This window comes from Bradyrhizobium sp. dw_78 (assembly GCF_018449525.1).
Classification (GTDB): Bacteria; Pseudomonadota; Alphaproteobacteria; order Rhizobiales; family Xanthobacteraceae; genus Bradyrhizobium.
In genome coordinates, this window is the sequence record NZ_JAAVUS010000003.1 from 57,672 (window position 1) to 114,203 (window position 56,532).

The window sequence follows — 56,532 nt, forward strand, 5'->3', positions numbered from 1 at the left end:
CAAGCAGGCCGTCGCCGACCTCGGGAAATTCATGCAGTCGCAGGGCCTCGAAGGCACGCCCGATCAGGTGCCCAACCTCATGGGCGACGACGCCCGTGCCCAGTTCATCAAACGCTTCAAGGAAGTCCAGCGTCTCCAGACCCAGCTTGACCAGTACACCGACCTCACCGAAGAGCAACGGGAGCAGATCGGGCAGGTCCTCCCCGAGGACGACCTCCGCGCTTTCCGCGGCGTCTACCTCGAAACCGCTCAACGCCTCAAGGAACAGCAGCGCACCCCCGCCCAGGACGGCGAACTGGACAACCCCGAGGTCGACCTGCTCGACTTTGAGTTCGTCCTCTTTGCCTCCGCCGTCATCGACTACGACTACATCATGAAGCTGATCGCCAAGTACTCGGGTCAGGACCCGAAGAAGCTCACGATCAGCCGCGAGCAGCTCACGGGCCTGATCCGATCCGACGCCAAGTTCCTCGACGAGCGGGAGGATATCACCGAGTATGTCCACTCGCTCAAGGAGGGCGAAGGCCTCGACGAGGCCGCCATCCGCGCCGGCTACGACCAGTTCAAGGCCGGGAAGCAGGCAAAGGAGATCGCCGACCTCGCTCAGGCCCACGGTCTGACGACCGCGTCCCTCGCGGCCTTCGTCGACACTATTCTCCAGCGCATGATCTTTGACGGCGAGCAACTCACCGACCTAATGGAGCCGCTCGGCCTGGGCTGGCGTGAACGCCGCGAGCGCGAACTCGCCCTCATGGCCGACCTCGTCCCCCTCCTGAACAAGCGGGCCCACGGTCGGGACATTTCGGGCCTCAACGCGTACGAGCACTAAGGGAAGCGGAGAAGTGACGGTAAACATGTCATCAAGTCGAGCACCAAAGCGGCGATTCCCAGAGTTCATTGGACAGCCGTCGCATGAGGTTCGACTTCGAGAAGTGACTGAGGAGTGCACGATTAGAAACGGCAGCAGACTTCCTCCTGCATCGGTGATGGGAGTCAGGAAAGAGGATGGCATCGTTCCGATGGAGGAACGTTTGGTCGCCGCGGATATCTCCCGGTATAAGCTCGTCCGCAACAATTGGTTCGCCTACAACCCGATGCGTCTGAACATCGGCTCTATCGCGCGCTGGCAAGGCAACAGCGATGTTCTCGTGAGCCCGGACTACGTTGTTTTCCGCTGCCTTGAGCGATCTACACCACCGGTGCTTCATCCGGGGTACCTCGATCACTTCCGGAAATCTAGGCAATGGGATGCGTTCGTAAACGAAGCTGGCGATGGTGGAGTACGTGTTCGAATTTACTACCGTGACATCTCACAACTGCGATTGATATTGCCTGATGTCGCCGAGCAGCAGCAGGTCGCCGACTGCCTCGGCACGCTGGATGACCTTATTGCGGCGGAGGGCCGGAAGATCGAAGCCCTGCGGCGACACAAACATGGCCTGATGGAGCAGCTCTTCCCCCAGCCCGGCGAGACCGTGCCTCGTCTTCGGTTTCCCGAGTTTCGCGACTCCGGGAAGTGGGAGGAGAAGAGATTGGGCGATCTCGGTACGCTCATCTCTGGCCTGACTTACAGCCCAACGGATGTGCAAGATGGCGGGCTACTCGTTTTGCGCTCATCGAACATCCAGAATGGCGAAATCACTCTTGATGATCGCGTTTATGTCCGACGCGACGTGAATGGTGCCAACCTCACTCGGCCGGACGACATTTTGATCTGCGTCCGAAATGGCTCCAAGTCGCTCATTGGGAAGAACGCGATAGTCCCGAAAGGAATGCCGGCTTGTACGCATGGGGCATTCATGACCGTCTTTAGAGCCTCGGCCCCACGCTTCGCTCGCGTACTTCTGCAAACGACAGCATACCAGAAGCAGGTAGCAGCTGATCTCGGTGCCACCATCAACTCGATCAACGGGAGCCAACTCCTGAAGTACCGCTTCACCGTTCCAAAGCCAGCCGAGCAGCTACGGATCGCCGCATGCCTTTTCTCTCTGGACGAAATGCTGGCCGCGCAGTGGCGGAAACTTGACAGGCTTAAGGTTCACAAGCGAGGCCTGCTCCAGCAGCTCTTTCCCTCTCCGGAGGGCAATGAGTAATGAGCAGTACGCCGAAGATCCATCGGTACATGGATTTGACGACTCTCGCACGAAGGCTCCGCAGCGACGTGAACGATCTACACTGTGTCTTACTGTACGCGTATAACCGAACGGGGAAGACGCGTCTGTCGATGGAGTTCAAGGATCAAGGGAAGCGAAAGGGCCGAGGGACGCCGGACACCCTCTACTTCAATGCGTATACTGAGGACCTCTTTGTTTGGCACAACGATCTTGATGGTGACACGGATCGGCACCTAACGATCAACGAGAACTCGTCGTTCTGCAAGGGTCTCACAGAACTTGCATTAGACGAGGCCATCGCGGGATACTTGTCACGCTACGCCGATTTCGATTTTGACATCAATTACGGAAAATGGGTGGTGACCTTCCGCAAGGGCGATAATGAGCGGATCAAGATCTCTCGGGGTGAGGAGAAAATCTTCATTTGGTGCATTTTCATGGCGATCTGTGAGCGGGTCATTGACGGACACCCCTCGTATCAGTGGGTAAAGCACCTTTACATCGATGACCCCATTTCGTCGCTTGACGACAACAATGCCATAGCTATTGCCTGTGATCTGGCGGTACTTCTCCGCAAAGCCGCGGCTCGCCGAGGCGCCGACGGCGAGCGAGATCCGCTCAGAACGATCTTCTCCTCTCACCACGCGCTGTTCTTTAACGTCATTTGCAACGAGCTTGGAAGGACAAGGGATGACCAAGAGAAAGTAAACATTAAGCGGTACTTTCTGCACCGACCGGACTCCGAGGGAGCGTTCACGCTACGAGCCACTGGAGATACACCTTACTTTCAACATGTGGCGATTCTCGCTGAGCTTCGGAAGTGTTTGCAGGTAGGAACCCTTTATACGTACCACTTCAACGCCCTGCGCAGCATCTTGGAGAAGACAGCGAGTTTTCTCGGCCATCAAGATCTCCGCGTCTGCCTGGCCGGCCTGCAAGACGAAGCCCTCTACCATCGCGCACTTAATCTGCTGAGCCACGGTAAATACGCCATCAACGAGCCGGTTGAGATGGTGGACGACAATAAAGAGCTGTTTCGCAGAATCCTCGATGATGTTCTTGATCGTTTCCAGTTTGCACTTCCCGAGCTTGTTTCTGAAGCCACCCCGCAGAGAGCCAACTCATGACTGATCAAGAGCAGAAGCAGCTCGGCAAGGCCCTCTGGGCCATCGCTGATCAGCTCCGGGGAGCGATGAACGCGGACGACTTCCGCGACTACATGCTCGCGTTCCTGTTCCTCCGCTACCTCTCAGACCACTACGAGCAGGCCGCGAAAAAAGAACTCGGGCGCGACTACCCTGACCCGAAAGCCATCGGCAATGGCGGGCGATCCTCCCTGTCTGTGTGGTACGAGCAAAATCCCCGCGATGTGTTGGCGTTCGAGAAGCAGATGCGGCTCAAAGCGCACTACGTCATCCGCCCCGAGCACCTCTGGGCCAGCATCGCTCACATGGCCCGCATCCAGGACGGCGAGCTGCTCAACACGCTCCAGGCCGGCTTCAAGTACATCGAGAACGAATCGTTCCAGAGCACGTTCTCTGGGCTTTTCTCGGAAATCAATCTCGGCTCCGACAAACTCGGCAAGACCTACGCGGACCGGAACACGAAGCTCTGCACGATCATCACCAAGATAGCCGAGGGCCTCGCAGAGTTCTCAACGGATAGCGACACGCTAGGCGACGCCTACGAGTACTTGATCGGCCAGTTCGCCGCGGGCTCCGGCAAGAAGGCGGGTGAGTTCTACACGCCGCAGCGTATCTCGGACATCCTTTCCGCGATCGTCACGCTCGACGGCCAGGAGCCGAAGACCGGCAAACGAAAGCACCTCGCTAGCGTGATGGACTTCGCCTGCGGCTCGGGCTCGTTGCTGCTTAATGTGCGCAAGCGCATGGGGCCGCACGGCATCGGCAAGATCTTCGGGCAGGAGAAGAACATCACCACGTACAACCTCGCGCGGATGAACATGCTGCTGCACGGGGTGAAGGACTCGGAATTCGAGATCTACCACGGCGACACACTGACGAACGACTGGGACATGCTCCGCGAGCCCAACCCGGCAAAGAAGCCCTACTTCGACGCCGTGGTCGCCAACCCACCGTTCAGCTACCGCTGGAACCCGAACGAGGCGTTGGGCGAGGACGTGCGCTTCAAGAACTACGGGCTAGCCCCGAAGTCAGCGGCGGACTTCGCGTTCCTGCTGCACGGGTTTCACTACCTCAAGGACGAGGGCGTGATGGCGATCATCCTGCCGCATGGCGTGTTGTTCCGCGGCGGTGCAGAGGCGAAGATCCGCCGGAAGCTACTCGACGATGGGCACATCGATACCGTCATTGGCTTGCCGGCGAACCTGTTCTATTCGACCGGCATCCCAGTCTGCATCCTCGTCTTGAAGAAGTGCAAGAAGCCCGATGATGTCCTGTTCATCAACGCATCCGAGCATTTCGAAAAGGGCAAGCGACAGAACTACCTGTCGGACGGGCATATCGGGAAGATCATCGACACCTACCAACAGCGTCCCGAGAGCATTGAGCGGTACGCCAGACGTGTAGGCATGGACGAGATTGAGGCCAACGACTTCAACCTGAACATCTCGCGCTATGTCAGCACAGCCGAGCAGGAGGCCGCGATCGATCTATCGGCCGCGCATAGGGAGTTGGTCGAGATCGAAAAGCAGATTCGGGAGTCAACGGTGAAGCACAACATGTTTCTGAAGGAACTTGGACTATCCCCATTGCCAGCGCCCTATAAGTAATCGAGGCGATCCCTCTCACGTCTCTCGGCGAGATCGTGATCGAGGGCGGCAAAACCTCGGCGGGGATGAGCCGTACTACCGCCCTGGCCGCTGCGGGGGCACGGGGCAGGCTAAAGAAGCGCGGGGGCAGCGGCAATGATTGCTTGGGCTCAAGACGCCAGCGACTAGCAAGGAGCAGGCGAGGAACGGACAGCCGTGCAAAAGGTTGGCTTCACCTATAGTTTTGTGATTTTCTTAACCTTCTATTGACGGTCACGCCCACATGATTCAGAACATCGAGATTCACGCTGATTCGCAGGGCACCTTATGTTAGCCGCCGTTCCCTCAGATGAATCAAGGACACTCGAATTATTCGATCTCGCACTGCGTATCCTGAAAGACAGAGGGAATATTCCTCCTCAGCTTTCGGATCATTTTAACGCGGTGCTTCGACAAGCAAAAGAGTTGGCAACGACGCCAACCAAGGTCCACGGAAGCCCGTCGCCCCAAGCCATTCAGCTTGCTTGCCGCATCCTGGAAATTTCAGAATTGCGTGCCGTCATCGCAGCAGTCGATGGCATCGACGCAGTGACGCCAGACATGGCATCAAAGATGCTTTTATCTCTGGAGGCGCGCGTTGCGCCCTAACGTTGATCTGTTCCTCATCAGGGATAGTCTACGTGAATGTCAGGAAACAACCTATTTCAGCGGGAAACTCCACACCTTCACCGCACGGTTGATCGAGGTCATCGACCACGTTTTGCAGAATGAGCAATCATTAGGGCCCGATATTGTCCGGGCGTTCGCGTCTCACGCCTTAAGCGCAAACCGATACCTCGCTGGCAGCACGACGAAAGAGTCGCCTTACGAGATAGAGTATTGCCTTCAGGCTGTTATACCAAAATGGTCGAAGCGCGACTGCCTAATAACGACAGCGCTCACCGACGAGCGAGATTTTCATTTTCGTCCGACTGATCCCTGGGCCTTCGTAAAGGCTGCGCTGCCTGGCTACGCCACTTCGGGCTTTGATCCGTTGCTAGTCCAACTTGGTGTGCCGAGGGTTTATAGCCACAAACCACTCTTCTGTGTGCCGCTGTACCATGAGCTGGGTCACTTCGTTGATATTTCAAACGGTGTAACGAACCTCAGTAGCCTCATCCAGCGACCCAATTCCGCTTGGGAGTTGCAGCATAGACTTGAACATTTTGCCGATATCTTCGCCGCAGCTTACATCGGAAGGTGTAGCATTAGAGCTCTCGAAATGATTGCTCCAAATAATCCAACCACCACGACTCATCCATCGACTGCTGACAGGGTCGCGCTGGTCGAAGACTTTTTGGCTGGCCGCAATACTGGAATAATTCCGTTGTTTCAGGCCTGCCTGCAGCAACTTGGGTTGCCGCCGCTTCAGATCGAGCACGTTGCGTTGAACCTCGATCCCGCCTTCGATGATATCAGAACGCACTCCATAACGAGCAAGGGCGAACTGCATGGCATATTCAATTCGGCGTGGGTATATCTGGAGAACACGTTAGACAATCGATCTGCTCCCTGGATTGCGCCCAGTTCAACGACGGCAGATATCGAGCGGGTTGTAAATGACCTAACGGAAAAGTCGATACGCAACGCCTCGATCAAAGAGAGGTGGGAAAGTGGCGCTACTCCATAGAGGCGAGCTTACTCGCCGACTAACTCTAAAAGGTGACGAAGCTCTCTTCATTGATCCATTGCTGGATCCGGGCCAAATCGGTGAGGTGACAATCGACCTACGCCTTGGATGTGATTTCCTAGTTTCGATACTGACTCGTCGGCCATATATTGGCACAGTAAAGAGCGATCCGTCTTTTCGCGGTATTGCGTCTTACTTCCAAACGACGCGGCGAGAGTTCGGCGATAGCTTCATGCTCTATCCCAACCAGCTGGCGCTTACTACGACACTGGAGTTTATTGGACTACCTGGTGACGTGCATGCTGACGTGTTGACGCGAAGTAGCTACACTCGGTTGGGCATCCATCTGAACACAATGATTCAGCCGGGATACCGAGGATGCTTTCCGATCGAATTGTTCAACGAGAGCAACAATCCGGTTGAATTAGTTGTTGGAAGCCGGATTTTTCAGACGCGGCTTTTTCAAGGTGAGTTTAAATCTCAGTACAGTTCGATTGCCGCCCCAAGAAAATACCTTGGGAATGTTCGTCCAATCGCGTCCAGGGCTGCGGATGATCCAGATTTAGAGCGCTTATTCCGGATTCGAGAAAAGCGCTAGGGAGCTTACCCAGTGCTTACCTAAGGGGAGGCTATAAAAGGGCAGCGGATCGTAAGCTATTGATCTTGCTGGCGCACCCGACACGATTCGAACGTGTGACCTTTGCCTTCGGAGGGCAACGCTCTATCCAGCTGAGCTACGGGTGCAATAAGGTTCATTTAGCCGATTGGCCCGGTCTCGGCAACGGTCAGTCGGAGGAGGTGAAGCGGCAATGTAGGCCGGATCCGGGGCGATATCCTGGACTATGGCGCGGCGGACTGGTCTAGGCCGGAACGATCTCCTTGCCGATCGGCCAGAGCGCGATTCCCGCTAATTTCAAATGGGCCCAGGCGAAGGGAATGCCGATGATCGTGATCGCCAGCACGATTGCGGTAATCAGGTGTCCGAGCGCCAGCCACCAGCCGGCGAGCACGAGCCAGACCACATTGCCGATCAGGCCGAGCGGCCCGGTGCCGATATCGGGTTGACCGGTCAGCGTTTCGCGGTTGACGGCCTTCTGGCCGAACGGCAGCAGCGTATAAAGCGCGATGTTGAGCGCGGCCTTTGCCCAGGGCAGGCCGATGATGGTGATGGCCATGATGATGGCTGCGACTACCCAGCCTATCGCCATCCAGACGCCGCCGCAGAGCAGCCAGAGAATGTTCAGTAAGATCGAAACAGCGGGCATGGCATTGCTTTGGAATGTGAGTGGCGCCGTCGTGCGAATGACTGCTTCCGACAATTATAAGCCTTCCCGAGAGCAGGCGATAGTAAGCGGAGCGGAGAACGCGCGGAAGGCGGCCGCGGGCGCAAATAGCCGGCAGATTGCAGCTCAGCCCTTGGGTATCCGGCACTGCATCGTGCAGTGAACGCCGGTTTCCAGGAAGGCGATCTCGGTTTTGCCCTCGAACGGCCCGAGCGCCGAATTCAACAGCTTGGTGCCAAATCCGGGCCGTCCGACCGGGACGACCGGCGGGCCTTCGGTCTCGTCCCAGACGACATTGAGGCGGCCATCTGCAACGGACCACGACACCTGCAACAATCCGTGCGCGGAGGAAAATGCGCCGTATTTGCCGGCATTGGTCGCAAGCTCGTGGAATATCAGGGCAAGGCTGACCGCGAGCTTGGCCGGAAGAAACACCGGCTTGCCGTTCAGGGTGAGGCGGACGTGACCGTAGGGACCGAGCTCCGAGACCAGCAGATCCCTGATGTCGCAACCGCTGCCGTCGACCCGCGCGATCAGGTCGTCGGCTGCGGACAGCGCCCGCAGCCGGGAATCGATTGTCGCCCAGATATCCGGCTGGTCCTGCAGGACCTGATGCAGCACGGCATGGACGGTCGACACTTTGTTTTTCAGCCGGTGTTGCAATTCGTCGACCACAAGCTTGCGATATTCCTCCTCCTCGATCAGCCGCTGGGCGATGCCCCGCTGGCGCGCGGCGACCGTTCGGTAGTGCTCGATGCCCCATATGGCGAAGCCGGATATCGCAAGGAAGATCAGCAGCAGCACCAGCTTTGCAAAATCCATTGCAGGACCGGCCGATGCGCCGTCGAAATTCAGGAATATCCCGAGCAAGCCCCCGGCAAGTGCGGTCGCGGTGCCGATCCTCCAGCCGGCAAAGGCCGTGGCGACAACGACGGCCGGGACATAGGGCGTGAAAAATATATCCGGCCGGATCAGGGAGAGCCACCACCGCGCCAACGTCGACAACGCGGTGCAGCAGGCAGCGAATCCAATGCTGACAAGCGGTGATGGCTGCGAGTTCCCCTGCCAGCCCCGCCGGAATTCGTCGATCAATTTCCCCATCCGCTACTTCAGCCCGATCAGCGAATCGAAAATAAGGCCGAGTCAGGGGAAAACCTTGCAACTCAAATGATACGGCCAGGATTACACAGAAGATTACGCCGCCAAGATTACATTGCATGGGCTCAACACCGTGCGTCCGCGTGACGGAATAATCGTGGCGAAAGAATAAAAGCCTCGCTTGCTTTGTTCCATCAGGCTGGCGATATTGAACGAAATCACGACAACGAGGAAACCGGATGGGACGGCTGGATGGCAAGGTCGCGGTGATCACCGGCGCGACGAGCGGCATCGGTCTGCGCACAGCGGAAATTTTTGTTGCCGAGGGCGCGAAAGTCGTCATCGCCGGACGACGCAAGGCGGAAGGCGAAGCGCTGGCCGCCAGCCTCGGTTCTGCCTGCGCCTTTCGCCAGACCGACGTCACGGTCGAAGACCAGGTGCGCTCGCTGATCGGGCTCGCCGTTGAAAAGTTCGGCCGTATCGACTGCCTGTTCAACAATGCCGGCGGGCCGGCGCAAACCGGCGGCATCGAGGGGCTCGAGGTCGAACGCTTCGATGCCGGGATGGCGACACTGGTGCGCAGCGTCATGCTCGGCATGAAACATGCCGCGCCGCATATGAAAAAGCAGGGCTCCGGCAGCATCATCAACAATGGCAGCATCGCCGGCCGGCTTGCCGGGTTTTCGTCGTCGCTTATCTATGGTGCGGCCAAGGCCGCCGTCATTCACCTCACCAAATGCGTGGCGATGGAGCTCGGCGAATCCAATATCCGCGTCAACTCCATTTCGCCGGGGGCGATTGCGACCGGTATCTTCGGCAAGGCGCTCGGCCTGTCGGTCGAGGCGGCGGAAAAAACGCCGGATGCGATGCGCGAAATCTACAAGACCGCACAGCCGATTCCGCGCACCGGATTGCCCGAGGACATCGCCCATGCCGCGGTGTTTCTCGCCAGCGATGAATCCAGCTTTATCAATGGCCACGATCTGGTCGTCGACGGCGCCATCACCGGCGGCCGCAACTGGACCGCGCAGCAGCAAGGTTACGTCGCGTTGCGCAAGGCGTTCGACCAGGGCGCGGGATAATTCGAAACGCCGGGGCTTATACGGACCGGAACCTTCGCGATCCGCTATGTCACGGGCGAAAGTACCACACGCAAGCCGTCGCGCGGGTTCCGGGATGGATGGAACCGCAATGCAAATCGCCAACGCTTCCGGCATTGCCATCATCGGCACGGCGTTCTTCGCAATCGAGTCCGCAGCATGGGCGCAGCGAGCTCTGTTTGCCACGCTATAGCGTTTTCGAACGAAGTGGATTCCGGTTCGCGTGATGAAAACGGGTCACAACAAAAGAGGTGAGCCCGGTTTTGATTCCATCAGAACCGATAAGGCTCTGGCGTTGTTTACGTTGTCGATGATGGCATGCGTCATATTTTTGACGTGGATGCGCCACTCAGCGGTCGAGTGACAACGAGTGACAAATTAACAACGACGGCCATTATCCACGAAAACCGACGGCACACGGCCTTTTTATTTTGCAGTGCAGCAACTATCTGTTGTTGAATGGGGTTGGAATATCTCCAACGCGGAGTTGCCGTTGTCGCTTGCAAAGAACGTCGAGTTCCTGAGCCGTTTGCCGAAGTTGAATGGCTTTAACGGCTTCAATGGCTTTGGAGCGTACGGATTTATCTCAAATTTTAATTATCGTGGTCCGTTGGTCGAGGTTGCCGATTTCGGACCGAATCCTGGCTCGCTCCGGATGTTTTCGTTTGTTCCGGATACTCTCCGGAAAAAGCCGGCGCTTGTCGTCGTGCTGCATGGCTGCGGCCAGACCGCGGCGGGCTATGATGTCGGCACCGGCTGGTCCGATCTGGCGAAGCGCTATGGCTTCGCGTTGCTGATGCCCGAGCAAAGGGCATCGAACAACGCCAATATGTGCTTCAGCTGGTTCAATCCGGCAGACACCGCGCGCGAGCAGGGTGAAGCGCGCTCGATCCGGCAGATGATCGCGCGGATGGTGCGCGATCACAAAATCGATCCGGAGCGCGTTTATATCACCGGCCTTTCCGCCGGCGGCGCGATGACGTCGGTCATGCTCGCGACCTATCCCGAGGTGTTCGCGGGCGGCGCCATCATCGCCGGCCTGCCGTTCGGCATCGCGAGCAATTTGCGGGAAGCGCTGAGCGGAATGATGCAGCCGTCGGCCCGTTCGGCGCGTGAATTGGGCGATCTGGTGCGTGGCGCGTCGAATCACCGGGGACCGTGGCCGAAATTGTCGGTATGGCACGGTACCGCGGACCGCACCGTCAGTCCCGCGAACGCCAATGAGATCGTCAAGCAGTGGCTCGATGTGCATCGTCTGCCGGCGGCTCCGATGTCGACCGGGATTGTCGACGGTTATCCGCATCAGGTCTGGTGGAATGCGGATGGCGCAACGACCGTTGAATCCTACACCATTACGGACATGGCGCACGGCACACCGCTCGGTCTGGCCAGTAACGAGGAGCGATACGGGGCAGAGGGCGCGTTCCTGATCGAGGCGGGAATCTCGTCCTCGTATCACATCGCGAATTTCTTCGGCCTGACGGGGCGGGTTCGCCAGCCGGAAGCCGTTACAGTCGAATCGCCCAGCGCCAAGCTCATTCCGGCGGTTTCTCCGCTATCGATGTCGGGGCCGGATTTGGCAAAGGGGCTGCGGCCGCTGCCGGCGGTCGATCGCCGCCCGGAGCCGCCGCACCAGCAGCGGCCGCGCCGAACCGTCGATGTCAGCGCCGTGATTTCGCGTGCGCTGGCTGCCGCGGGGCTGACGAAATAGCCCGGCGGGGCATATCGGTATCGCGGCGAATTTGCCGCCCTTCAAATCACTTCATAGGCAAAGAACAGCGTGATCACCGCAAGGCCGATCAGGCCCGCCAGAAAGCAGCGATCGGCGATTGCCTCGCAGCGCTCGCTGGTCCGCGTCAGGCCGGGATAACGGATCGAGATATAAGAGGCGATCGCGCTGGCAAGAAACAACAGCGACGCCAGCGCGGTATATTCATCGACCCGGCTCGGGCCGATATGGACTTCGGCCAGCTTGACCAATCCGATCAGCGTCGCGCAGACGCCGACCATCGTGCCTGAACTCGGCAGGATGTGTTTCGAAAGCGCCCGCTCTCCGTTCGAGGGGCCGTTGTCGTCGGACATGATGCGATCCTGCTCTGGAGTCTGGCCGGTTGTGTCGGCAAGGAGGCGTGCGGACTTCAATATCGAAGAACGTCGCCGCCTCACATCTCGCCGGTGAGGAACGGATTGGTCATCCGCTCCTGGCCGATGCTGGAGCCCGCGCCGTGGCCGCAGATGAATCCGACATCGTCGCCGAGCGGCAGGAGCTTTTCGGTGATCGATTGAATCAGCGTGGCGTGGCTGCCGCCGGGCAGATCGGTGCGCCCGACCGAGCCATTGAACAGCACGTCGCCGACATGGGCAAACCGCATTTCCTTGTTGAAGAACACCACGCTGCCGGGCGAATGGCCCGGACAATGCAGGATGTCGAAGCTCAGTTCGCCGATTAAGACCTGGTCGCCTTCATTGAGCCAGCGGTCCGGCGCGAAATCGCGCACGCCGGTCATGCCGAAGCGCGCACCGCTCGAGACCACGTTGTCGAGCAGGAACTTGTCGTCGCTATGCGGACCTTCGATCGGCACCTTCAGTGCGTCGCGCAATTCGGCGGCGCCGCCGACATGATCGATATGGCCATGCGTGAGCCAGATCTTCTCGACATTCACCTTGCTTTGCGCGATCGCGGCCTGGATCTTGGGCACGTCGCCGCCGGGATCGATCACGACGGCTTTCCTGGTGGCCTCGCACCATAGCAAGGTGCAATTCTGCTCGAACAGCGTCACCGGGATGATGACCGCGCCGGCCTTAGCCTTGGTCTGGGTTTCGTTTGCCATACCGGAACAATGCCGATTTTTTTCGCGCCGCCAAGCAAAATCAAGGTGAAAAGGCCGGCGCTTGCCGTTTCTCCGTCATCTTCCCGCCGTTTGATCCGAACCGGCGCACGACTCCGGCGTTACCTCGCGCAGCGCGATTTCGGAAGAATGATTGCAAGATGGATCAAAGCGGCGACTCCTGGTGGAAGGACGGCATTTTTTATCAGGTCTATCCGCGCTCGTTCCAGGATTCCGATGCGGACGGGGTCGGCGATATCAAGGGCATCCTCGATCGGCTGCCCTATCTGGCCTCACTTGGCGTTGACGCGGTCTGGCTGTCGCCGATCTTTCCGTCGCCGATGGCCGATTTCGGCTACGACATCTCGGACTATACCGGGATCGATCCGCTGTTCGGGACCATGAAGGATTTCGACGCGCTGGTGGATGCGGCGCATTCCTCGGGCCTCAAGATCGTCCTCGACCTGGTCCCGAACCACACGTCCGAGCAGCATCCGTGGTTCGTCGAAAGCCGGAGCTCGCGCGATAATGTGATGCGCGACTGGTACATCTGGCGCGATCCCGGGCCGGACGGCGGGCCGCCGAACAACTGGCTGTCCGAATTCGGCGGCAGCGCCTGGACGCGCGACGAAGCGACGGGACAATATTATTATCACGCCTTTCTCGCCCAGCAGCCGGATCTGAACTGGCGCCATCCGGCGGTGCGCGAGGCGATCCATGAGGTCATGCGCTTCTGGCTGCGCAAGGGCGTCGATGGCTTCCGCGTCGATGTGATCTGGCATCTGATCAAGGATGCGGAATTCCGCGACAATCCGCCCAACCTGTTTTATCGCGAGGGCCGTCCGCCGCATGAGAAGATCCTGACGCAATATTCCACGGATCAGCCCGAGGTTCATGACGTGGTCGCCGGGATGCGGCGCGTCACCGAGGAATTCGGCTCCCGCGTGCTGATCGGCGAGATCTATCTGCCGCTGGAGCGGCTGGTGGCTTATTACGGCAACGATCTGCAAGGCGCGCAGATGCCGTTCAACTTCGCGCTGCTCTCGACATTGTGGAGCGCGCGCTCGATTGAAAAGATCGTCACCGATTACGAACGTATGCTGCCGCCGGGCGCATGGCCGAACTGGGTGCTGGGCAATCATGATCGGCCGCGGGTGGCAAGCCGTATCGGTCGGGAGCAGGCGCGGATCGCCGCGATGCTGCTGCTGACGCTGCGCGGCACGCCGACGCTCTATTATGGCGATGAGATCGGCATGCATCAGGTCGCGATCGCGCCCGACCAGGTGCGTGATCCCTTTGAAAGGAACGTTCCTGGCCTCGGCGTCGGCCGCGACGGCTGCCGCACCCCGATGCAGTGGGATGCGACGCCCAATGCCGGTTTCTCGACATCGGCGCCGTGGCTGCCTTTGGCGGGTGATTTTACGGATGAGAATGTGGTCAGTCTTGACCGGGATGCGCGGTCGATCCTCAATCTCTACAGGGCGCTGATCAGGCTCAGGAAGGAAACGCCGGCGCTGGTGCTCGGCAGCTATACGCCGATCGCGGCGCATGGCGACCTCCTGCTCTATCGCCGCCAGCACGAGGGCAAGGCCCTCGTGATCGCATTGAACTTCGGCGCGGAACCCGTTTCGGTCACATCGAGTTCGATCGGATTCGATGGCGAGCTTCTGCTGTCGACATTTCTCGACCGGCAAGGTGAAAGCATCGAGGGCGTGCTGGGGCTGCGCGGCAATGAGGGCGTCATCGTCGAGGTGCCGCTCGATCGGGCCGCATGAGTCTTCCCAGCGCGATTGGCCGGTAGGTAGCCGGAGGGGCGCACGCCGGCTAAAACCAGTTGCGCTGTTCGTGTTGTGTTCTATGGTCGCGGCGATGGAAACGCCAGCGCGCCAGATCAGCCTCGTGCCCCCGGTGGATCGCCGGCAGTCGGAGACGGCGGCCGCGATCGCGCGCGGCACCGCGCGGCTGTTGCGGTCGCTGGGCTTTGCCTGCATCAGCGAATTGCCGCTGCCGTCAGGCAGGCGCGCCGATCTGGTGGCCCTGAACGAACGCGGCGAGATCTGGATCGTCGAGATCAAATCATCGGTCGAGGATCTGCGCGCCGACCAGAAATGGCCCGAATACCGCGCGCATTGCGACCGGCTGTTCTTTGCGTTCACGCAGGATTTGCCGTGCGAGATCTTTCCCGAACAGACCGGCCTGATCGTCGCGGACGCCTATGGCGCCCACATGCATTGCGAGGCGCCGGAGCATCGCCTGCCGGCGCCAACCCGCAAGCTGATGACGGTGCGGTTTGCGCTGGCCGCGGCGCAACGGATCAACCGCCTGGTCGATCCGCAAGGCCATGCGGAGTTCTAAAGCAGGATAAGCTTTGGTTGAATCGATTTGGCCGCATGCTTCGTCCACCTCTCCCGATGGGAGAGGTAAACTTCCGATGCCATCCCGTCTCAACCTAAACTCATCTCGCACTGGAGCGGGATGAGTTTTCTTCGAATCGTCACACGATTCCGCTGAATACTCTTCTATCGCGGCGCGCGCTTGGCGAGGATGCGCTGCAAGGTGCGCCGATGCATGTTCAGCTGGCGTGCCGTCTCCGAGACGTTGCGGTTGCACATCTCGTAGATGCGCTGGATATGCTCCCAGCGCACGCGGTCGGCCGACATCGGATTATGCGGCAATTCGGATTTCTCGGTGCCGCTCGCCAGCAACGCCGCCACGACATCGTCGGCGTCGGCGGGCTTCGACAGATAATCCACCGCGCCCATCTTCACCGCGGTCACGGCGGTGGCGATGTTGCCATAGCCGGTCAGCACGATGGCGCGCGCTTCGGGGCGCTTGCGCTTCAGGGCCGACACCACGTCGAGGCCGTTGCCGTCGCCGAGCCGCAGATCCACCACCGCAAAGGCCGGCGCGGCCTTGCCTATCTGCGTCAGGCCGTCGGAGACGCTGTCGCAGGAGGTCACCGCGAAGCCGCGCGTTTCCATGGCGCGCGACAGGCGCTCCAGAAACGGCTTGTCGTCTTCAACGATCAGGAGGGAGCGGTCGGCTTGATCGGTCAGTTCGGCGATCGCGTTCACGGCTTTGGTATCCTCTGGCGGACAACGACGTATATATGGCGTGCGCGCGGAGCGCTGCCAAGTAAGACCAATGAGTGAACTTAAAGAAGATCCCTAAAATAGGTCAGGTATCGCTACCAATTGTCGCAACCGGCACTCAAGACGCTGGTTCGCCTGACGTTTCGCCCGCCTCGAAACGGCTGCGCGGCCAGGTGATATGCACGATCGCGCCATGTTCCGGAAAAACCCGGTTGCTGAACGAGACTTTGGCGCCGGTGCGCTCCAGCAGCGTGCGGGCGATGAACACCCCGAGGCCGAGGCCGCCGCGCTCGCTCTGGGTCTCGTCGGCACTGCGCCGCCGCGACAAATAGGGCTCGCCAATCCGCTTCAGCATGTCGGGGGCGATGCCCGGTCCGTCGTCGGAGATCACGATCTCGACCTTCTCGTTATTCCACCACGCATTCACCTCGACCGTGTTGCGGGCGAAATCGACCGCGTTTTCCAGGATGTTGCCGACCCCGTAAAGAATCGCCGGATTGCGGGTGCCGACCGGCTCGGGCGTCGCGGCCACCGCGATCCGCACCTTGATCGCAACGTCGAAATCGCGATGCGGCGCCACCGTCTCCTCGATCAGCGTCGACAGCGGCATGTGGTCGAACGGCGCGCCGGTCGCCGACAATTGCGTGATCTTGCCGAGGATATCGCGGCAGCGCTGCGCCTGCTCGCGCAGGGTCTTGATGTCGGCGGTCAATGGACTGCCGTCCGGGATGGTTCGCTCAAGTTCGCGCGAAATCAGGAAGATCGTCGACAGCGGGGTTCCGAGTTCGTGGGCCGCCGCGGCGGCAAGGCCGTCGAGCTGGGTCAGATGCTGTTCGCGCGTCAGCACCAGTTCGGTGGCGGCCAGGGCATCCGAGAGCTGGCGGGCTTCTTCGGCAACCTGGAACGCGTAAAGGCTGGTGACGCCGATCGCGACCGCGATCGAGAGCCAGACGCCGAATAGATAGATCGGCGGCAGCACCAGGGGATCGTCGCTGTCCCACGGCAGCGGCAGATGGAAGAACACCAGCACCGAGGCGCAGACGATAGCGAGCACGCCGAGCGCGATCGTCAGCCGGATCGGCAACGCGGTCGATGAAATCAGGACCGGCGCGAGGAACAGAAACGAAAACGGATTTTCGAGGCCGCCGGTGAAAAACAGTAGCCCGGCCAGTTCGATGATATTGAGTGCGAGCAGCGCGGCGGCATAGATCGGCTCCAGCCGCTGCATCGGATCGAAGGCGATCTGGAAACCGAGGTTGAGCAGGGCCGACAGGCTGATGATGGCGAGGCAGGGCACGACCTCGACGTCGAATTCGAGCCCCTGCGCGACGATGAAGATCGCCGCAAGCTGGCCGAGCACGGCGAGCCAGCGCAGCCGCAAGATCGTATCCAGACGGACATAGCGGCGCGGATGACGAAAATCGGAGGCGGCAACGTCGGTCATCCCGGCAGTTTAACGGCGCATCGTTCCGACCACAAATGAGGCCGTCCAGAAGCCTTCCATATCCTGGTCCTGCCAAGTCTTGCGCTCGCCGCCGCGATGGCTCAATGAACGGCCGCATGATGCGTGACGACACCATATTACCCGCTTCACCCGTGGCCGACCGGCCGGCACCGGCGGTCGAGGTTTTCAACCTGGTCAAGCTCTACAAGGCCACCCGCGCCGTCGACGATGTCTCGTTCCGGATCGCGCGCGGCAGCATCACCGGATTGCTCGGCGGCAACGGCGCCGGCAAGACCACGACCATCGCAATGATCATGGGACTGGTGCTGCCGACCTCGGGGCGGATCCGGGTGCTGGGCTTTCCGATGCCGGAGCAAAGCGCCGAAGTGCTCGGCCGGATGAATTTCGAAAGTCCCTATGTCGACATGCCGATGCGGCTCACGGTGCGGCAGAATCTGACGATCTTCGGCCGGCTTTACGCCGTGCCGAATTTGCGCGAGCGCATCGCGCGGCTTGCCGCCGACCTCGATCTCGGCGATTTCCTGGATCGCGCCAACGGCAAGCTATCCGCCGGGCAGAAAACCCGCGTGGCGCTGGCGAAGGCGTTGGTCAACCAGCCCGAACTGCTGCTGCTGGACGAGCCGACGGCTTCGCTCGATCCGGATACCGCCGACTGGATCCGGCAGCATCTGGAGACCTATCGCAAGGCGCATGGCGCGACTATTCTGCTCGCCTCGCACAACATGCTGGAGGTAGAAAGATTGTGCGACCGCGTCATCATCATGAAGCGTGGCCGCATCGTGGACGACGACAGCCCCGACGGGATCATGGCCCGCTATAACCGCACCACGCTCGAAGAGGTGTTTCTCGACGTCGCGCGCGGCCGCAGCCAGGAGACGTCGTCATGAACGCGCGTGTTACGGCCGCGGGCATCTCGCCGCGCCGGATCGGCGCGATGATCCTGCGCTATTGGTATCTCTTGATGTCGTCATGGCCGCGGCTGTTGGAACTGATCTACTGGCCGGCGCTGCAGATCATCACCTGGGGCTTCCTGCAAACCTATATCGCGCAGACTTCGGGGTTTTTCGCGCGCGCCGGCGGCTCGCTGATCGGCGCCGTGATCCTGTGGGACATCCTGTTCCGCGGCCAGCTCGGCTTTTCGGTCTCGTTCCTCGAGGAGATGTGGGCGCGCAACCTCGGCAACCTGATGATGAGCCCGCTCAAGCCGATCGAATTCCTGATCGCGCTGATGGTGATGAGCCTGATCCGGCTTGCGATCGGCGTGATCCCGATGACGCTGCTGGCGATGGTCTTCTTCGACTTCAATTTCTACGGCATCGGGCTGCCGCTGATCGTGTTCTTCTGCAACCTGATCTTCACCAGCTGGTCGGTCGGAATCCTGGTCTCGGGCCTGGTGCTGCGCAACGGCCTCGGCGCGGAGAGCGTCGTCTGGACACTGATGTTCGGCATCATGCCGCTGGCCTGCATTTACTATCCGGTAACGGTGTTGCCGCACTGGCTGCAATATGTCGCCTGGGCGCTGCCGCCGACCTATGTGTTCGAAGGCATGCGCGCGCTGTTGATCGATCATCTCTTTCGCGCCGATCTCATGATCGACGCCTTCGCCATCAACATCGCGTTGTTCGTGGCGTCATTTGCGACATTCCTTGCCCTTTTACGCAGCGCCAAGCGGCATGGCTCGTTGCTTCAGGGCGGCGAATAGGCCGATCTACCCCATGAATCCGAGGGTTTTGCGCATCCTGGGACGGCGGATAGGTCAATCGGCGGATTGACGCATTCTTATGCATCCGGCACTATGTTGCGATGCAAAAGGGACATGACGAGATGCCGATTGGTGAATTTGGCGGCGCGCCGCCGCTGGCAACTGAAGGCAGTCCGGCGCTGACCACGCCGATGTACTGGATGTACGAGATGGCCCACGCCTCGCTCAATCCGGCGCGCGCGGTCACGGACGCCGCGAAGATGCTGTTTCAAAACCCGCTGAATCCGTGGTCGCAAACCGAGTTCGGCAAATCGGTTGCCGCTGGTTGCGAACTGTTCGAGCGCACCACCCGCCGCTACGGCAAGCCCGAATGGGGGCTTGATAGCACCGAGGTCAATGGCGTGCGCACGCCGATCGAAGTCCGCTCGGTGTGGGAAAAACCGTTCTGCCGCCTGTTGTATTTCGATCGTCAACTGGCGCGCCCGTTGCGCAGCCCGCAGCCGCGCGTGCTGATCGTGGCGCCGATGTCCGGTCACTACGCGACATTGCTGCGCGGTACGGTCGAGGCCTTCCTGCCGACGCATGAGGTCTACATCACCGACTGGTCGGACGCGCGGATGGTGCCGCTGTCGGAAGGCCGCTTCGATCTCGACGATTACGTCGATTACCTGATCGAGATGCTGCATGTACTCGGCGGCAACGTCCATGTGATCGCGGTTTGCCAGCCGGCGGTGCCGGTGCTGGCGGCGGTTTCGGTCATGGAAGCCGAGCAGGATCCCTATGTGCCGGTCTCGATGACGCTGATGGGCGGACCGATCGATACGCGGCGCAATCCGACCGCCGTCAACAATCTCGCGGCCGAGCGCGGCATCGACTGGTTCCGCAACAACGTCATTACCAAGGTGCCGTTTCCGCATCCGGGCGTGATGCGCGACGTCTATCCCGGGTTCCTGCAGCTCAACGGCTTCATCAGCATGAACCTCGATCGCCATGTCGACGCGCACAAGAACCTGTTCGCCAATCTGGTGAAGGGCGATGGTGATCTGGTCGACAAGCACCGCGATTTCTATGACGAATATCTCGCGGTCATGGACCTGACGGCGGAATATTATCTGCAGACCGTCGATCTCGTCTTCGTCAAGCATGCGCTGCCGAAAGGCGAGATGACTCACCGCGGCGTGCCGGTCGATCCGTCAAAGATCACGCGGGTCGCGCTGATGACGGTGGAAGGCGAGAAGGACGACATCTCCGGACTCGGCCAAACCGAGGCGACACATGCGCTGTGCAGTTCGATTCCCGATCATCGCCGGGTGCATTACGTGCAAATGGGCGTCGGACATTACGGTGTGTTCAACGGTTCGCGTTTCCGATCGGAAATCGTGCCGCGCATTTCCGATTTCATGATGTCGGCAGCGAGTGTGAAGCCTTCCTTGGCTGCGGCTGCTGAATAAGACTGTATTTGAAGTCGAATCGGGGGGAGCGCTAACCCCCTGAATCCTCCCGCAGAATCTGGATTCACAACCCCTTGAAAGAATGAGTATTAAATCAGACTTTGATGCCGGTTCCCGAGGGTGATTCCGTAAAAATTTAATCGTTTTAGCCCCATGCTGTAGGGGGCGGACCCCGGCTAGCCCCTGTATATTGGGCAAATGATTTGTTTTTGCGCCGAGCGATTTCACTGGCGTCGGATATGGCAGAATCCGGGCGATTTCCTCCTTCCCGGACTCTCGGACATGGCTACTCGCGCGCTTCTCTATCGGCGGCCCGCCGAACCTTCGACTATTCTGGTCAAACATGGCTCCCAGTTTTTCGCGATTCGGCTGCGCCGGCATCGCCGCGCGCGGCGTTACACCCTGCGTATTCATCCAACGGACCGCGAAGCGATCCTGACCATGCCGCCGCGCGGCACAATCGCCGAAGCCAAGGATTTTGCGCAGCTTCATGGCGGCTGGATTGCCGCGCGCCTCGGCCGTTTGCCGAAGGCCGCGCCGTTTCATGCGGGTACTGTGGTGCCTTTGCGCGGCGTGCCGCACCGGATCGTGCATCGCGCCGGCGAACGCGGCACGGTGTGGACCGAAACCCGCGACAGCGGCGAGAAGGTTCTCTGCGTCGCCGGCGACGTCGAACATACCGAGCGGCGGGTCCATGATTACCTCAAGCGCGAAGCGCGCAAGGAATTGCAGAAGGCGTCGCTTGCGCACGCCGCGGAACTCGGGGTCAGGGTCAAGCGGGTGTCGATCCGCGATCAGTCGAGCCGTTGGGGTTCATGCACGTCGGCAGGCTCGCTGTCGTTTTCGTGGCGCTTGATCCTCGCGCCGCCCTTCGTGCTCGATTATCTCGCCGCCCACGAGGTGTCGCATCTGGTCGAGATGAATCATTCGGCGCGGTTCTGGCGGGTGGTCGCCCGGATCTGCCCGTCGGTGGAGCGCGCCAAGAACTGGCTCGATACCCACGGCAACGATCTGCACCGCTATGGGATCAGCGAATAACAGCTTAGCCGATTTTACTGAACTGTGATCGTCCGCGAAGGCGGACGATCCAGTATTCCACCGCGGTCAAAATAGCTTCCGCCGGTGATTACTGGATACTCCGCTTTCGCGGAGTATGACGGTCTTCGTGAGGTCGGCGGCCGTGCGATCGCCGCGCCGCTCACCGGCTGCCACCGAACAGCCGCTGGATCAGCCAGCCGTCGAGTCCCGCATCCGCTTCCGGCCGTACCGAAGTTCGCGTCGGCGGCGGCCGGTTCGCGCCGGTTGCCGCCAATGGCGCCGGAGCCGCCGACGGGGAGGGCGCGCTGACCTGCGATGCCGCCTGCGCCAGGTTCGAGAGAATGCCTGTTGCTTGCGAGGCCGGCAGGGTTGCGACCGGCACGCCCTGATGGGCGGCGCGCATGAAGCGGGTCCATACTTCCACCGGCAAGCCGCCACCGGTGGCCTTTTTGGTCGGCGAATTGTCGTCGTTGCCAAGCCAGACGCCGGTGATGAGATTGGCGGTGTAGCCGATGAACCAGGCGTCGCGGAAATCCTGGCTGGTTCCGGTCTTGCCGGCGGCGGTCCAGCCGGGAATCTCGCCCTTGCGCGCGGTGCCGGACAGCAGCGTCTCCTCCATCATGGTGTTCATCATCTCGACATTGCGCGGGTCGATGACCTGGCCGAGCTGGTCCGGCTGGCGCGCATACAGCAGCTTGCCGCCGGTGGTGCGGATCTTGAGCACGACATGCGGGGTGATGCCCTGGCCGCCATTGGCGAACGGCACATAGGCGCCGACCAGCTCGGTCAGCGACACTTCCGACGTGCCGAGTGCGATCGAGGCGTTGGGATCGAGCCTGGATGCGATACCGAGCCGGTGCGCGGTACGGACCACGTTGCTGGCGCCGACTTCCATCACCAGCCGCACCGCGACCGTGTTGAGCGACATCGACAGCGCCTGAGTCAGCGTGACCGGGCCAAGATATTCGTGCTCGAAATTCTCGGGTTTCCAGCCCTTGACGTTGACCGGCGCGTCCTGCCGCACCGTATCCGGCGTGAGCCCCGCTTCGATCGCGGTGAGATAGACGAAGGGCTTGAACGCCGAGCCCGGTTGGCGCTTCGCGGTCACCGCGCGGTTGAACTGGCTCTCGGCATAATTGCGGCCGCCGACCATGGCGCGCACGGCGCCGTCCGGCGTCATAGCCACCAGCGCGCCCTGGCTGACATTGAATTTCACGCTCTTGGCCGCGAGTTCGTCGATCACGTCGGCTTCGGCGATGCTCTGTAGCTTGGGGTCGATCGAGGTCTCGACCACGATGTCCTCGTCGATCTGGCCGACCAGATCGTCGAGCACTTCGCCGATCCAGTCGGCTACATAATTGATGGTGCCGGCGCCGGCCGGCTTGACCGTGTAGGCGGGGTGGGCGCTGGCGGCCTGCGCCTGCGCCTCGGTGATGAACCCGGCTTCCGCCATTGTGGCCAGCACGGTCTGGGCGCGCTTCTCGGCGCCTTCGGGATTGCGGTTGGGTGCCAGCCGCGACGGCGATTTGACGAGGCCCGCAAGCATCGCGGCTTCCGCCAGCGTCACGTTCTTCGCCGACTTGCCGAAATAGCGCTGCGCCGCGGCCTCGACACCATAGGCGCCGGAACCGAAATAGACCCGGTTGAGATAAAGTTCGAGGATCTCGTTCTTGGAATGCTTGCGCTCCAGCCAGATCGCGAGCTCGGCTTCCTGCAATTTACGCTGGACCGTGCGTTCCTGGGTCAGGAACAGGTTCTTGGCGAGCTGCTGGGTCAGCGTCGAGCCGCCCTGCGACACGCCGTGATGCAGCAGGTTCGCCACCGCCGCGCGCAGGATGCCCCAGGGGTCGACGCCATAATGCGAATAGAACCGCCGGTCCTCGATCGCGATGAAGGCCTTCGGCAGGTATGGCGGCAGATCCTTCAGCGCGACATTGGCGCCGGCCATTTCGCCGCGCGTCGCCAGCGCGCTGCCGTCAAGCCCGACGATCTGGATCGTCGGCGGCCGCTTCGGGATTTCGAGCGACTGGATCGGCGGCAGATGCGCGCCTACCCAGACCACGACTCCAACCACCGCGATCGCGGCCCACAGGCCAAGCACCACGCCCCAATAGAACAGGCGGGTGATGCTGAGGCGCGATTTCGATCGGCGTTTAGCGCCGCTACGGCTGGGGCGCGGCTTGCGCTCCGGCGGCGGATCGTCGGCGTCGTCATTTTCGGGTTTGCGTTTGGCGGGCGATTTCTTCGGCTTGGTTTCGGCGTGCGGAATGCGATCCTGCGGATTGAGACGCAATTCGGCAAGCGAGGCGCCGAGCCCGAATTGCGGCTCCTTGCGTCCGCCGCTTTTTTTCCGTCCCCACGCCATCCGCAAACGCCCAGATTTTCCCGCGCAAAGACTAGCGGGATGGGTTTAAGGCCGTCTTAAACGATGGTTAACGCGGGCGGCGCGGTGGGTCGGCAAGTGCTTCATCGATAATGATTTACGGGCGAGTAACCCTACCGTTGGCGCGCCATTTCCGCTTTCCGCCGTGGCCGGGCTTCGTCGGCCATCCACGTCTTTTGCAGTCGAGGTGGCGTCGATGTCGACGATAGGCGCCGGATGCCGGCAGTGTCATGCCAGTAAAAGCAGGATCAGCGCGACCGCGGCGGGCGCGGCCTGCACCAGCAGGATCCTGCGGCTGACCGTTGCGGCGCCATAGACGCCGGCCACGATCACGCAGATGAGAAAGAACAGCTTGATCTCGAAGGCGAAGGCCGGAACGGTCTGGACCAGTCCCCAGATCAGGCCCGCGGCCAGAAAGCCGTTATACAGCCCTTGATTGGCGGCAAGCACCGCGGAGTCGGCGGCTTTTTCCGGCGAGTTGCGAAAGGTCTTGAGCCCCAGCGGCCTGGTCCAGAAAAACATCTCCAGCACCAGGAAATAAAGATGCAGCGCGGCGACCAGAGCCACCGCGATGTTGGCGATCCGGATCATGTGGCGTTCCCCCGACCGAGAATCCGTGATTTACAAGCCAACGGCTCGCGCGAAATGTGCGTCCGATGATAAACGCCGCGCAGCAATAGCAGAAGTCTCTGAAATGAACGAAGCCAGGCCGCCCGCGATCACGCGGCGGGCTTGGTGGCTTCCTCGTCGCTGGCAAGCAGATGCAACAGCGCGCTCTTGATCGCGGCCTGGCGCGTCGGGGCATTGATCTGCGCGCCCAACAGGTCGGTGACGTAGAACACGTCGCGGGCGCGCTCGCCGAAGGTCGCGACATGGGCGGAGGCGATATTGAGGTTCAGTTTCGACAGCGCGGTGGTCAGTTGGTAGAGCAGGCCGGGACGGTCGAGGCCGGACACTTCGATCACGGTATGGCGGTCGGACCACTGGTTGTTGATGCTCACTTCCGGCTCGACCACGAAGGCGCGGGTCCTGCCCCGCGCCGAGCCGCGGCGCGCCACCACTTCGGGCAGGCGCAGTTTGCCCTCGAGCACATCCTCGATCATCTGGCCGATCCGCGTCGCGCGCCGTCCCTCGTCCTCGTCGCGGTCGTATTCCCGCGTGATCGCGATGGTGTCGAGCGCGCGGCCGTCGGTCGTGGTGTAGATCTGCGCGTCGACGATATTGGCGCCGGCGGAAGCGCAGGCGCCGGCGATGACCGACAGCAACCAGGGATGGTCGACGGCGAGGATGGTCAGTTCGGTGACGCCGCGCGCCTCGTCGAAGCCGACATTGATCGCGAGCTTGTGCCCGGCCTCCTCGCTCGCCTTCATGAAGCGGGCGTGACGGATCTTGCGCGCCAGTTCGACCTTGAGCCAATACGCCGGATAGTGGCGCGCGATATAGGCGTTGAGTTCCTGCTCCGGCCATTCGGAGAAAGCCGCGCGGAATTCCGACTGCGCCACCGCCAGGCGACGGGTGCGGTTGACTTCCGAGAACCCGCCGGTCAGCACCGGCTCGGTTTCGTAATAGAGCGTGCGCAAAAGCTGCGCCTTCCAGCCGTTCCAGACGCCGGGGCCGACGCCGCGGATATCCGCGGTGGTCAGGATCGTCAGCAGCTTCATCTGCTCGACCGATTGGACGACGGCGGCGAAATTCTCGATTGTCTTGCGATCGGAGAGGTCGCGCGACTGCGCCACCGTCGACATGGTCAGATGTTCTTCGATCAGCCATGCCACCAGTTCCGTGTCGGCGGCGTTGAACCCGAGCCGAGGGCACAGCCGCCGCGCCACCTTGGCGCCGGCGATCGAGTGGTCCTCGGGCCGGCCCTTGGCGATATCGTGCAGCAGCACGGTGATATAGATGACCGGACGATGCTCGGGACGAATCTTGCGCATCAGGTCGCTGGCGACGATGAATTCGTCGTTGCCGCCGCGTTCGATCTCCTGCAGGAAACCGACGCAGCGGATCAGATGCTCGTCCACCGTATAATGGTGGTACATGTTGAACTGCATCATCGACACGATCTTGCCGAAGGCGCGGATGAAGTGGCCGAGCACGCCGGTCTCGTTCATGCGCCGCAGCACGATCTCGGCGTCGTTCGAGGTCAGGATCTCCATGAACAGCCGGTTGGCTTCCGGATTCTCGCGCAACTCGGTGTTGATCAACCGCAGCGAGCGCGTCACCGTGCGCATCGCATCCGGATGGAACGCCAGATTGTTCTTTTGCGCGAGGCGGAAGATCCGGATCAGGTTGACCGGATCGTGCTTGAAGATGTCGGGGGCGGCGAGGTTGATACGGTTGTTGTCGACGATGAAATCGTCGCTGTCGGGCACCCGCCGATGCCTCGGGTTTGGCCGCAACCGCGCCATCATGCGGCTCAGCACCGGTGCCGGCTTGGCCTGCTGGTCTTCCAGCTTGGCGCACAGGAACGCGGTGAGATCGCCGACATCCTTGGCGATCAGGAAATAATGCTTCATGAAGCGTTCGACATCCTGCATGCCGGGATGCGAGGTATAGCCGAGCCGCACCGCGATCTCGCGCTGCATGTCGAACGACAGCCGTTCTTCCGGCCGGCCCGAGACGAAATGCAGATTGCAGCGGACCGACCACAGGAAATCCGCGCAACGGCGGAAGGTGCGGTATTCCTGGGCGTCGAACACGCCCCGTTCGAACAGTTCCTCGGTCTCGCGCACGCGATAGACATATTTCGCGATCCAGAACAGCGTGTGCAGGTCGCGCAAACCGCCTTTGCCATCCTTGACGTTCGGTTCGACCAGATAGCGTGATTGTCCGGCGCGGCGATGGCGTTCCTCGCGTTCGGCGAGCTTGGCGGTGACGAATTCGGCCGCCGTGCCCTGCACCACTTCCTTGTCGAAGCGGGTGACCAGTTCGTCGTAGAGCGGCCGGTCGCCGGTCAGGAACCGGGTCTCGAGGATCGCGGTGCGGATCGTCATGTCGCCGCGCGCCTGCCGGATCGATTCGTCGACCGAGCGAGTGGCGTGGCCGACCTTCAACCCCATGTCCCACAGGCAATAGAGAATGGCTTCGGCGACCTGCTCGCCCCAGGCGGTCTGCTTGTAAGGCAGGATGAACAACAGATCGATATCGGATTCCGGCGCCATCAGCCCGCGGCCATAACCGCCGGTGGCGACCACGGCCATGCGCTCGGCTCCGGACGGGATCGGCGTGCGATAGAGATGGCGGGTGGCGGCGGAAAACAGGATGCGGATGATTTCGTCCTGCACGAAACACAGCCGTTCGGCGCAGCGCCGCCCGTGCCGGTCCTTCAGCAGCACCGCCTGCGCGACCTTGCGCGCCTCGATCAGTTCGGCCTTCAGGAGCTGCGCCATCGCGGCGCGAAAAGCATCCTCGCGGCCGGCATGTTTTTCCGCGAGCGCATCGACGGCGGCGGTGATCCGCGCGGTATCGAAACGATCGTCGGTTTCAGGGCGGGCTTCTGTCACAATATTGTCCATGACCTAACCCGATACCGAACGCAGCCGATGCTGTCACGGGACAATCTTAGATCACGACGACGCGGCCTTGCATTCGGCGGCCATCGGGCCATGCCCTCCATGCCGGGGCGGCCGGCAGGCCAAGGCTTCCGCGTCCGACTGATAGGTAACATATGGAAACAACGGGAATTTTCGCAAGGGAGGCCGGCCCGGAAAGCCCGGCGTCGATGCCGTGGGTTCTGGGCGGTGATGACACGGAGCTCCCAACCTCTTACATCCGGTCGCAAAATATATCCGGGAGGACAGAAATGGACGCCGCCGAACTCCGCGCCACCCAGGCCCCGATCAAGGAACGCTACAAGGCCGATCCGAAATCGGCCGTCATCACGCTCAAAGCCAAGGGCTCGATCGATAGCGAAGGCATCGCCTGCAAGGTCGAAACCGGCCGCGCCTTGGCGGTCGCCGGGCTTCACCCCGCCACCGGAGGTTCCGGGCTCGAACTGTGCTCGGGTGACATGCTGCTCGAGGCGCTGGTCGCCTGCGCCGGCGTGACGCTGAAATCGGTGGCTACCGCGATCGAAATCCCGTTGAAGACCGGCATCGTGGTAGCCGAAGGCGATCTCGATTTTCGCGGTACGCTCGGCATCGATAAGGAAGCGCCGGTGGGCTTCGCGGAAATCCGCTTGCGCTTCGATGTCGATACGCCAGCGCCACAGGACAAGCTCGATCTGCTGCTGAAACTCACTGAGCGCTATTGCGTGGTCTACCAGACCATCAGAAACGGCCCGAAGGTTGCGGTAAGCCTGCACAGGGTGTGAGCTGGAATTCCTCGTTGTGGAGGCTCGGGCACCGATCCCGTCATTCCGGGATGGTGCGTCGGCACCAGCCCCGGAATCTCGCGACGTAGCTCCGGAAAGTTCACATCTATTGCTTCGGCAGCTTCGCCTTCAACGCATAGAGCGCCTCCAGCGCCTCGCGCGGCGACATCTCGTCCGGATGCAGCGCCTTCACGGCCTCGATCACTTGCTCGGCCTCGCTTGGCGGCGTGGGCTCGGCGGCCGCGCGCGACGGCACGGCGAACAGCGGCAGGTCGTCGGCCAGCGCGCGTGCGGTCTGGCCGCGATCCTGGGCTTCCAGTTTCGCCAGCACCGATTTGGCGCGCGCGATCACAGGCGCGGGCAGGCCGGCGAGCTTCGCCACCTGGATGCCGTAGGAGCGGTCGGCCGAGCCGGGCAGCACCTCGTGCAGGAATACCACGTCGCCCTGCCATTCCTTGACGCGCACGGTGGCGTTGAACAGCCGCGGCAGTCTGGCCGAGAGCGCGGTCAGTTCGTGGTAGTGCGTCGCGAACAGCGCGCGGCAGCGGTTGCTCTCGTGCAGATGTTCGATCGCGGCCCAGGCGATCGACAGCCCGTCGAAGGTCGCGGTGCCGCGGCCGATCTCATCCAGGATCACCAGCGAACGTTCGCTGGCCTGGTTGAGGATGACCGCCGTCTCGACCATCTCCACCATGAAGGTGGAGCGGCCGCGCGCCAGATCGTCGGCGGCGCCGACCCGCGAGAACAGCCGGTCGACAATGCCGATGCGGGCGCGCGCCGCCGGCACGAAACTGCCGATCTGCGCCAGCAGCGCGATCAAGGCGTTCTGGCGCAGGAAGGTCGATTTGCCCGCCATGTTCGGGCCGGTGATCAGCCAGATCTGGCCTGATTTCTGGCCCGGTCCCGGTGACAGGTCGCAGGCATTGGAGATGAAGGGCTGTCCGTCGCGTTTCAGCGCCTGCTCGACCACGGGATGCCGTCCGCCCTCGATGGCGAAGCCGAGCGAGCCGTCGACTTCGGGCCGCACATAATTGTCGTCGACGGCCAGCTTCGCCAGAGCGGTCGCGACATCGAGCAGCGCGAAGCCGTGCGCTGCGGCGCGCAGATCCTCGCTGGCCTCGGCGACCATTGCGCAGAGCCGTTCGAAAATCTCCAGTTCCAGCCCGAGCGCGCGGTCGCCGGCATTGGCGATCCGGGCCTCGATCTCGCCGAGTTCGGAGGTCGTGAAACGGACCTGGCCGGCCAATGTCTGGCGATGGATGAAGGTCGCGTTCAGGGGCGCCGTCATCAACTTGTCGCCATGCTGCGCCGTCACCTCGACGAAATAGCCGAGCACATTGTTGTGCCGGATCTTCAGGCCCTTGATGCCGGTCTCGTCGGCATAGCGCGCCTGCATCGCGGCGACCACGAGGCGCGAGGCATCGCGCAGATTGCGGGTCTCGTCGAGTGCGCTGTCATAGCCTTCGCGGACGAAGCCGCCGTCGCGCTTGATCAACGGCAATTGTTCGGCCAGCGCGCGTTCGAACTCGCGCGCCAGGCCGCGCGAGGGCCGGCGTAGCGCGTCCGCGACGGCGGCGATCTCCTGCGGCGGATCGTTGATCTGCCCGAGCGACGCCAGCGCCTGATCGGCGGCGAGGATGCCGTCGCGGAGACCGGCAAGATCGCGTGGGCCGCCGCGTCCGACCGACAATCGCGCCAGCGCGCGCGACATATCCGGCGCGGCGCGCAGCACGTTGCGGATATCGTCGCGCGTCGCGCTGTCGGCGACAAAGGCGCCGATCGCATCGAGCCGGCGGGTAATCGCGGCGCTGTCGGTCAGGGGCGCAGCCAATCGCTGCGCCAGCAGCCGCGATCCGGCCGAGGTCACGGTGCAGTCGATGGCGTCCAGCAGCGATCCGCGCCGCTCGCCGGAAAGCGTCCGCGTCAATTCGAGATTGGCGCGGGTGGCGGGGTCGATCGCCATGGTGGTGCCGGCGGCTTCGCGCGTCGGCGGCGACAGCGGCGGGCGCTTGCCGACCTGTGTGCGGTCGATATAGGTGACGGCGGCGGCCGCCGCCGTCGCTTCCAGCCGCGACAACGCGCTCAGACCGTCCATCGTGGCGACCGCGAAATAATCGCACAGCCGGCGTTCGGCGGTGGCGCTGTCGAAGACGTCGCGGGTCAGCGGCGTCACCGCCGGCAGTTCCCGCAACAGCGGTCCCAGGTCGCTATCGCCATAGAGCGCGTCGGTGACGATGACCTCGTTGGGGTTGATGCGCGCCAGCGTCGCGGCCAGTTCGCCGGTCGCGCATTCCGTGACCATGCATTCGGAGGTCGAGATGTCGATCCAGGCGAGGCCAAGACGGTCGTTCCCAGCGGAGGCGCGGGCGCGCGCGATCGCCAGCAGATAATTATTGGCCCGCGCGTCGAGCAGCGTGTCTTCGGTCAGCGTGCCCGGCGTCACCAGCCGCACCACGTCGCGGCGCACCACGCTCTTGTTGCCGCGCGCGCGCGCCGCGGCCGGATCCTCCATCTGCTCGCAGACCGCGACGCGAAAACCCCGTGCGATCAGCCGATGCAGATAATCGTCGGAACGTTCCACCGGCACGCCGCACATCGGGATATCGGCGCCCTGGTGCTTGCCGCGCTTGGTCAGCATGATGCCGAGCGCTTTCGAGGCGAGTTCGGCATCCTCGAAGAACAGCTCGTAGAAATCGCCCATCCGGTAGAACAGCAATAGCCCGGGATTGGCGGCCTTTATTTCGAGGTACTGCTCCATCATCGGCGTGACGCGCGCCGATGCCTCAGGGGTCGGCGCGGCGTCCGGTGGCATGGGAATGGATTGCTGGACTGTCATCAAAAGCGTTTCGAGTGAAGTGAAGCACCGGTTCGCGCGAAGAAAACGCGTCGAACGATAATCGGTCGCGCGGTTCTGATCCGATCAGAACCATGCGCCCGGGCCGGCAAACTACCGAATTCCGCCGCCCGGTCCTATTGCTTTGCCGCGGCCGTCCGGGTTTTCCACCCCTCAACGGCCCGGTGTCGGTCCCGAACTTCCCGGCATGGCCGACCTTGCATGAAAGCGGGCGGCGGTGAATTGACCTGCCGCGGGCGCACTCCTACAACTCGCCGTCAATGCCTTAATCTTCAACGCCCGGAACGCGGCAGTCAGGGAGAGATTCGATGCGCGATGTGTTCATTTGCGACGCCGTGAGGACCCCCATCGGCCGGTTCGGCGGCTCGCTGGCCAAGGTGCGTGCCGACGATCTGGCGGCTGCCCCGATCAAGGCCCTGATGGCCAGGCATCCGAAGCTCGACTGGTCGGCGGTTGACGAGGTTTATTTCGGCTGCGCCAATCAGGCCGGCGAAGACAACCGCAACGTGGCGCGCATGGCGCTGCTACTCGCGGGCATGCCGGATTCGGTTCCGGGCCAGACCTTGAATCGGCTCTGCGCCTCCGGGCTCGATGCGGTCGGGGCCGCGGGGCGGGCGGTTCGCGCCGGCGAGATCGATTTCGCGGTCGCCGGCGGCGTCGAATCGATGACGCGGGCGCCGTTCGTGATGGGCAAGGCGGCGGAAGCGTTTTCGCGCTCGGCGGAGATCTTCGACACCACCATCGGCTGGCGCTTCATCAATCCGCTGATGAAGGCGCAATACGGCGTCGATGCAATGCCCGAGACCGGCGAGAATGTCGCCGAGGAATTCCAGATCTCGCGCGCCGATCAGGACGCGTTTGCGATCCGCTCGCAGCAGCGTGCCGGCCAGGCGATCGCCTCAGGCTATTTTGCCGAGGAAATCATCGCGATCTCGGCCCCCGGCGGCAAGACCGGCCCGATTACGGTCGACAAGGACGAGCATCCGCGTCCGGAAACCACGCTCGAAGGGCTGGCGAAGCTGAAGCCGATCGTGCGCAACCCCGGTACGGTGACTGCCGGCAACGCATCGGGCGTCAATGACGGCGCCGCCGCGATGATCCTCGCTTCCGAAGCCGCGGTGAAGAAGCACGGGCTGACGCCGCGGGCGCGAATCCTCGGCCTTGCCTCGGCGGCGGTACCGCCGCGCATCATGGGCATCGGGCCGGTGCCCGCGACCCGCAAGCTGATGGAGCGGCTGGGGCTGAAAATCAGCGATTTCGATTTGATCGAGCTCAATGAAGCCTTCGCTTCGCAGGGCATAGCGTGCCTGCGCCAACTCGGCGTCAAGGACGATGCCGACTTCGTCAATCCGCATGGCGGCGCCATCGCGCTCGGTCATCCCTTGGGAATGAGCGGCGCGCGGCTGGCGATGACGGCGGTGCATGGCATGGAGAAGCGCGGCGGCAAGCGCGCGCTTGCCACGATGTGCGTCGGCGTCGGCCAGGGCGTGGCGATGGCGATCGAGAAGTTGAACTGAGGTCAATCAGTCAGGAGTCATTGCGGGGAGCGCGGCGACGTAACTTATCCTCCATCATTCCGGGGCGATGCAACGCATCGAGCTACGATGTGTAATTGCACATCGGGGAATCTTGAGATTCCGGGTCTGGTGCCGATGCACCATCCCGGAATGACGGAGGATAAATTGCGTTGTCTCGCGCGCAATGACGAGAAAGCATAGGAGGAGGAAACAACATGACCCTCATCTATCCCGTCGAGAGCAACATCGCGCATCCACCGCGGCTGTCGCCGGACTATCGCAGCACCTTGAAACGATCGCCGCAAAAGCCGCTGATCCCGATGCGCCACACGCTGTCGGAACTGACCGGACCGGTATACGGCCACGCAACGGTGCGCGAGAACGATCACGATCTCACCATCCAGCACAAGGGCGAGCCGCTCGGCGAGCGCATCATCGTGCATGGCCATGTGCTTGATGAGGACGGCCGCGGCGTGCCGGACGCGCTGGTCGAGTTATGGCAGGCCAATGCCTGCGGCCGCTACGTCCATGTCGTCGATCAGCATCCGGCGCCGCTCGATCCGAATTTCACCGGCGCAGGCCGCGCGCAGACCAATGCCGAGGGCTATTACAAGTTCATCACGGTGAAGCCCGGCGCCTATCCCTGGGGCAACCATCCCAACGCCTGGCGCCCGGCGCATATCCATTTCTCCGTGTTCGGCTATTCCTTCATCTCGCGCCTGGTCACGCAGATGTATTTTCCGGGCGATCCGCTGTTTCCGTTCGATCCGATCTTCAATTCGGTGCCGGACGAGAAGGCCCGGGCGCGGCTGGTCTCCGCGTTCGACCTGGAGAACACCCAGCCGAACTGGGCGCTTTGCTACCGCTTCAACATTGTGCTGCGCGGACGCAATGCCACGCCGATGGAGACGAAATAGTGCAAGAGAAAGTCGAGGGACTTACGCCATCGCAGACTGTCGGTCCGTTCTTCAAATACGGGCTGACGCCGGGTGGCGCATATGACTGGAACGATGCCTTCACAAACAATCTGGTTACGCCGGAGACGTCCGGTGATCGCATCCGCGTCGAGGGCCGGGTGCTTGACGGCGACGGCCAGCCGGTGCCCGATTGCATGCTGGAGATCTGGCAGGCCGACGCGCAGGGGCGCTTTTCCGATCCGCAGGACAGGCGCGCGCTGCCGAATTCGACCTTCAAGGGATTCGGCCGTTGCGGCACCGACGCCAATGGCGATTATGTGTTCGACACCATCCGTCCAGGCTCGGTGCCAGATCCCGACGGCAAGCCGCAGGCGCCGCATCTTCTGCTCGCCATCTTCGCGCGCGGCATGCTGCTGCATCTCTATACGCGGATTTATTTCGGCGGCGAGGCCGGCAATGCTGCCGATCCCGTGATGGCGCTGGTGCCGGCCGACCGGCGCGCGACGCTGATCGCCACGCGCCAGCCCGGCAATGGCAACGCCGTCTACCATTTCGATATCCGCCTGCAGGGCGAGAACGAGACGGTGTTTTTCGATCTGTGAAGGTTGCCCTCGCGGCACTTCGCATCGTCATGGCCGGGCCTGACCCGGCCATCCACCGATTAAAGCCTTAGCGGTGCGCCGCTTTCAATCCATCACCGCCGCATGTTCCGCCGCATCGGCCGGGTTGGCCGATTGCGCGCGCAGGGCCACTTTCGTCGAGCCGACGATGATCGCGAGCGGAATCGAGCCCAGGATGAAGAACATCACCAGCTGATAGTCGCGCGCGAAGGCGATGATCTGGGCCTGCGCGGTAACGACGACATCCGCCAAAGCGCGGCCGGAGTCGGAATTCAGGTCGATCAGGCCGCGAACGTCCGGCATCTGCAGCGACTGGTTGAACGGATTGATATGCTCCGACAGGACCGCATAGGTGCGGCGTCCGCCTTCGGTGAGCTGTGCGATGACGACGGAAATGCCGATCGAGCTTGCGACGTTGCGCAACAGGGTCAGCATCGAGGTGCCGTCGGTGCGCAGGTGGTTGGGCAGAGTCAGGAACGCCACCGTGGAGAGCGGCACGAACACCAGCCCGAAGCCGAAGCCCTGGATGATGCTGATGGTCACGATCTCCGGAACGCCGGTCTGATCGGTCCAGCCGGTCATGTAGAACAGCGACAGGCCGGTCAGGCCCAATCCGGCGATGATCAGCGTGCGCGCCTCGATAAAGCGCATCATGCGGCCGACCAGCATCATCGCGACGAAGGTGCCACAGCCGCGGCTCGCCAGCAGCACGCCGGCGGTGATGATCGGATAGCCGATCACGTTCTGCAAATAGGGCGATGACAGCGCCATGGTCGAGTACAGCACCAGACCCATCACCGTCATGAACACGCAGCCGCCGACGAAATTCCTGTCCGTGAAGATCGCAAACTGGATGAACGGCTTCTCGGTGGTGAATGAGTGCGCGAAGAAATAATAAAAGCCGACCACCGCGACGACAAACTCGATGATGATTTCGTTGGATTCCAGCCAGCCGAGCTGTTCGCCGCGGTCGAGCGCGATTTGCAGCGAGCCGATGCCGACCGCGAGCGCCGCGAAGCCGAACCAGTCGAACCGCAATTCGAGATTCTTCTTGGTCTCGTCCATGAAGACCATGAGACCGGCCACCGTGACGATGCCGAACGGGATGTTGACGAAGAACACCCAATGCCAGGAATAGGTCTCGGTCAGCCAGGCGCCGAGCGAGGGCCCCATGATCGGGCCCATCATCACGCCCATGCCCCAGATCGACATCGCCTTGGCGCGCTCATGCAGCGCATAGGAGTCGAGCATCACCGCCTGCGACAGCGGCACCAGCGCCGCGCCGAACATGCCCTGCAGCAAGCGGAACAGCACCATCTGGTTGATGTCCTGCGCCAGGCCGCACATCACCGAGGCGATGGTGAAGCCGGCCGAGCAGATGATGAAGACGCGCTTGCGGCCGAAGCGGTTGGCGATCCAGCCCACTGGCGCCGTCATGATCGCCGCCGCCACGATATAGGACGTCAGCACCCAGTTGATCTGGTCCTGCGACGCCGACAGCGTGCCCTGCATGTAAGGCAGCGCGACGTTGGCGATGGTGGTGTCCAGCGCCTGCATGATCGTTGCCGTCATGGCGCAGATCGTCACCATGTTCCGGCGCATGCCGGGGACGGCGCTGGACGCCGCGGGCGTCGGGCTCATGGCGTTAGTCCTGGCTCGCCGCGGCCCGCGAGAAGCCGAGCAGCGCCGCGAGCGACCGGTGATGGCCGGTGTCGATCGTGGTGTAGGCGCTCATGCCGGCCTTCAGCTTCTGCACGTATTTGTCGTTGCTGTCGAAATAGATCCTGACCGGGATGCGCTGCACCACCTTGACGAAATTGCCGGTGGCGTTCTGCGGCGGCAGGATCGCGAATTGCGCGCCGGTGCCGGGGCTCAGCGAACCGACGCTGCCCTTGAAGGCATGGTCGGGAAAGGCGTCGACGTCGATATCGACCTGCTGCCCCACCGCGAGATGGGTGAAGTCCGATTCCTTCAAATTGGCGTCGACCCAGGGCTTGGCGACGTCGATGACGCTGAACACCGGCGTGCCGGCGACGACGAAGCGGCCGAGCTGGATCTGGTCGACCTGGGTGGCGATGCCGGCCATCGGCGCGCGCATCACGGTGTGGTCGAGATTGCGCTCGGCCTGGGCCAGCGCGGCCTTGGCCTGATAATAGGGCGGGAATTCCTCGAGCGGCAGATCGTCCCTGCCGAGCAACTGGGTTTTGGCCGAGGAAAGCTGCTGCTGGACGAAGGCGTATTCCGCCTGCGTGGTAACCAGCGCCGTCGAAGCGTTGTCGAGGTCGAGCTGCGAGCCGAAACTGCTCTTGGCAAGCGTCGACTTGCGGTCAACGTCGCGTTGCTTCAGGTCGGAGGCCTGCTGCATCAGGTCGGCCATCTGCTGGTAAATCTTGATGTTGGAGCCGAGGTTGTTGAAGGTGGTCTTGGCCTGTTCAAGCGCGGCCCTGGCCTGGTCCGCGGCCAGCCGGAACGGCACCGGATCGATCTCGAACAACACGTCGCCCTGCTGGACCAGCTGTCCTTCCTTGACCACGACCTTCTCGATCTTGCCGGAAATATCGGGGGTGATCAGCACCTTCTGTGCGCCGACATAAGCGTCGTCGGTGCCGACATAGCGGCCGCCGCTGAGATAGAAGGCGAATCCGCCGATGATAGCCACGATCGGCAGCACCACGAGCAGCAGCACGCGGCGGTAGCGCCGCAGGCCGCCGACCAGACTGCGCCGCGGCGCGGCAGCGCTCTTGCCGGAATCCCGCGGATTGTCCTTCTGTTCGGGTTTAAATTTGAGGACGGGGTCAGCCATAAACTTGTTCTTTCTTTGCGGACGCGCCGGACGGATCCTGGATCGCGTGACGCACGTTTTCCTTGATCAATTCCAGTTGGGTGAGCAGGCGATGCGCATCGGCCGGATTGATGCCGCCGAGCGCGGTCGAGGTGATTTCGGAGCGTAGCCCGCTCAGTTTTCCAAGCAGCGGACGCGCGGCCTTGCGCAGATAGAGCCGGTTGACACGGCGGTCGGTCTCGTCGCCGCGGCGCTCGATCCAGCCGCTCTCGCACAGCTTGTCGATCAGCCGCGTCAGCGTAATCGGCTGCATTTCCATCTGTTCGGCGAGTTCCGTCTGCTTCAGGCCTTCAACTCGCTCGACCTTGACCAGCACCGCCCATTGCGCACGGGTGATGCCGTGTCGCGCGGCCTGCTTGTCGGCGTAAAGCCGCATCAGGCGTTGCAATTCACCCAAGGTAAACAGGAAGTTCATGTCCACGGGACCGTGGGGCATCGCGGTTATTCATCTCCGTAAGCTTGAGATATAATAAGCTAGCTTATGAATTAATCATGGCAGGTTAATGGAAGGCTGCCCCGCCAGAAGCACATGGCTCGAATCGGCGGGAATCTCGGTAAAAATACCGGCAAGGATTTGGGATTATCCGACGAAATGCTACATCATGGTGGAATGACAGCCGTCAGACCGACATTTCCGACCCCCGATCATGACCACGGCCGCTGCGCCGCGGACGCGCTATCGCATGCCGAGCGGGTCTGCGAGCGGCGGGCGCAGAAATTCACCCCGATCCGGCGGCAGGTGCTGGAAGCGCTGTTGTCCAGCCACCGGCCGCTCGGCGCCTATGAGGTGATCGACGAACTTGCCAAATCGATGCCGCGGCCGGCGCCGATCACGGTGTACCGCGCGCTGGATTTCTTGATGAACAACGGGCTCGTGCATCGCATCGAAAGCCGCAACGCCTACCTGGCCTGCGCGCACGACCACGATGCCGCCGCGATGATCGCCTTCTTGATCTGCGAACAATGCGGCTCGGTCGGAGAGATTCCGGCCGCGCCCCTGGCGCAAAGCCTCAACGCCGCGGCGCGCGCCACCGGCTTTACGCCGACATTGTCGGTGGTCGAAATCACCGGCACCTGCGCGCATTGTCAGAAGGCATCCTGAGCGGATAACCACCACGGAAAACAACAACGCGGTGTCAAGCCGCGCCCCTGGGAAGAAATGTCGTCAAATCAACTGAACCTGCCGGCGGGGCGTCCGCTCAGCCCGTCCGCCGTCGCGCTGATGCTGATGTTGTGCCTGAGCTGGGGGTTCAACCAGATCGCAGTCAAGCTGGCGCTGCCGGATATTCCGCCGATGCTGCAGGCGACCTTCCGTTCCGCAGGGGCGTTGCCCGTGCTGCTGCTGATCGCATGGCTGCGCGGCGTGAAGCTGTTCGAACGCGACGGCACGCTTGGCGCCGGGCTGTTCGCGGGTGCGGTGTTCGGCATCGAATTCATGCTGATCTACAGCGGCCTGCTTTTGACGTCGGCCTCGCGCGCGGTGGTGTTTCTCTACACCGCGCCGTTTTTCGTGGCGCTCGGCTCCTATCAATTCCTCGGCGAGCGCCTGACCGCCTCGCAATGGGGCGGACTGGCGTTGAGCTTTGCCGGCGTGGCGCTCGCGATCGGCGTTCCCCAGGCCGATGTCGATGCCAGGGTGCTCCTGGGCGATATCCTGATCGTGTGCGGCGGCGCGCTGTGGGCGGCCACGACGATCGTCGCGAAAGCCACCGCGTTGCGCACGGCGCCGCCGGAAAAAGTGATGGTCTATCAGGTGACGCTGTCGATCCCGATTCTTGCCCTGGCGGCCTGGATGTCGGGCGAAACCCTGGTTCGGGTTCCGGGGCCGCTGGCATTGTCGCTCTTGGCCTACCAGGCGGTCTGGGTGGTCGGATTGACCTTCACGATCTGGTTTGGTCTGGTCCGGGCCTATTCTGCCAGCAAATTGTCGGCTTTTACCTTCATCACCCCTTTGTTTGGCGTCGTGGCTAGCTATTTCATCATGCATGATGCCTTGACGCTGGCCTTCGGTGCCGCGGCCCTGCTTGTGATTGCTGGACTTTTTCTGGTTAATCGCCCGAGGCCGTTGACGCCGGTTCCCGCCGATCCATTGCTGAATGTCACCAAAACCTGATATTTGTGGTCCCATGAACAAGCTCGAAAAACCGCTGCAAGATGACATCGCCGGCCCCAGGGCACGGCATCAAACCACCCAGGTCATGGTCGGCGAGGTCGCGGTCGGCGGGGGCGCCCCGATTGTCGTGCAATCGATGACCAATACCGACACCGCCGATATCGAAGGCACGGTGGCGCAGGTCGCGGCGCTGTCGCGGGCGGGCTCCGAGATGGTGCGGATCACGGTCGATCGCGAAGAGGCGGCGGCCGCGGTGCCCCATATCCGCGATGCCTTACGCAAGCGCGGCATCACCACGCCCCTGATCGGCGATTTCCACTATATCGGCCACAAACTGCTGGCCGACTATCCGGCCTGCGCCGAGGCGCTCGACAAATACCGCATCAATCCCGGCAATGTCGGCTTCAAGAACAAGCGCGATACGCAATTCGCCGACATCATCGAGATCGCGAACAAGAACGACAAGCCGGTCCGCATCGGCGCCAATTGGGGTTCGCTCGATCAGGAACTGCTGACCAAGCTGATGGACGAGAACACCGCTTCGCCCAACCCGCGTGATACCCGCGCGGTGACCCGCGAGGCCATGGTGCAGTCGGCGCTGCTGTCGGCCGCACGGGCGCAGGAACTCGGCATGCCCAAAAACAGGATGATCCTTTCGGCAAAGGTTTCTGCCGTGCAGGATCTGATCGCGGTCTATCAGGATCTGGCGGCGCGTTCGGACTATGCGATCCATCTCGGCCTCACCGAAGCCGGCATGGGATCGAAGGGCATCGTGGCCTCGTCCGCGGCGCTCGGCATCCTGTTGCAGGACGGCATCGGCGACACCATCCGGATTTCGCTCACGCCCGAGCCCGGTGGTGATCGCACGCTCGAAGTCCAGGTCGCGCAGGAACTGTTGCAGACCATGGGCTTCCGCACCTTCGTGCCGCTGGTCGCGGCCTGCCCCGGCTGCGGCCGCACCACCTCGACCACGTTCCAGGAGCTGGCGCGCAGCATCCAGGATTTCATCCGCGACGAAATGCCGGGCTGGAAGACCCAATATCCGGGAGTCGAGAGCCTGAATGTCGCGGTGATGGGCTGCATCGTCAATGGCCCCGGCGAATCCAAGCACGCCAATATCGGCATCTCGCTGCCCGGCACCGGCGAAGCGCCGGCCGCGCCGGTGTTCGTCGACGGCAAGAAATTCCGTACCCTGCGCGGACCGACCATCGCCGCCGACTTCAAGGCGCTGGTGATCGACTATATCGACCAGCGCTATGGCGGCGGCAGCAAGACGCCTGCGGCGATGGTGACGGCGGCGGAATAATCCTTTCGCCGCAACGCCGAAAACTAGAAAAAGCCACGCTCATTTTGCGCTTCCTTCGGCGCGGGCTACGGTGCCTCCAATCACGCGCGATGGGAGAACATCATGAGTTCGCTTTCCGGCAGGCAGGGACCTCGCTACCGGCATCTGGCCGGCGAAGGCGAGCCCTATGAAACCATCGGTGTCGAAAAGCTGACCCCGATCATCGGCGCGGAGATTTCGGGCGTCGACATCGGCGCAATGGTCTCGGACGACATCCGATCGAACCGCCAGATCGACGAGATCCATCGCGCACTGGCCGAAAACCTCGTGATCTTTTTTCGCGACCAGCACATCACGCCGCAACAGCATCTCGCCTTCGGCCGCAAGTTCGGCGAGTTGCACATTCATCCCGCCGCCCCGCATGAGGGTGACGATCCCGCGCTGATGAAGATCTATGCCGACAAGGATTCACCGCGCGCCAATGGCGAGGGCTGGCATTCGGACGTCTCCTGCGATCCCGAGCCGCCGATGGGCTCGATCCTCCATATCAGGCAGTGCCCGCCGCGCGGCGGCGATACGCTGTTCGCCAACATGTATGCGGCATATGACGCGCTGTCGGATCGGATGAAGACCTATCTCGGCGGGCTGACGGCGCTGCATGACGGCGAGCCGATCTATCGCGGGCTCTACGCCAATTACGGCGTCGCCGACCGGCCGAGCTATCCCAGCGCCGAACATCCTGTCATCCGCACCCATCCGGCGACGGGCCGGAAGGCGCTTTACGTCAACCGCGGCTTCACCCGGCACATTGTCGGCATCCCCAGAGACGAGAGCGACGCCATGCTGGCCTATCTCTACCAGCACGCCGAGAACCCGCTGTTTCAGTGCCGCTTCCGCTGGACCGAAAACGCCGTCGCCTTCTGGGACAATCGCTGCGCCCAGCACCGCGCGATGTGGGATTACTGGCCGCATACCCGCGCCGGCACCCGCGTCACGATCAAGGGCGAGCGGCCGGTGTAGGGCGTCACATCTCGCGATATTCGCGGTTAGCGAGACTCGCTTCCTCGAGGTCGAGATCGCGCTCGATGTGGCGCCTGGTCTCGTCGGTGATCTTGCCGTCGCGCAGCAGGATGTGGATGAATTTCCGCTCCGAAGTGATCAGTTCGCGCGTCAGGTCGATTCCCGCCGCCGAGACATCGTCCGCTTCGGGATCGAGCGAATCCGGGAGCTGGTTGACCCGCGTCTCGTGGCGAGCACGCAGCAGCTTGACCACCTCGTCGGACAGTTCGCGGTCGTCGGTGATGGCATCGAGTGATTTGAGCGCGGCGCCGAGCGCTTCACGCCGTGCGGCGATTTCGGCCTGCAGCTCAGCGACATGTTCGGTGTGTCCGGCGTCGGCGAGGCCGAGCCATCGCGTCACCCAGGGTAACGTGATGCCGAGGCCGACCAGTGTGATGAAGATGACACCGAAGCTGCAAAACAGGATCAGGTCGCGGTAGGGGAAGGCCTCGCCGTCAGGCAGCGTGAACGGCAGCGCCAGCGCCGCCGCCAGCGAGACCGTGCCGCGGACGCCAGTGAAAGCGACGACGAATGTTCCCTGCCAGCTCGGCAGCCGGTCGCGCTGGCCGCGGCGCTTGTCCCACTGCCGCTGCAGGTAGCTCACTGAAAATACCCAGGCGAAGCGCGCAATGACGACGACGGTGATGACGACCGCGATCGCTAACAGAATATCGTCCAGCGGAAACGCTTTCGATTTCTCGATCAGCGAGCGCATCTGGAAGCCGGTCAGCAGGAACAGCAGCCCTTCGATCAGGTAGATCACCAAGTCCCAGAAGAAGATGCCCTGCAGGCGCGTTGTCGCCGAAATCAATAGCGGCCCGTTCCAGCTCATATAGAGGCCGCAGGCCACGGTTGCGATCACGCCGGAGCCGCCGAGATGCTCAGGTATCCAATAAGCGATGTAGGGCGTGAGCAAGGATAGCGTGATCTCGACCTGCGGATCGCGTGCGAAACGGCGTGCCCTTAAGCTGAGCCAGCCGACGGCGATGCCATACATGACCTCGCTCACATTGATCGCGACAAACGTGCCGCTCGCCTTTGTCAGCGAAAACATGCCGGTCGAGATCGCCGCCACCGAGAAGCGATACAGGATCAGCGCGGTGGCATCGTTCGCCAGCCCTTCGCCTTCCAGTATCACCAGGATCCGCCGCGGCAGACCCAGCCTGCGGGCGATCGCCAGCGGCGCCACCACGTCCGGCGGCGCCACAATGGCGCCGAGCAGGAAACCGACATTCCACGGCAGCCCGATCAAATAGTGGGTGCCGGCCGCCACCACAAAAGCCGTGAAGATCACCGAGCCGACCGCGAGCAGGATGATCGGACGCAGGTTGAATTTGAATTCACGCCAGCTCATGGCGACGCTGGCCGAGTAGATCAGCGGCGGCAGCACCACCAGCAGCACCAGTTCGGGCGGCAATTCCAGCGACGGTATGCCCGGTACGAAGGCGAGCGCGACGCCGGCCAGCAGCAGCAGGATCGCCGGCGCGACATTGATGCGCCGCGCCAACAGCGCGGTGCCCGCCAGCACCACAAGCAACACCAAAAAAATCTGGAACCTGGCTTCCATGATGCCCGCTAATTTGCCTGCTGGTTCGGCGAGGTCAATGCGGCGGAAGGCGCGTCGGGGTGGCCGGTCGTGGAATTTCCCCGATCGCAGCCCGCGAACCAGGGTTTCGGGGCCACGCGCAAAATGCGCGCCCCGGAATGAGGTTTTCCCGTCACTCAAATCGCGCTGGCGGCGATGTTGACCATCAGGGCGACCAGCGCGGTGTTGTAGATAAAGGAGGCGATGCCGTGCGCGGTCGCGGTACGGCGGATCGTCTTGTTGGTAATGCCGACATCCGAGACCTGCGCGGTCATGCCGATCACGAACGAGAAATAGACGAAGTCCCAGTAGTCGGCATTTTCGTGGGTGTCGCCGCTTGGAAACTGCAAGCCGCCGGGCTTGGCGCCGCGATAGAACTCATGCGCGTAATGCAGCGCGAAGGTGGTATGCACCGCGGCCCATGACAGCGCGATCGTCACGGTGGCCAGCGCCAGTTCCGGCACGCTGTGATGTGAGGCGCCGAGCTCGAACACGATCGCGGCGATGCTGGCGAATGCGCCGAGTGCGGTCACCAGCAGGATCAGGAAGCGGCCGTCATCCTGCAGCACCGCGTTGCGCTTGATATGCGCCAGCCCGCTGCGCAGCATCATCGCATATACCAGCAACAGATACGCCGCGACGAAGATGTCCCAGCCGACCAGCGCGCGGGTCACCGGCCGCAGCGAGGCGGGCTGCAGCAGGAACGCCAGGATTCCGATGGCGACGGAGATGAAAGTACGGGGCCGCCCGTAAACCAGGCGGAGCGGCCTCGCCATCTTCCGGAAGCGTAGAACGACGGGATCTTCGGTTTCCTTGCCCGCCATCGCCGCCCGTCAGTTCTTGCGGTCGGCGACGAAACGCGCTGCCGCGCGCAGCACGTCGCCCTTGGCGCCGAAGATCGAAAGCGCGGCATCGGCGCGCGCCAACAGGTCGCCCACCCGCTTTTTGGCGCCCTCGATTCCGAGCTGGGTGACGAATGTGGTCTTGCCCAGCGCCGCGTCCTGTCCGGTCTGCTTGCCGAGCGCCGTCGCGTCGCCCTCGACGTCGAGCAGGTCGTCGGCGATCTGGAACGCTTCGCCGAGCGCGCGGCCGTAATCGTCGAGCGCCTGATATTCCTTTTGCGAGGACTGGCCGAGGATGGCGCCGGCGATGCAGCCATAGCGCAGCAGCGCGCCGGTCTTCATCTGCTGCAACCGCGCGACGTCGACCGGCTCGCGGTCGCCGAATCGGCCCTCGCCGGCGAGGTCGAGCATCTGGCCGCCCGCCATGCCGCCGATGCCGGCGGCCCGCGCCAGCGCGCGCGTGAGCAGGAGGCGCACATTGGCGTCCTTGTGGATCTCGTCGCGGGTGATGATGTCGAAGGCGAGCGTCAACAACGCGTCTCCGGCGAGGATCGCGGTGGCGTCGTCATAGGCCTTGTGCAGTGTGGGACGGCCGCGGCGCAGATCGCTGTTGTCCATCGCCGGAAGGTCGTCATGGATCAGCGAATAGCAGTGAATGCATTCCAGCGCCGCGCCCGCCAGCAGCGCGGCTTCGCGCGCCACGCCGAACGCGGCGGCGCTTTCGACCACCAGGAACGGACGCAGCCGCTTGCCCCCGCCGAGGCTCGAATAACGCATGGCCTCGATCAGCCGCTTCGGGCGGACGATCTCGTCGGGCAGCGGCGCGTCGGCCAGGAGCCTCGCCAGCAGGGCTTCGGTGTCCTCCGCAGTCTGGTCCAGGCGTTTCGAAAAGTCGATGGCAGTACCGGTCATCAAGAATAGCTCCAGATCGATTTGGCCGGACAATCGGTTATGGCAGAGGCTTCGTCAATTCCAGTGGCAGGTTGGCCTGCGCCTTAAAAGCGCTGGAAAACCCATGTATTATCATAAAGATGTCACCCAAGGCCGGTCCATTCAGGGGATCGGGACCGAACCAGAAACATCAGATTTGCGCATTGCCCGGAATTTATTGCTGATTTTGATCATGGTGCTGGCGCTGCCCTATCTGCTGGCGCCGCTCTATCGCGTCGGCCATCCGGTGTCGACATTGATGGCCTGGCGCTGGCTGAAGGGAGCGCCGGTGTCGCGGCAATGGATCGATCTCGGCGCGATGTCGCCCGCGCTGCCGCGCTCGGTGGTCGCGGCCGAGGACGCGAAATTCTGCACCCATCACGGCATCGACTGGGATGCCCTGAACGGCGTGATCGAGGACGCGGAAGAGGGCGAGGCGACCCGCGGCGGCTCGACCATCACCCAGCAGGTGGCGAAAAACCTGTTCCTGTGGCCGGGACGCAGCGTGGTCCGCAAGGCGCTCGAGTTTCCGCTGGCGCTCTGGATCGATTTCGTGCTGCCGAAACAGCGGATCCTGGAGATCTACCTCAATATCGCCGAGCTCGGGCCGTCCGGCCAGTTCGGCGCGGATGCCGGGGCGATATACGCGTTCGGCCATCCGGCCTCGGGCCTGTCGCCGCGCGAGGCGGCGTTGCTGGCGTCGATCCTGCCCAATCCGGTCAAACGCAGCGCCCGCAATCCGGGCCCCGGGGTGCGCCGGCTGGCCGGGACCTATATGGCCCGCGCCCAGGCTCAGGAATTGCCACGGTGCTGGCGTGAAAATCGTGCCTTTTGAGCCGATATCGGCCTGTTTTGGCCGTGAAAACCGCCTTGAACTTCTGTTTTGACGCGGTTTCCTCACGCCGACCGGTGCCCATTTCGCTCGAAAACGCTATAGCCTTGTGCGGCATCATCCTCTATAAGCCCGCCCTTATCGGCGTTTCAGCTCGCGCGCGCTCCCTAAGCGCTGAGCCGTCCGGCTGCGGACGATGCCCCTGCAAATACTCCTAGAGGATACCGATATGGCCGTTCCCCGAAGAAAAACATCGCCGTCACGGCGTGGCATGCGCCGTTCGGCGGATGCCCTGAAAAAGCCGACCTATGCCGAGGACAAGGATTCCGGCGAGCTGCGCCGTCCGCATCACCTCGATTTGAAAACCGGCATGTACAAGGGCCGGCAGGTTCTGAAGAAGAAAGAATCCTGATTGCGGCGCGATTTGCCCGGGCTATTAAGGCTCGGGCATCGGCCTTGCGACCAGGGTCGAGCCCATCGGGTGGCGGCGCGGCCTGAATTCGGCCAATGCGTGAGATTAAGACGGTTCCAGCGGCGGGTTGTTAGGGGTATCCCAGGCTTCGCCTGAGGACACACTGATTCTCCCGCTCGAAAATAAGGCGCCGTCGTCTATGGTCGGTTTTCCGCTGCTTTTGATTCCGGTCGCGATCTACAACATCATCGTCTTCCTGATGCCCGGCGTCTCCTTCACCGAGACGCTGGTGAACCTGCCCCTGGTGTCGGGCGCCGAGTGGCCGGTGACGCTGAGCGACGTTCTGTTGACGCTCGGCATCCTGCTGTTGCTGCTCGAAGTCATCAAGGGCGCCCGTCCCGGCGCGAAATATCTTACTGATCACCTGCTGTCGCTGATCATCTTCGGCTGCGCGGCCGCCGAATTCGTGATGTGGCCGCGATTCGGCAACTCGACCTATTTCCTGCTGGCTTTGCTTTCGCTGGCCGATTTCCTGTCGGGCAGCGCGCTGCATGTCCGGCGAGGAAGAGCGGCCGTGGCCGCGCCCGCGATATCCCGGCAGAGCGCCCGTAACAGCGAGCCGCCCGCAGCCGAACCCCATTTCAATCCGGCGCCGATGCCTGCGCCCGCGTCCGTATCTGTTCCCGCACCGGAAGTGCCGGCTGCCGAAGCCGTGCCGCTGGGCCGTTCCGAACCTGACCCGGTGCAACCCGCCGCCTCAAGCCCGGCGTCGCCGCAAGTTCCTTCTCCGGAACTACAGCCCGGCGGCGTCCCCCCATCGGCGGAACAGCCGCCGCGTTAACCGGATGGTTTCAGATGATTTGCCGTGCCCGGGGACCGGCATCGGCCCGGTGCTGGCTGGTCCGGTAGGCGGATAGCGCGTCAGACGCGGTTGCCTGCCGCAGGCTGTGCGCCTGCGGGCTCTGCTCGCCCATCGCCATCAGTTGAGTGACGAAACTGGAGTCGGGCTGGGGCGGTTCGTGGCTCGACGACCATTCCGCCGTCTGGACCAGCGGCACCAGCGCAGTGCTGGCGGGCTTTGCGTCCAAGGGAACGCCGTCGGCTGCCGTCCGGTCTGTCTGGTTGTTACGCAACATCGCTACCCTGACTGGCTGACTGTTTCGTTTCGGGACTTTCAATCCCGCGTCATCCTTCCGTCGCAAGGGCTATGCCGAACTCATGGTTATCGTTCCATGCCGATCGCCAAAGGTGGTTTCCGGTTTATTTATGGGTCGTTAGCAGAGTAGGGGCTATCCTGATGGACAGGGAATTGCTCCGGCGGCGTCCCGAAGCGAGGCAGTTGTGACATTGGCCCCTCCACAAGCTTCGACCATCCTCGCGTTGCTCGGCCAGGCGGCCTTCGTGTGGGATATCGCAACCGACGAGATTGTCTGGAGCGATCACGTTGACTCGGTATTTCCCGATATTCCGCGGGAAGCGCTGGCCAGCGGAGCCGCGTTCTCAAAGCTGATCGAACCAAGCCGCTCGATCCGCGTCGAGGCGTTGACACCGTCACCGCTGGCGCGCAGCGGCGACGGTGCGCCCTACCGGATCGAATATGGTGTCCGCGCAACCACATCCGCGCCCATGATCTGGATCGAGGAAGCGGGCGTCTGGTTTGCCGGCCGCGACGGCAAGCCGGTGCGCGCGCAGGGCATCGTCCGCCTCAATAACGAACGCCACGCCCGCGACGAGCAGCTCCTGAAATTGTCGCGGCGCGATCCGCTGACCGGCGAACTCAACCGCACCCGACTGGTCGCCACGCTGGCCGAGACCGTGGAGGAAGCGGCGCGCTTCCGTACTTCATGCGCCTTCATGCTGATCGGCATCGATCATCTGGCGCGGATCAACGACGCCTTCGGCTTCGACGTTGCCGATGCCGTGATTGAGGAAGTGGCCAAACGTATCCGCGCCAGATTGCGCGCCGGCGACGTGCTCGGCCGCTTCTCCGGCAATAAATTCGGGCTGATCCTGAAAAATTGCACCGTCGATGACACCAAGGTCGCCGCCGAGCGTTTCCTGGCCGGTATTCGCGACGAAGTGGTGCCGACCAAATCCGGCCCGGTTTCCGTGACGGCGTCAATCGGCGCGGTCAGCGTGCCGCGCTATGCGCGCGACGCCGACGAAGCCATCAACCGCGCCCAGGAAACGCTCGATACGGCAAAGCGGCGCCGTGCCGGTTCGTTTGCGCTGTGGCGCCCAAATGTCGAGCGCGATGCGCAGCGTCGTGTCAACATCCGCGTCACCGACGAGATCGTCACCGCGCTGAACGAGCGGCGGATCGTGATGGCGTATGAGCCGGTGGTGGAAGCGCGCTCGCGCGATGCTGCATTCTACGAGTGCCTGGTCCGCATGGAGAAGCATGACGGCCAGATGCTGGCCGCGCCCGATATCGTCCCGGTCGCGGAAAGGCTCGGCCTGATACGGCTGGTCGATCACCGCGTGCTTGAGCTCGTGATCGCCGAGCTTGCGGCGTCGCCGGATGTGCGGCTCAGTCTCAACATCTCGCCCGAGACCACGATGGATCCGGACTGGTGGAGCTCGATCGAGTCGCTGATGCGCGCGCATGAAGGCGTGGGCGAGCGGCTGATCGTGGAAATCACCGAGACGGTCGCGATCCAGGATGTCGATGATGTTCGCGGCTTCGTGACGCGGCTGAAGAATTTCGGCAGCCGGTTCGCTATCGACGATTTCGGCGCGGGCTATACCTCGTTCCGGAATCTGCGCAAACTCGGCGTCGACATCGTGAAAATCGACGGCGCCTTCGTGCAGAACATCGCGCACTCGGCCGACGACCGCGCCTTCGTGCAGACCCTGATCGACCTGGCGCGCCGCCTGCAGATCAAGACGGTGGCGGAATGGGTTCAGGACGATGAATCGGCGGCTCTGCTGCGTGATTGGGGCTGCGACTACATCCAGGGACGCCTGATCGGGCTCGCCTCCGCAGAGCGGCCATGGCGCGCGAAGCCCGAAAAGATCTTGCCGGCGGCGAGCTGATTTGCCGCCGCGGCGTGCGCGGGGCCGACGTGCCGGGAATGCGCGCCCACAAAGCGCCGAAAGGGAAACTACTCTTCCTTCTTCGTTTCCTTCGACATGCGCTCAAGGCGTTCCTGCATGTCTTTCATCTGACGGCGGAGATCGTCGATATTGTCCGCTTCCGGCACCGCGTCAGAGGCCTTCTCTGATTCCGCCGTGCCCGTCGCGCCGCCGCGCGGCGGCACGAACGGCTTGAACATCGAGAAGGTTTGCTGAAACAACTCCATGTTGCGCCGGACATGTTCTTCCAGCGGCGCGAACGGCGTTCCGCTGAACGTGTTCGCGAGTTGCTTGCGGAATTTTTCCTGCTCGCGCGTCAGCGTGTCGATCGATTGCTCGAGATATTTCGGCACCACCATCTGCATGCTGTCGCCGTAGAAGCGGATCAGCTGCCGCAGGAACGTGGTCGGCAGCAAATTCTGGCCGGCCTTGTTTTCCTGTTCGAAGATGATCTGGGCCAGCACCGAGCGGGTGATGTCGTCGCCGCTCTTCGCGTCATAGACCAGAAAATCCTCGCCATCCTTCACCATCGCGGCGAGGTCTTCGAGCGTTACGTAGGTGCTGGTGCCGGTATTATAGAGCCGCCGGTTCGCGTATTTCTTGATCGTAGTGGGTTGGTCTGTTTTCGCCATGGGCTCACACAATCACCGAGGACGGAAACCCGACGGCCTCGCCGAAGGGCAACGAGCAACGCAACGTCGTAAAGTAAGCATTTTCAACGAAGTTCGGCTACCGTTTTGTGCGCCACGGTTAATTCGGAAGCAGGCGGCTGCCCAGCAAACCCTCAGCAGGTCCATTTTGAATGCGGCCAGGGTCGATTTCCGTCTTCTGGCCGATTGACACGTCTTGCCTAGATTAACAGGATAGAATCGAGAGACAGGCCCGCGCCATCCGGCCGCCCGCCATTCCATTTCTCAAGCTTCAGGAGATGTCCATGTCAGACGATGTCGTCATCGTCAGCGCTGCCCGCACCCCGGTCGGCAGTTTTAACGGCGCCTTCGCCACCACCCCGGCCCATGATCTCGGCGCGATCGCCATCAAGGCGGCGCTGGAGCGGGGCGGCATCGAGCCTGCGCGGGTATCCGAGGTCATCATGGGTCAGATCCTGACCGCGGCCCAGGGCCAGAACCCGGCCCGGCAGGCGTCGATCGCTGCCGGCATTCCGGTGGAAAGCCCGGCCTGGGGCGTCAACCAGCTCTGCGGCTCCGGCCTGCGCACGGTGGCGCTCGGCTACCAGGCGCTGATGAACGGCGATTCCGAAATCGTCGTCGCCGGCGGCCAGGAATCCATGAGCATGGCCCCGCACGCGCAATATCTGCGCGGCGGCATCAAGATGGGGCCGGTGGACTTCGTCGATACCATGATCAAGGACGGCCTGTGGGATGCCTTTAACGGCTACCACATGGGCAACACCGCCGAGAACGTCGCCCGGCAGTACCAGATCACCCGCGCGCAGCAGGATGAATTCGCGGTCGGCTCGCAGCAGAAGGCGGAGGTCGCGCAGAAGGCCGGCAGGTTCAAGGACGAGATCGTCCCGGTCACGATCAAGAGCCGCAAGGGCGAGATCGTGGTCGATGCCGATGAATATCCGCGCCACGGCGCGACGCTGGAGGGGATGGCCAAGCTCAAGCCGGCCTTCGAAAAGGACGGCACGGTGACCGCCGGCAGCGCCTCGGGCATCAATGACGGTGCGGCCGCGGTGGTGCTGATGACCGCCCGGCAGGCGGCCAAGGAAGGCAAGACGCCGCTGGCGCGCATCGTGTCCTGGGCTCAGGCCGGCGTCGATCCCAAGGTCATGGGCACCGGGCCGATCCCGGCTTCGCGCGCGGCCCTGAAGAAGGCCGGCTGGAGCATCGGCGATCTCGATCTGATCGAGGCCAACGAAGCTTTTGCGGCGCAGGCCTGCGCCGTCAACAAGGATCTCGGCTGGGACACCTCCAAGGTCAACGTCAATGGCGGCGCGATCGCAATTGGCCATCCCGTGGGCGCTTCCGGCGCGCGCGTGCTGGTGACGCTGCTGCATGAAATGCAGAAGCGCGACGCCAAGAAGGGCCTCGCCACGCTGTGCATCGGCGGTGGCATGGGCATCGCGATGTGCATTGCACGCGACTAGAAAAACGGCAGCGACTGCAAAGAGAATATTCTTCGCACCTGCACAGTGCTGAACTAAAGAGAAAACGCCCGGCCTGTTGCCGGGCGTTTTGTTCTTGATGTTGGTCAAACCGGTCGCATAATTCGAAACTACATAAAAAAATTGTAGTCAGAAGAACCGACAAGGGAAGGATTCGGCATGGCACGTGTGGCATTGGTAACCGGAGGGACGCGGGGCATCGGCGCGGCGATCAGCAAGGCGCTGAAGGCCGCCGGCTACAAGGTCGCGGCATGCTATGCCGGCAATGATGTCGCGGCGGAAAAGTTCAGGGCCGAGACCGGCATCCCCGTCTATAAATGGGATGTCAGCTCGTTCGAGGCCTGCGCTGCCGGCGTCAAGCAGGTCGAAGCGGATCTGGGGCCGGTCGACGTGCTGGTCAACAATGCCGGCATCACCAAGGACACCGCCTTCCACAAGATGACGGTCGAGCAATGGAACTCCGTCATCAACGTCAATCTCGGCTCGCTGTTCAACATGACGCGCCAGGTGATCGAGGGCATGCGCGCCCGGAAATTCGGCCGCGTCGTCAGCATTTCCTCGATCAACGGCCAGAAAGGCCAGTTCGGCCAGGTCAACTATTCGGCGGCGAAGGCGGGCGATATCGGTTTCACCAAGGCGCTGGCGCTGGAAAATGCCAAGAGCGGCATCACTGTGAACGTGATCTGCCCCGGCTATATCAACACCGAGATGGTGCAGGCGGTGCCGCAGGACGTGCTGGAAAAGAACGTGCTGCCGCAGATTCCGGTGAACCGCCTCGGCGAGCCCGAGGAAATCGCCCGCGCGGTCATCTTCCTGGCCGCCGACGATGCCGGCTTCATCACGGGATCGACGCTCACCGTCAACGGCGGTCAATACCACGCGTGACGATTTGATGTAATCGTTCCGGGGACACGCGTGAAGCGTGGCCCCGGTATCTCGAGATATCCGGGTTCGCTCGGTCTCTCGTGCCCCGCAATGACGGATCAATGACCCCTCGCACCGCGACGCTGATCGGATTGTCGGCGATCCTGATGTGGTCGCTGTTCGCGGTGATGACGGTTGCGACCGGCGCTATTCCGGCGTTTCAGCTCGCAGCCATGACATTCGCGATCGGCGCGCTGGTGGGGTCGCTGGGCTGGATCGGCCGACCCGATGCCATCAAGGCATTGCGGCAGCCGCTGATCGTGTGGATCGTCGGGGTCGGCGGCCTGTTCGGCTATCACGCGCTGTATTTCCTGGCGCTGCGCTTCGCCCCGCCCGCCGAAGCCGGACTTTTGAATTATCTCTGGCCGCTTCTGATCGTGCTGTTCTCCTCGTTGCTGCCGGGCGAGCGGCTGGCTCCGCATCACGTCATCGGCGCTCTGCTGGGCCTCACCGGAACGGTGCTCCTGTTCGCGGGCAATAGCGGTCATGAATTTGCGCCGGGCCAGATCCCGGGATTGATCGCGGCCTTTGTCGCGGCTTTCGTGTGGGCGGCCTATTCGGTGCTGTCGCGCAAGTTCAAATCGGTGCCGACCGGCGCGGTCGCCGGATTCTGCCTCGCCACGGCGCTGCTGGCGGCGGCGGTGCATGCGATCGTCGAAGCGACGATCTGGCCGCAGACGATCACGCAATGGCTTTCGATCGTCGGGCTTGGCGTCGGCCCCGTGGGTGCGGCGTTCTACGCCTGGGATATCGGCATGAAGCGCGGCGATATCCGCGTCCTCGGCGCGGCGTCCTATGCGACGCCATTGCTCTCGACCGGGTTCCTGATGCTGGCCGGATTTGCAACATGGAGCGCCGCGGTTGCCCTCGCTGCGGTGCTGATCGCCGGCGGCGGGCTGATCGCGGCGAAGGATATGGTCTGGAAGCGTTGACGTACGGCTGCCGGAATCGCGCGTATATATATCATCAGTCTAACTTGCCAGTTTGACTGATGATATATATACGGAGGGAATGAGCAGCACCCCCGACGCACCGATATCGCCCGAAACGGTCGTTCCCGCCCTGACGCAGGCGATCGGACAACTCCTTCGCCGCCTGCGGGCGGACGCAAATCCGGGTGGCCTGAACTTCTCGCAGACGGCAGCTCTCGCCAGGCTGGACGAGAACGGCGGCATGACCACCGCCGATCTCGCGCGCGCGGAAGCGATGAAGCCCCAGTCGATGAGCACCATCCTGGCCAGTCTTGAGCAGGAGGGTTTGGTCGAGCGCAATTCTCATCCCACGGATGGGCGGCAAATCCTGTTTTCGCTGACCGCGCAGGGCGCCGAGGCGCGGCGCAAGAGGAGCATGGCGAAGCAGGAATGGCTGCTGGCGGCCGTAGCGAAGCTCGGCCCGGCCGAACAACAAACCCTGCTTTCCGCCGCCGCGCTCATCCGGAGCCTGAGTGGTTCCTGATCCATCCCAAATCTTTAAACCGAAAGAAACAGCCATGACCGTGACGGCCCTCGACCCGAAAACCGCACTGATCGTCATCGATCTCCAGAAAGGCCTTGTCTCGCTCCCGGCGATCCATCCGATCGAGGGGGTGGTGATGCACGTCAGTACAATGGCCGCGGCCTTTCGCGAGCAAGGTTTGCCCGTGGTCCTCGTCAATGTCGCCGGCGCACCGGCGGTCCGGACCGAACAGCCGCGCCGCAATCACGTCCTTCCGGAAGGCTGGGCCGATCTCATTCCGGAGCTGAACCGGCAAACGCAAGATCATGTCGTGACGAAGTACACGCCGGGGGCGTTCACGAAGACCGACCTCGAGGCGCACCTGCAGGCGCTTGGCGTCACTCAGATCGTGATGACCGGTATTGCCACCAGCAATGGCGTCGAGGTTACGGCGCGCCAAGCCTACGAGCTGGGATTCAACATCACCTTCGCGATCGACGCCATGACGGACGTCGATGCTGCCGCGCACAGCTACAGCGTCACGCGGGTTTTTCCCAAGATCGGCGAAACCGGCAAAACCGGCGAGATTCTCGCTCTCCTGAATCGGGGGGCCTGATCATGGTATGGCTGCATGACCTCGCTTACTTCTTTGGTGGCGCTTTCCTCGCCAACGCCGTGCCGCATTATGTCAGCGGCATGATGGGGCGATCGTTTCAAAGCCCGTTCGCCAAGCCGCCCGGCAAGGGCCTATCGTCATCGACGGTGAATGTGCTGTGGGGCTTTGCAAACCTCGTGCTCGCCTACTGTCTCATTTTGCGCGTGGGCCAGTTCGACCTTCGCTCGACGGATCACATCGCCAGCCTGGGGTTAGGCCTCCTGCTGATCGGCGTGATGTCGGCACGCACTTTCGGGCAGTTCCACGGCGGGAATTCTCCCGTTGGCTCCTGAAGGCACGGGGTCCGGCACGTTTCGTTCCTTGAGGGTATATAATTATCGCCTCTGGTCCTGCGGCTCGCTGATATCCAATATCGGCACATGGATGCAGCGCACCGCACAGGACTGGTTGGTGCTCACCGAGCTTACCCGTCATAGCGCGACGGCCGTTGGTGTCGTGATGGGACTGCAATTCGGGCCGCAGCTGCTGTTACTGCCCTGGACCGGCTATGCGGCGGATCGCTTCGACCGGCGCAAGCTATTGATCGCGACGCAGGCCGCGATGGGCGTGCTTGCCCTTGTGCTGGGTCTGCTTGTCGTTACCGGACAGGTTCAATTGTGGCACGTTGACGTGCTCGCCTTTCTGTCCGGTTGCGTCAACGCGGTCGATATGCCCGCGCGCCAGACCTTCGTCTCCGACCTGGTCGGGGACGAAGACCTTTCCAATGCGGTGGCTCTGAATTCCACCTCCATGAACGCCGCCCAGTTGGTCGGTCCGTCCGTAGCCGGCATCGTGATCGCCGCTGTCGGTTCCGGCTGGGCGATCCTGATCAATGGCGCTTCGTTCCTTGCCGTGCTGGCGTCGCTGCTCTGTCTGCGTTCGAGCGAGCTTCACCCGAACATCCGCGCCGGCCAGGCGCGCGGCAATCTCGTGGAGGGGTTCCGTTATGTCCGGTCCCGTCCGGATATCGGGGCGATCCTCTGGATGCTCTTCCTGATCGGCACGTTTGGCCTCAATTTTCCAATTTTCATCTCGACCATGTCGGTCAGGATCTTTCATGGCGGCGCTGATCAGTATGGGCTCCTGACCTCGGTCATGGCCCTCGGAGCGCTCGCCGGCGCACTACTCGCCGCGCGACGTGAAAAGCCACGGTTCCGACTTCTCCCCATAGCCGCAGCGATTTTCGGAGTCGGTTTTGCGCTCGCCGCGATAATGCCCAATGCTTGGCTGTTCGCCGCGGCTCTCGTCGTCATCGGCGTATCCACGCTGACGTTCACCAATGCGACGAGCAGCCTGATGCAATTATCCACCCCGCCCGTGATGCGGGGGCGTGTCATGGCGCTGCGTCTCGCGATCGGCGTGGGTGCGACGCCGATCGGCGCGCCGATCGTTGGCTGGGTCGCAGACACGTTTGGCCCGCGTTGGGGGCTAGGTGTCGGCGCCGGTGCGGGGTTCGCCGCGATGGCGGTCGCTCTCCACTATCTGGCAAGGCGCAAATGAAAATGGCGGTCGTCACGCTCGCGTTTAAGGCTTGCTACGGACGGTTTGTTGGCGTCCATCCTTTCGGCGCCAGCTCGAAGGTCGCGAAATCGAAACCCGGCGCCACCGTGCATCCGACCAGCGTCCAGTCGCCGGTGCTTTCGGCCGCCTGCCACGCCTGCGCCGGCACGATGGCCTGCGGTGTTTCACCGGCGGCAAGATCGGGGCCGAGTTGGATGGTGCTCCGACCGTCGCCATCGGCGATCTGCAATATCAGCGCGTGGCCCGCGTAATAGTGCCAGATCTCCGCCGCGTCGATGCGATGCCAGTGCGAGCGCTCGCCGCGCGCGAGCAGGAAATAGATCGCGGTCGAGACAGCGCGTCCGCCGGCGTCGCGGTGCCCGTCGCGAAAGGTCTCGCGATAATGGCCACCTTCGGGATGCGGCTTGAGGCCAAGGCGTGCGATGATGTCGGCGGCGGTCATCGCTTGCATCGGGATTTGTCCGTCAGGATTTGTTCTTGCGCTCGCGCAACTCGCCGAACACCTCGATGGCGCTCGCCCCCTTCATGTGCAGACCGGCGGCGACGGCAGGTTCATCGGCGCGCAGGAACACATTGGCCTTCTTCTCGTCGCCGAGTTTGGCCGGGATGGTCGGCTGGTTGGCAGCGCGCAACCGCGTCACTTCTTCGGCGCGCGCTTTCAGCGCCGGATTGTCCGGCTCGACCGTCAGCGCGAATTTGATGTTCGATGCGGTGTATT

General features: G+C 62.5%; 54 protein-coding genes and 1 tRNA gene (2 of these 55 running past the window's edge). 34 read left to right on the forward strand and 21 right to left on the reverse strand.

The window, feature by feature from the left end:
- From HB630_RS09425 to dcd, 7 genes are all read left to right on the forward strand, one after another.
- Positions 1–829, forward strand: the final stretch of a protein-coding gene (locus tag HB630_RS09425) for a type I restriction endonuclease subunit R (RefSeq protein ID WP_249780774.1). It extends 2,195 nt beyond the left edge of the window; the window shows 829 of its 3,024 coding nt (coding positions 2,196–3,024); its start codon lies beyond the left edge, outside the window; its stop codon occupies positions 827–829.
- Between the two features lie 190 nt (positions 830–1,019).
- Positions 1,020–2,093, forward strand: coding sequence for a restriction endonuclease subunit S (locus HB630_RS09430; protein ID WP_213771974.1), 1,074 nt, complete (start codon positions 1,020–1,022; stop codon positions 2,091–2,093).
- 131 nt (positions 2,094–2,224) lie between these two features.
- Positions 2,225–3,241 carry an anticodon nuclease gene (locus HB630_RS09435; protein WP_249780775.1) on the forward strand — a complete coding sequence of 339 codons (1,017 nt, stop codon included), beginning with the start codon at positions 2,225–2,227 and terminating at the stop codon, positions 3,239–3,241.
- Positions 3,238–4,866, forward strand: coding sequence for a type I restriction-modification system subunit M (locus HB630_RS09440; RefSeq protein ID WP_213771976.1), 1,629 nt, complete (start codon positions 3,238–3,240; stop codon positions 4,864–4,866). Before HB630_RS09435 ends, HB630_RS09440 begins: the two co-directional genes overlap by 4 nt.
- A 306-nt stretch (positions 4,867–5,172) precedes the next feature.
- Positions 5,173–5,493 (forward strand): hypothetical protein, encoded by a 321-nt coding sequence (locus HB630_RS09445; RefSeq protein ID WP_213771977.1) that lies wholly within the window; start codon positions 5,173–5,175, stop codon positions 5,491–5,493.
- Positions 5,483–6,514: a hypothetical protein gene (locus tag HB630_RS09450; RefSeq protein WP_213771978.1), complete on the forward strand. Its 1,032-nt coding sequence runs from the start codon at positions 5,483–5,485 to the stop codon at positions 6,512–6,514. The genes HB630_RS09445 and HB630_RS09450 overlap by 11 nt, the downstream gene beginning before the upstream one ends.
- On the forward strand, positions 6,498–7,112 hold the full coding sequence (gene dcd / locus HB630_RS09455) for a dCTP deaminase (RefSeq protein WP_213771979.1): 615 nt from the start codon (positions 6,498–6,500) through the stop codon (positions 7,110–7,112). Before HB630_RS09450 ends, dcd begins: the two co-directional genes overlap by 17 nt.
- Positions 7,113–7,181: 69 nt before the next feature.
- Here the strand turns inward: dcd and HB630_RS09460 are convergent.
- The 3 genes from HB630_RS09460 to HB630_RS09470 all read right to left on the reverse strand — a co-directional run bounded on the left by HB630_RS09460 (position 7,182) and on the right by HB630_RS09470 (position 8,898).
- Positions 7,182–7,258: transfer RNA gene (locus tag HB630_RS09460), tRNA-Arg, on the reverse strand.
- A 116-nt stretch (positions 7,259–7,374) separates the two neighbouring features.
- Positions 7,375–7,779, reverse strand: coding sequence for a YccF domain-containing protein (locus HB630_RS09465; protein WP_213771980.1), 405 nt, complete (start codon positions 7,777–7,779; stop codon positions 7,375–7,377).
- Positions 7,780–7,923: 144 nt separating this feature from the next.
- The gene (locus HB630_RS09470) at positions 7,924–8,898 is read right to left on the reverse strand and encodes a sensor histidine kinase (protein ID WP_213771981.1); all 975 of its coding nucleotides are present in this window, start codon (positions 8,896–8,898) and stop codon (positions 7,924–7,926) included.
- 236 nt (positions 8,899–9,134) lie between these two features.
- On the opposite strand from HB630_RS09470, the gene HB630_RS09475 reads away from it, so the two are divergent.
- Complete coding sequence (locus HB630_RS09475) at positions 9,135–9,977, forward strand: glucose 1-dehydrogenase (RefSeq protein WP_213771982.1); 843 nt, start codon at positions 9,135–9,137, stop codon at positions 9,975–9,977.
- A 511-nt stretch (positions 9,978–10,488) separates the two neighbouring features.
- Complete coding sequence (locus HB630_RS09480; protein ID WP_213771983.1) at positions 10,489–11,706, forward strand: PHB depolymerase family esterase; 1,218 nt, start codon at positions 10,489–10,491, stop codon at positions 11,704–11,706.
- Positions 11,707–11,747: 41 nt separating this feature from the next.
- On the opposite strand, the gene HB630_RS09485 is transcribed toward HB630_RS09480, so the two are convergent.
- Both HB630_RS09485 and HB630_RS09490 read right to left on the reverse strand, forming a co-directional pair.
- Positions 11,748–12,077, reverse strand: coding sequence for a hypothetical protein (locus tag HB630_RS09485; RefSeq protein WP_213771984.1), 330 nt, complete (start codon positions 12,075–12,077; stop codon positions 11,748–11,750).
- Positions 12,078–12,157: 80 nt separating this feature from the next.
- Complete coding sequence (locus tag HB630_RS09490) at positions 12,158–12,826, reverse strand: MBL fold metallo-hydrolase (RefSeq protein WP_213771985.1); 669 nt, start codon at positions 12,824–12,826, stop codon at positions 12,158–12,160.
- A 158-nt stretch (positions 12,827–12,984) separates the two neighbouring features.
- Here HB630_RS09490 and HB630_RS09495 point away from each other — a divergent pair, with 158 nt between their 5' ends.
- Positions 12,985–14,598: an alpha-amylase family glycosyl hydrolase gene (locus tag HB630_RS09495; RefSeq protein WP_213771986.1), complete on the forward strand. Its 1,614-nt coding sequence runs from the start codon at positions 12,985–12,987 to the stop codon at positions 14,596–14,598.
- A 94-nt stretch (positions 14,599–14,692) separates the two neighbouring features.
- Positions 14,693–15,178 carry an MmcB family DNA repair protein gene (locus HB630_RS09500; RefSeq protein ID WP_213771987.1) on the forward strand — a complete coding sequence of 162 codons (486 nt, stop codon included), beginning with the start codon at positions 14,693–14,695 and terminating at the stop codon, positions 15,176–15,178.
- Positions 15,179–15,342: 164 nt separating this feature from the next.
- On the opposite strand, the gene HB630_RS09505 is transcribed toward HB630_RS09500, so the two are convergent.
- The gene (locus HB630_RS09505) at positions 15,343–15,897 is read right to left on the reverse strand and encodes an ActR/PrrA/RegA family redox response regulator transcription factor (protein ID WP_213771988.1); all 555 of its coding nucleotides are present in this window, start codon (positions 15,895–15,897) and stop codon (positions 15,343–15,345) included.
- 136 nt (positions 15,898–16,033) lie between these two features.
- Complete coding sequence (locus HB630_RS09510) at positions 16,034–17,359, reverse strand: ActS/PrrB/RegB family redox-sensitive histidine kinase (protein ID WP_213771989.1); 1,326 nt, start codon at positions 17,357–17,359, stop codon at positions 16,034–16,036.
- A gap of 116 nt (positions 17,360–17,475) precedes the next feature.
- Here HB630_RS09510 and HB630_RS09515 point away from each other — a divergent pair, with 116 nt between their 5' ends.
- The 4 genes from HB630_RS09515 (at position 17,476) to HB630_RS09530 (ending at position 21,571) form a co-directional block, all read left to right on the forward strand.
- On the forward strand, positions 17,476–18,267 hold the full coding sequence (locus HB630_RS09515; protein ID WP_213771990.1) for an ABC transporter ATP-binding protein: 792 nt from the start codon (positions 17,476–17,478) through the stop codon (positions 18,265–18,267).
- The gene (locus HB630_RS09520; RefSeq protein WP_213771991.1) at positions 18,264–19,082 is read left to right on the forward strand and encodes an ABC transporter permease; all 819 of its coding nucleotides are present in this window, start codon (positions 18,264–18,266) and stop codon (positions 19,080–19,082) included. Before HB630_RS09515 ends, HB630_RS09520 begins: the two co-directional genes overlap by 4 nt.
- A 122-nt stretch (positions 19,083–19,204) precedes the next feature.
- Positions 19,205–20,533 (forward strand): polyhydroxyalkanoate depolymerase, encoded by a 1,329-nt coding sequence (phaZ, locus tag HB630_RS09525; RefSeq protein WP_213771992.1) that lies wholly within the window; start codon positions 19,205–19,207, stop codon positions 20,531–20,533.
- A 198-nt stretch (positions 20,534–20,731) separates the two neighbouring features.
- The gene (locus HB630_RS09530) at positions 20,732–21,571 is read left to right on the forward strand and encodes a SprT family zinc-dependent metalloprotease (RefSeq protein WP_213771993.1); all 840 of its coding nucleotides are present in this window, start codon (positions 20,732–20,734) and stop codon (positions 21,569–21,571) included.
- 160 nt (positions 21,572–21,731) lie between these two features.
- On the opposite strand, the gene HB630_RS09535 is transcribed toward HB630_RS09530, so the two are convergent.
- The 3 genes from HB630_RS09535 to HB630_RS09545 all read right to left on the reverse strand — a co-directional run bounded on the left by HB630_RS09535 (position 21,732) and on the right by HB630_RS09545 (position 27,469).
- Positions 21,732–23,936, reverse strand: a complete 2,205-nt coding sequence (locus tag HB630_RS09535; protein WP_213771994.1) for a penicillin-binding protein 1A — start codon at positions 23,934–23,936, stop codon at positions 21,732–21,734.
- 246 nt (positions 23,937–24,182) lie between these two features.
- On the reverse strand, positions 24,183–24,545 hold the full coding sequence (locus HB630_RS09540) for a DUF1304 domain-containing protein (protein WP_213771995.1): 363 nt from the start codon (positions 24,543–24,545) through the stop codon (positions 24,183–24,185).
- A 128-nt stretch (positions 24,546–24,673) separates the two neighbouring features.
- Positions 24,674–27,469 (reverse strand): [protein-PII] uridylyltransferase, encoded by a 2,796-nt coding sequence (locus HB630_RS09545; protein WP_213771996.1) that lies wholly within the window; start codon positions 27,467–27,469, stop codon positions 24,674–24,676.
- Positions 27,470–27,756: 287 nt separating this feature from the next.
- On the opposite strand from HB630_RS09545, the gene HB630_RS09550 reads away from it, so the two are divergent.
- Positions 27,757–28,266 (forward strand): OsmC family protein, encoded by a 510-nt coding sequence (locus tag HB630_RS09550; protein ID WP_213771997.1) that lies wholly within the window; start codon positions 27,757–27,759, stop codon positions 28,264–28,266.
- Positions 28,267–28,372: 106 nt separating this feature from the next.
- On the opposite strand, the gene mutS is transcribed toward HB630_RS09550, so the two are convergent.
- Positions 28,373–31,102 (reverse strand): DNA mismatch repair protein MutS, encoded by a 2,730-nt coding sequence (mutS, locus tag HB630_RS09555; RefSeq protein ID WP_213771998.1) that lies wholly within the window; start codon positions 31,100–31,102, stop codon positions 28,373–28,375.
- A 326-nt stretch (positions 31,103–31,428) separates the two neighbouring features.
- On the opposite strand from mutS, the gene pcaF reads away from it, so the two are divergent.
- From pcaF to pcaG, 3 genes are all read left to right on the forward strand, one after another.
- A complete protein-coding gene (gene pcaF / locus HB630_RS09560; RefSeq protein WP_213771999.1) occupies positions 31,429–32,637 on the forward strand; it encodes a 3-oxoadipyl-CoA thiolase in 1,209 nt (402 codons plus the stop codon).
- Positions 32,638–32,852: 215 nt separating this feature from the next.
- A complete protein-coding gene (gene pcaH / locus HB630_RS09565; protein WP_213772000.1) occupies positions 32,853–33,554 on the forward strand; it encodes a protocatechuate 3,4-dioxygenase subunit beta in 702 nt (233 codons plus the stop codon).
- The gene (pcaG, locus tag HB630_RS09570; protein WP_213772001.1) at positions 33,554–34,156 is read left to right on the forward strand and encodes a protocatechuate 3,4-dioxygenase subunit alpha; all 603 of its coding nucleotides are present in this window, start codon (positions 33,554–33,556) and stop codon (positions 34,154–34,156) included. The genes pcaH and pcaG overlap by 1 nt, the downstream gene beginning before the upstream one ends.
- Positions 34,157–34,240: 84 nt before the next feature.
- Here pcaG and HB630_RS09575 read toward each other — a convergent pair whose 3' ends face one another.
- From HB630_RS09575 to HB630_RS09585, 3 genes are read right to left on the reverse strand one after another with little or no spacing between them, the layout of a single operon-like run.
- Positions 34,241–35,815 (reverse strand): DHA2 family efflux MFS transporter permease subunit, encoded by a 1,575-nt coding sequence (locus HB630_RS09575; RefSeq protein WP_249780776.1) that lies wholly within the window; start codon positions 35,813–35,815, stop codon positions 34,241–34,243.
- A 4-nt stretch (positions 35,816–35,819) separates the two neighbouring features.
- On the reverse strand, positions 35,820–36,977 hold the full coding sequence (locus HB630_RS09580; RefSeq protein ID WP_213772002.1) for an HlyD family secretion protein: 1,158 nt from the start codon (positions 36,975–36,977) through the stop codon (positions 35,820–35,822).
- Complete coding sequence (locus tag HB630_RS09585) at positions 36,970–37,452, reverse strand: MarR family winged helix-turn-helix transcriptional regulator (RefSeq protein ID WP_213772003.1); 483 nt, start codon at positions 37,450–37,452, stop codon at positions 36,970–36,972. The genes HB630_RS09580 and HB630_RS09585 overlap by 8 nt, the downstream gene beginning before the upstream one ends.
- A 174-nt stretch (positions 37,453–37,626) precedes the next feature.
- On the opposite strand from HB630_RS09585, the gene HB630_RS09590 reads away from it, so the two are divergent.
- From HB630_RS09590 to HB630_RS09605, 4 genes are all read left to right on the forward strand, one after another.
- Positions 37,627–38,118: a Fur family transcriptional regulator gene (locus tag HB630_RS09590; RefSeq protein WP_213772004.1), complete on the forward strand. Its 492-nt coding sequence runs from the start codon at positions 37,627–37,629 to the stop codon at positions 38,116–38,118.
- Positions 38,119–38,175: 57 nt separating this feature from the next.
- Positions 38,176–39,129: a DMT family transporter gene (locus HB630_RS09595; RefSeq protein WP_213772005.1), complete on the forward strand. Its 954-nt coding sequence runs from the start codon at positions 38,176–38,178 to the stop codon at positions 39,127–39,129.
- 13 nt (positions 39,130–39,142) lie between these two features.
- Positions 39,143–40,435, forward strand: a complete 1,293-nt coding sequence (ispG, locus tag HB630_RS09600) for a flavodoxin-dependent (E)-4-hydroxy-3-methylbut-2-enyl-diphosphate synthase (RefSeq protein WP_213772006.1) — start codon at positions 39,143–39,145, stop codon at positions 40,433–40,435.
- Positions 40,436–40,537: 102 nt separating this feature from the next.
- A complete protein-coding gene (locus HB630_RS09605) occupies positions 40,538–41,434 on the forward strand; it encodes a TauD/TfdA family dioxygenase (RefSeq protein WP_213772007.1) in 897 nt (298 codons plus the stop codon).
- 4 nt (positions 41,435–41,438) lie between these two features.
- On the opposite strand, the gene HB630_RS09610 is transcribed toward HB630_RS09605, so the two are convergent.
- From HB630_RS09610 to HB630_RS09620, 3 genes are all read right to left on the reverse strand, one after another.
- Entirely contained in the window at positions 41,439–43,040 is a 1,602-nt protein-coding gene (locus HB630_RS09610) for a Na+/H+ antiporter (protein WP_213772008.1), read from the reverse strand.
- Positions 43,041–43,195: 155 nt separating this feature from the next.
- Positions 43,196–43,882 (reverse strand): DUF1345 domain-containing protein, encoded by a 687-nt coding sequence (locus HB630_RS09615; protein WP_213772009.1) that lies wholly within the window; start codon positions 43,880–43,882, stop codon positions 43,196–43,198.
- Between the two features lie 9 nt (positions 43,883–43,891).
- Positions 43,892–44,812, reverse strand: coding sequence for a polyprenyl synthetase family protein (locus HB630_RS09620; protein ID WP_213772010.1), 921 nt, complete (start codon positions 44,810–44,812; stop codon positions 43,892–43,894).
- Positions 44,813–45,023: 211 nt separating this feature from the next.
- Between HB630_RS09620 and HB630_RS09625 the strand changes: the two genes are divergently transcribed.
- From HB630_RS09625 to HB630_RS09635, 3 genes are all read left to right on the forward strand, one after another.
- A complete protein-coding gene (locus HB630_RS09625) occupies positions 45,024–45,665 on the forward strand; it encodes a transglycosylase domain-containing protein (RefSeq protein WP_249780801.1) in 642 nt (213 codons plus the stop codon).
- Positions 45,666–45,891: 226 nt separating this feature from the next.
- Positions 45,892–46,074: a 50S ribosomal protein L32 gene (gene rpmF, locus HB630_RS09630; protein ID WP_028347701.1), complete on the forward strand. Its 183-nt coding sequence runs from the start codon at positions 45,892–45,894 to the stop codon at positions 46,072–46,074.
- A 199-nt stretch (positions 46,075–46,273) separates the two neighbouring features.
- Entirely contained in the window at positions 46,274–46,915 is a 642-nt protein-coding gene (locus HB630_RS09635) for a hypothetical protein (protein ID WP_213772012.1), read from the forward strand.
- A 10-nt stretch (positions 46,916–46,925) separates the two neighbouring features.
- Here the strand turns inward: HB630_RS09635 and HB630_RS09640 are convergent, their stop codons facing one another.
- Entirely contained in the window at positions 46,926–47,162 is a 237-nt protein-coding gene (locus HB630_RS09640) for a hypothetical protein (RefSeq protein ID WP_213772013.1), read from the reverse strand.
- Positions 47,163–47,415: 253 nt separating this feature from the next.
- Here HB630_RS09640 and HB630_RS09645 point away from each other — a divergent pair, with 253 nt between their 5' ends.
- Positions 47,416–49,110 (forward strand): EAL domain-containing protein, encoded by a 1,695-nt coding sequence (locus HB630_RS09645; RefSeq protein ID WP_213772014.1) that lies wholly within the window; start codon positions 47,416–47,418, stop codon positions 49,108–49,110.
- A 68-nt stretch (positions 49,111–49,178) separates the two neighbouring features.
- On the opposite strand, the gene phaR is transcribed toward HB630_RS09645, so the two are convergent.
- A complete protein-coding gene (gene phaR, locus HB630_RS09650; RefSeq protein WP_213772015.1) occupies positions 49,179–49,781 on the reverse strand; it encodes a polyhydroxyalkanoate synthesis repressor PhaR in 603 nt (200 codons plus the stop codon).
- A 302-nt stretch (positions 49,782–50,083) separates the two neighbouring features.
- Here phaR and HB630_RS09655 point away from each other — a divergent pair, with 302 nt between their 5' ends.
- The 7 genes from HB630_RS09655 to HB630_RS09685 all read left to right on the forward strand — a co-directional run bounded on the left by HB630_RS09655 (position 50,084) and on the right by HB630_RS09685 (position 55,793).
- Positions 50,084–51,262: an acetyl-CoA C-acetyltransferase gene (locus tag HB630_RS09655; protein ID WP_213772016.1), complete on the forward strand. Its 1,179-nt coding sequence runs from the start codon at positions 50,084–50,086 to the stop codon at positions 51,260–51,262.
- A gap of 177 nt (positions 51,263–51,439) precedes the next feature.
- Positions 51,440–52,165 carry an acetoacetyl-CoA reductase gene (phbB, locus tag HB630_RS09660; RefSeq protein ID WP_213772017.1) on the forward strand — a complete coding sequence of 242 codons (726 nt, stop codon included), beginning with the start codon at positions 51,440–51,442 and terminating at the stop codon, positions 52,163–52,165.
- 101 nt (positions 52,166–52,266) lie between these two features.
- Entirely contained in the window at positions 52,267–53,136 is an 870-nt protein-coding gene (locus HB630_RS09665; RefSeq protein ID WP_213772018.1) for an EamA family transporter, read from the forward strand.
- Between the two features lie 79 nt (positions 53,137–53,215).
- Complete coding sequence (locus HB630_RS09670) at positions 53,216–53,659, forward strand: MarR family transcriptional regulator (protein ID WP_213772019.1); 444 nt, start codon at positions 53,216–53,218, stop codon at positions 53,657–53,659.
- A gap of 34 nt (positions 53,660–53,693) precedes the next feature.
- Positions 53,694–54,254, forward strand: coding sequence for an isochorismatase family protein (locus tag HB630_RS09675; RefSeq protein WP_213772020.1), 561 nt, complete (start codon positions 53,694–53,696; stop codon positions 54,252–54,254).
- 2 nt (positions 54,255–54,256) lie between these two features.
- Positions 54,257–54,586 (forward strand): hypothetical protein, encoded by a 330-nt coding sequence (locus tag HB630_RS09680; protein ID WP_213772021.1) that lies wholly within the window; start codon positions 54,257–54,259, stop codon positions 54,584–54,586.
- Positions 54,576–55,793: an MFS transporter gene (locus tag HB630_RS09685; RefSeq protein WP_213772022.1), complete on the forward strand. Its 1,218-nt coding sequence runs from the start codon at positions 54,576–54,578 to the stop codon at positions 55,791–55,793. Before HB630_RS09680 ends, HB630_RS09685 begins: the two co-directional genes overlap by 11 nt.
- A 34-nt stretch (positions 55,794–55,827) precedes the next feature.
- Here the strand turns inward: HB630_RS09685 and HB630_RS09690 are convergent, their stop codons facing one another.
- The gene (locus tag HB630_RS09690; protein WP_213772023.1) at positions 55,828–56,265 is read right to left on the reverse strand and encodes a cupin domain-containing protein; all 438 of its coding nucleotides are present in this window, start codon (positions 56,263–56,265) and stop codon (positions 55,828–55,830) included.
- Between the two features lie 13 nt (positions 56,266–56,278).
- Positions 56,279–56,532 carry the end of a hydroxyacylglutathione hydrolase gene (gene gloB / locus HB630_RS09695; RefSeq protein ID WP_213772024.1) on the reverse strand. The gene runs 514 nt beyond the window's last position, so 254 of the gene's 768 nt are visible here — the last part of the coding sequence; its start codon lies beyond the right edge, outside the window; the stop codon is at positions 56,279–56,281.

Bases quoted from the DNA above. Each gene is read 5' to 3' on its own strand.
- HB630_RS09430 (WP_213771974.1), top strand. From the start codon at position 1,020: ATGGAGGAACGTTTGGTCGCCGCGGATATCTCCCGGTATAAGCTCGTC.
- HB630_RS09435 (WP_249780775.1), top strand. From the start codon at position 2,225: ATGGAGTTCAAGGATCAAGGGAAGCGAAAGGGCCGAGGGACGCCGGAC.
- HB630_RS09440 (WP_213771976.1), top strand. From the start codon at position 3,238: ATGACTGATCAAGAGCAGAAGCAGCTCGGCAAGGCCCTCTGGGCCATC.
- HB630_RS09445 (WP_213771977.1), top strand. From the start codon at position 5,173: ATGTTAGCCGCCGTTCCCTCAGATGAATCAAGGACACTCGAATTATTC.
- HB630_RS09465 (WP_213771980.1), bottom strand. From the start codon at position 7,779: ATGCCCGCTGTTTCGATCTTACTGAACATTCTCTGGCTGCTCTGCGGC.
- HB630_RS09470 (WP_213771981.1), bottom strand. From the start codon at position 8,898: ATGGGGAAATTGATCGACGAATTCCGGCGGGGCTGGCAGGGGAACTCG.
- HB630_RS09475 (WP_213771982.1), top strand. From the start codon at position 9,135: ATGGGACGGCTGGATGGCAAGGTCGCGGTGATCACCGGCGCGACGAGC.
- HB630_RS09485 (WP_213771984.1), bottom strand. From the start codon at position 12,077: ATGTCCGACGACAACGGCCCCTCGAACGGAGAGCGGGCGCTTTCGAAA.
- HB630_RS09490 (WP_213771985.1), bottom strand. From the start codon at position 12,826: ATGGCAAACGAAACCCAGACCAAGGCTAAGGCCGGCGCGGTCATCATC.
- HB630_RS09495 (WP_213771986.1), top strand. From the start codon at position 12,985: ATGGATCAAAGCGGCGACTCCTGGTGGAAGGACGGCATTTTTTATCAG.
- HB630_RS09500 (WP_213771987.1), top strand. From the start codon at position 14,693: ATGGAAACGCCAGCGCGCCAGATCAGCCTCGTGCCCCCGGTGGATCGC.
- HB630_RS09510 (WP_213771989.1), bottom strand. From the start codon at position 17,359: ATGACCGACGTTGCCGCCTCCGATTTTCGTCATCCGCGCCGCTATGTC.
- HB630_RS09515 (WP_213771990.1), top strand. From the start codon at position 17,476: ATGATGCGTGACGACACCATATTACCCGCTTCACCCGTGGCCGACCGG.
- HB630_RS09520 (WP_213771991.1), top strand. From the start codon at position 18,264: ATGAACGCGCGTGTTACGGCCGCGGGCATCTCGCCGCGCCGGATCGGC.
- phaZ (WP_213771992.1), top strand. From the start codon at position 19,205: ATGCCGATTGGTGAATTTGGCGGCGCGCCGCCGCTGGCAACTGAAGGC.
- HB630_RS09530 (WP_213771993.1), top strand. From the start codon at position 20,732: ATGATTTGTTTTTGCGCCGAGCGATTTCACTGGCGTCGGATATGGCAG.
- HB630_RS09535 (WP_213771994.1), bottom strand. From the start codon at position 23,936: ATGGCGTGGGGACGGAAAAAAAGCGGCGGACGCAAGGAGCCGCAATTC.
- HB630_RS09540 (WP_213771995.1), bottom strand. From the start codon at position 24,545: ATGATCCGGATCGCCAACATCGCGGTGGCTCTGGTCGCCGCGCTGCAT.
- HB630_RS09545 (WP_213771996.1), bottom strand. From the start codon at position 27,469: ATGGACAATATTGTGACAGAAGCCCGCCCTGAAACCGACGATCGTTTC.
- HB630_RS09550 (WP_213771997.1), top strand. From the start codon at position 27,757: ATGGACGCCGCCGAACTCCGCGCCACCCAGGCCCCGATCAAGGAACGC.
- mutS (WP_213771998.1), bottom strand. From the start codon at position 31,102: ATGACAGTCCAGCAATCCATTCCCATGCCACCGGACGCCGCGCCGACC.
- pcaF (WP_213771999.1), top strand. From the start codon at position 31,429: ATGCGCGATGTGTTCATTTGCGACGCCGTGAGGACCCCCATCGGCCGG.
- pcaH (WP_213772000.1), top strand. From the start codon at position 32,853: ATGACCCTCATCTATCCCGTCGAGAGCAACATCGCGCATCCACCGCGG.
- HB630_RS09575 (WP_249780776.1), bottom strand. From the start codon at position 35,815: ATGAGCCCGACGCCCGCGGCGTCCAGCGCCGTCCCCGGCATGCGCCGG.
- HB630_RS09580 (WP_213772002.1), bottom strand. From the start codon at position 36,977: ATGGCTGACCCCGTCCTCAAATTTAAACCCGAACAGAAGGACAATCCG.
- HB630_RS09585 (WP_213772003.1), bottom strand. From the start codon at position 37,452: ATGCCCCACGGTCCCGTGGACATGAACTTCCTGTTTACCTTGGGTGAA.
- HB630_RS09590 (WP_213772004.1), top strand. From the start codon at position 37,627: ATGACAGCCGTCAGACCGACATTTCCGACCCCCGATCATGACCACGGC.
- HB630_RS09595 (WP_213772005.1), top strand. From the start codon at position 38,176: ATGTCGTCAAATCAACTGAACCTGCCGGCGGGGCGTCCGCTCAGCCCG.
- ispG (WP_213772006.1), top strand. From the start codon at position 39,143: ATGAACAAGCTCGAAAAACCGCTGCAAGATGACATCGCCGGCCCCAGG.
- HB630_RS09605 (WP_213772007.1), top strand. From the start codon at position 40,538: ATGAGTTCGCTTTCCGGCAGGCAGGGACCTCGCTACCGGCATCTGGCC.
- HB630_RS09610 (WP_213772008.1), bottom strand. From the start codon at position 43,040: ATGGAAGCCAGGTTCCAGATTTTTTTGGTGTTGCTTGTGGTGCTGGCG.
- HB630_RS09615 (WP_213772009.1), bottom strand. From the start codon at position 43,882: ATGGCGGGCAAGGAAACCGAAGATCCCGTCGTTCTACGCTTCCGGAAG.
- HB630_RS09620 (WP_213772010.1), bottom strand. From the start codon at position 44,812: ATGACCGGTACTGCCATCGACTTTTCGAAACGCCTGGACCAGACTGCG.
- HB630_RS09625 (WP_249780801.1), top strand. From the start codon at position 45,024: ATGGTGCTGGCGCTGCCCTATCTGCTGGCGCCGCTCTATCGCGTCGGC.
- rpmF (WP_028347701.1), top strand. From the start codon at position 45,892: ATGGCCGTTCCCCGAAGAAAAACATCGCCGTCACGGCGTGGCATGCGC.
- HB630_RS09635 (WP_213772012.1), top strand. From the start codon at position 46,274: ATGGTCGGTTTTCCGCTGCTTTTGATTCCGGTCGCGATCTACAACATC.
- phaR (WP_213772015.1), bottom strand. From the start codon at position 49,781: ATGGCGAAAACAGACCAACCCACTACGATCAAGAAATACGCGAACCGG.
- HB630_RS09655 (WP_213772016.1), top strand. From the start codon at position 50,084: ATGTCAGACGATGTCGTCATCGTCAGCGCTGCCCGCACCCCGGTCGGC.
- phbB (WP_213772017.1), top strand. From the start codon at position 51,440: ATGGCACGTGTGGCATTGGTAACCGGAGGGACGCGGGGCATCGGCGCG.
- HB630_RS09665 (WP_213772018.1), top strand. From the start codon at position 52,267: ATGACCCCTCGCACCGCGACGCTGATCGGATTGTCGGCGATCCTGATG.
- HB630_RS09670 (WP_213772019.1), top strand. From the start codon at position 53,216: ATGAGCAGCACCCCCGACGCACCGATATCGCCCGAAACGGTCGTTCCC.
- HB630_RS09675 (WP_213772020.1), top strand. From the start codon at position 53,694: ATGACCGTGACGGCCCTCGACCCGAAAACCGCACTGATCGTCATCGAT.
- HB630_RS09680 (WP_213772021.1), top strand. From the start codon at position 54,257: ATGGTATGGCTGCATGACCTCGCTTACTTCTTTGGTGGCGCTTTCCTC.
- HB630_RS09690 (WP_213772023.1), bottom strand. From the start codon at position 56,265: ATGCAAGCGATGACCGCCGCCGACATCATCGCACGCCTTGGCCTCAAG.